Annotated in this window: 56 protein-coding genes (2 of these 56 only partly in view); 25 read left to right on the top strand and 31 right to left on the bottom strand. The window is 69.9% G+C overall.

Features of this window, described 5'->3' with window-relative positions; genetic code table 11:
- The 4 genes from BRW65_RS02395 to BRW65_RS02380 form a co-directional block, all read left to right on the top strand.
- Positions 1-203, top strand: the 3' end of a protein-coding gene (locus BRW65_RS02395) for a cytochrome c biogenesis CcdA family protein (protein ID WP_073870783.1). The gene continues 577 nt to the left of window position 1, outside the view; only the last 203 of its 780 coding nucleotides appear in the window; its start codon lies beyond the left edge, outside the window; the stop codon is at positions 201-203.
- Between the two features lie 62 nt (positions 204-265).
- Complete coding sequence (gene resB, locus BRW65_RS02390; protein ID WP_073870781.1) at positions 266-1,894, top strand: cytochrome c biogenesis protein ResB; 1,629 nt, start codon at positions 266-268, stop codon at positions 1,892-1,894.
- A complete protein-coding gene (gene ccsB, locus BRW65_RS02385) occupies positions 1,891-2,868 on the top strand; it encodes a c-type cytochrome biogenesis protein CcsB (RefSeq protein ID WP_073870779.1) in 978 nt (325 codons plus the stop codon). Before resB ends, ccsB begins: the two co-directional genes overlap by 4 nt.
- Positions 2,869-2,905: 37 nt before the next feature.
- Entirely contained in the window at positions 2,906-4,195 is a 1,290-nt protein-coding gene (locus tag BRW65_RS02380; protein ID WP_432206391.1) for a MinD/ParA family ATP-binding protein, read from the top strand.
- 13 nt (positions 4,196-4,208) lie between these two features.
- Here the strand turns inward: BRW65_RS02380 and BRW65_RS31140 are convergent, their stop codons facing one another.
- A complete protein-coding gene (locus BRW65_RS31140; RefSeq protein ID WP_139272823.1) occupies positions 4,209-4,361 on the bottom strand; it encodes a hypothetical protein in 153 nt (50 codons plus the stop codon).
- 124 nt (positions 4,362-4,485) lie between these two features.
- On the opposite strand from BRW65_RS31140, the gene BRW65_RS02375 reads away from it, so the two are divergent.
- Entirely contained in the window at positions 4,486-4,773 is a 288-nt protein-coding gene (locus tag BRW65_RS02375; protein ID WP_073871012.1) for a DUF4229 domain-containing protein, read from the top strand.
- Here the strand turns inward: BRW65_RS02375 and fabH are convergent.
- Together fabH and BRW65_RS02365 are read right to left on the bottom strand one after the other, a co-directional pair.
- Complete coding sequence (fabH, locus tag BRW65_RS02370) at positions 4,767-5,774, bottom strand: beta-ketoacyl-ACP synthase III (protein WP_073870777.1); 1,008 nt, start codon at positions 5,772-5,774, stop codon at positions 4,767-4,769. The two genes, BRW65_RS02375 and fabH, sit on opposite strands and share 7 nt — an antisense overlap.
- A 109-nt stretch (positions 5,775-5,883) precedes the next feature.
- The gene (locus tag BRW65_RS02365; protein WP_073870775.1) at positions 5,884-6,756 is read right to left on the bottom strand and encodes a 1,4-dihydroxy-2-naphthoate polyprenyltransferase; all 873 of its coding nucleotides are present in this window, start codon (positions 6,754-6,756) and stop codon (positions 5,884-5,886) included.
- Between the two features lie 63 nt (positions 6,757-6,819).
- Here BRW65_RS02365 and BRW65_RS02360 point away from each other — a divergent pair, with 63 nt between their 5' ends.
- Both BRW65_RS02360 and BRW65_RS02355 read left to right on the top strand, forming a co-directional pair.
- Positions 6,820-7,596: an S-methyl-5'-thioadenosine phosphorylase gene (locus tag BRW65_RS02360; RefSeq protein ID WP_244167959.1), complete on the top strand. Its 777-nt coding sequence runs from the start codon at positions 6,820-6,822 to the stop codon at positions 7,594-7,596.
- A complete protein-coding gene (locus tag BRW65_RS02355) occupies positions 7,593-8,621 on the top strand; it encodes an NAD-dependent epimerase/dehydratase family protein (protein WP_073870771.1) in 1,029 nt (342 codons plus the stop codon). The genes BRW65_RS02360 and BRW65_RS02355 overlap by 4 nt, the downstream gene beginning before the upstream one ends.
- A 5-nt stretch (positions 8,622-8,626) precedes the next feature.
- On the opposite strand, the gene BRW65_RS02350 is transcribed toward BRW65_RS02355, so the two are convergent.
- Positions 8,627-10,282, bottom strand: a complete 1,656-nt coding sequence (locus BRW65_RS02350; RefSeq protein ID WP_073870769.1) for a hypothetical protein — start codon at positions 10,280-10,282, stop codon at positions 8,627-8,629.
- Between the two features lie 205 nt (positions 10,283-10,487).
- On the opposite strand from BRW65_RS02350, the gene BRW65_RS30845 reads away from it, so the two are divergent.
- From BRW65_RS30845 to BRW65_RS02335, 3 genes are read left to right on the top strand one after another with little or no spacing between them, the layout of a single operon-like run.
- Positions 10,488-12,107, top strand: coding sequence for a hypothetical protein (locus BRW65_RS30845; protein ID WP_084187665.1), 1,620 nt, complete (start codon positions 10,488-10,490; stop codon positions 12,105-12,107).
- 7 nt (positions 12,108-12,114) lie between these two features.
- Positions 12,115-12,768, top strand: coding sequence for a glycosyltransferase family 2 protein (locus BRW65_RS02340; protein ID WP_073870767.1), 654 nt, complete (start codon positions 12,115-12,117; stop codon positions 12,766-12,768).
- Positions 12,765-13,424: a TIGR04282 family arsenosugar biosynthesis glycosyltransferase gene (locus BRW65_RS02335; RefSeq protein WP_073870765.1), complete on the top strand. Its 660-nt coding sequence runs from the start codon at positions 12,765-12,767 to the stop codon at positions 13,422-13,424. The genes BRW65_RS02340 and BRW65_RS02335 overlap by 4 nt, the downstream gene beginning before the upstream one ends.
- Positions 13,425-13,435: 11 nt before the next feature.
- Here BRW65_RS02335 and BRW65_RS02330 read toward each other — a convergent pair whose 3' ends face one another.
- From BRW65_RS02330 to BRW65_RS02285, 10 genes are all read right to left on the bottom strand, one after another.
- Positions 13,436-14,788, bottom strand: a complete 1,353-nt coding sequence (locus BRW65_RS02330) for a hypothetical protein (RefSeq protein WP_073870763.1) — start codon at positions 14,786-14,788, stop codon at positions 13,436-13,438.
- A gap of 11 nt (positions 14,789-14,799) precedes the next feature.
- Entirely contained in the window at positions 14,800-15,882 is a 1,083-nt protein-coding gene (gene menE, locus BRW65_RS02325; RefSeq protein ID WP_244167958.1) for an o-succinylbenzoate--CoA ligase, read from the bottom strand.
- Between the two features lie 68 nt (positions 15,883-15,950).
- On the bottom strand, positions 15,951-16,253 hold the full coding sequence (locus tag BRW65_RS02320; protein WP_073870761.1) for a DUF3349 domain-containing protein: 303 nt from the start codon (positions 16,251-16,253) through the stop codon (positions 15,951-15,953).
- A gap of 56 nt (positions 16,254-16,309) precedes the next feature.
- Positions 16,310-16,609 (bottom strand): hypothetical protein, encoded by a 300-nt coding sequence (locus BRW65_RS02315; protein ID WP_073870759.1) that lies wholly within the window; start codon positions 16,607-16,609, stop codon positions 16,310-16,312.
- Positions 16,606-17,856 (bottom strand): inorganic phosphate transporter, encoded by a 1,251-nt coding sequence (locus BRW65_RS02310; RefSeq protein WP_073870757.1) that lies wholly within the window; start codon positions 17,854-17,856, stop codon positions 16,606-16,608. The genes BRW65_RS02315 and BRW65_RS02310 overlap by 4 nt, the downstream gene beginning before the upstream one ends.
- A gap of 97 nt (positions 17,857-17,953) precedes the next feature.
- Positions 17,954-18,361: a VOC family protein gene (locus tag BRW65_RS02305; protein ID WP_073870755.1), complete on the bottom strand. Its 408-nt coding sequence runs from the start codon at positions 18,359-18,361 to the stop codon at positions 17,954-17,956.
- Between the two features lie 31 nt (positions 18,362-18,392).
- The gene (locus BRW65_RS02300) at positions 18,393-19,286 is read right to left on the bottom strand and encodes an SDR family oxidoreductase (protein ID WP_073870753.1); all 894 of its coding nucleotides are present in this window, start codon (positions 19,284-19,286) and stop codon (positions 18,393-18,395) included.
- An 85-nt stretch (positions 19,287-19,371) separates the two neighbouring features.
- Positions 19,372-20,274, bottom strand: a complete 903-nt coding sequence (locus BRW65_RS02295; RefSeq protein ID WP_073870751.1) for a 1,4-dihydroxy-2-naphthoyl-CoA synthase — start codon at positions 20,272-20,274, stop codon at positions 19,372-19,374.
- A 14-nt stretch (positions 20,275-20,288) separates the two neighbouring features.
- Positions 20,289-20,744 (bottom strand): nitroreductase family deazaflavin-dependent oxidoreductase, encoded by a 456-nt coding sequence (locus BRW65_RS02290; protein ID WP_073870749.1) that lies wholly within the window; start codon positions 20,742-20,744, stop codon positions 20,289-20,291.
- Positions 20,745-20,847: 103 nt separating this feature from the next.
- Positions 20,848-21,729 carry an aldo/keto reductase gene (locus tag BRW65_RS02285; protein ID WP_073870747.1) on the bottom strand — a complete coding sequence of 294 codons (882 nt, stop codon included), beginning with the start codon at positions 21,727-21,729 and terminating at the stop codon, positions 20,848-20,850.
- 81 nt (positions 21,730-21,810) lie between these two features.
- Here BRW65_RS02285 and BRW65_RS02280 point away from each other — a divergent pair, with 81 nt between their 5' ends.
- Positions 21,811-22,356 (top strand): TetR/AcrR family transcriptional regulator, encoded by a 546-nt coding sequence (locus BRW65_RS02280; RefSeq protein WP_073870745.1) that lies wholly within the window; start codon positions 21,811-21,813, stop codon positions 22,354-22,356.
- 77 nt (positions 22,357-22,433) lie between these two features.
- Here BRW65_RS02280 and fadD8 read toward each other — a convergent pair whose 3' ends face one another.
- A complete protein-coding gene (fadD8, locus tag BRW65_RS02275; protein ID WP_073870743.1) occupies positions 22,434-24,035 on the bottom strand; it encodes a fatty-acid--CoA ligase FadD8 in 1,602 nt (533 codons plus the stop codon).
- Positions 24,036-24,111: 76 nt separating this feature from the next.
- Between fadD8 and BRW65_RS02270 the strand changes: the two genes are divergently transcribed.
- The 3 genes from BRW65_RS02270 (at position 24,112) to BRW65_RS02260 (ending at position 27,484) form a co-directional block, all read left to right on the top strand.
- Positions 24,112-25,716 (top strand): amidohydrolase, encoded by a 1,605-nt coding sequence (locus BRW65_RS02270; protein WP_073870741.1) that lies wholly within the window; start codon positions 24,112-24,114, stop codon positions 25,714-25,716.
- A 62-nt stretch (positions 25,717-25,778) separates the two neighbouring features.
- Positions 25,779-26,705 (top strand): o-succinylbenzoate synthase, encoded by a 927-nt coding sequence (locus tag BRW65_RS02265; protein ID WP_432206393.1) that lies wholly within the window; start codon positions 25,779-25,781, stop codon positions 26,703-26,705.
- Positions 26,702-27,484: an alpha/beta fold hydrolase gene (locus tag BRW65_RS02260; RefSeq protein ID WP_073870737.1), complete on the top strand. Its 783-nt coding sequence runs from the start codon at positions 26,702-26,704 to the stop codon at positions 27,482-27,484. Before BRW65_RS02265 ends, BRW65_RS02260 begins: the two co-directional genes overlap by 4 nt.
- An 8-nt stretch (positions 27,485-27,492) precedes the next feature.
- Here BRW65_RS02260 and BRW65_RS02255 read toward each other — a convergent pair whose 3' ends face one another.
- Both BRW65_RS02255 and BRW65_RS32115 read right to left on the bottom strand, forming a co-directional pair.
- Entirely contained in the window at positions 27,493-28,011 is a 519-nt protein-coding gene (locus tag BRW65_RS02255) for a hypothetical protein (protein WP_073870735.1), read from the bottom strand.
- Positions 28,008-29,453, bottom strand: coding sequence for a serine/threonine-protein kinase (locus BRW65_RS32115; protein WP_073870733.1), 1,446 nt, complete (start codon positions 29,451-29,453; stop codon positions 28,008-28,010). Before BRW65_RS32115 ends, BRW65_RS02255 begins: the two co-directional genes overlap by 4 nt.
- Before the next feature lie 79 nt (positions 29,454-29,532).
- Here BRW65_RS32115 and menD point away from each other — a divergent pair, with 79 nt between their 5' ends.
- The 4 genes from menD (at position 29,533) to BRW65_RS02230 (ending at position 33,680) form a co-directional block, all read left to right on the top strand.
- Positions 29,533-31,158: a 2-succinyl-5-enolpyruvyl-6-hydroxy-3-cyclohexene-1-carboxylic-acid synthase gene (menD, locus tag BRW65_RS02245; RefSeq protein WP_073870731.1), complete on the top strand. Its 1,626-nt coding sequence runs from the start codon at positions 29,533-29,535 to the stop codon at positions 31,156-31,158.
- Positions 31,159-31,165: 7 nt separating this feature from the next.
- Positions 31,166-31,681 carry a DUF3592 domain-containing protein gene (locus BRW65_RS02240; protein WP_432206390.1) on the top strand — a complete coding sequence of 172 codons (516 nt, stop codon included), beginning with the start codon at positions 31,166-31,168 and terminating at the stop codon, positions 31,679-31,681.
- 89 nt (positions 31,682-31,770) lie between these two features.
- Entirely contained in the window at positions 31,771-32,925 is a 1,155-nt protein-coding gene (locus BRW65_RS02235; protein ID WP_073870728.1) for a glycosyltransferase family 4 protein, read from the top strand.
- 128 nt (positions 32,926-33,053) lie between these two features.
- Positions 33,054-33,680 carry an FHA domain-containing protein gene (locus BRW65_RS02230; protein WP_073870726.1) on the top strand — a complete coding sequence of 209 codons (627 nt, stop codon included), beginning with the start codon at positions 33,054-33,056 and terminating at the stop codon, positions 33,678-33,680.
- A gap of 41 nt (positions 33,681-33,721) precedes the next feature.
- Here BRW65_RS02230 and BRW65_RS02225 read toward each other — a convergent pair whose 3' ends face one another.
- The 6 genes from BRW65_RS02225 to BRW65_RS02205 all read right to left on the bottom strand — a co-directional run bounded on the left by BRW65_RS02225 (position 33,722) and on the right by BRW65_RS02205 (position 41,066).
- On the bottom strand, positions 33,722-34,483 hold the full coding sequence (locus tag BRW65_RS02225; protein WP_073870724.1) for an RNA polymerase sigma factor: 762 nt from the start codon (positions 34,481-34,483) through the stop codon (positions 33,722-33,724).
- A 216-nt stretch (positions 34,484-34,699) separates the two neighbouring features.
- A complete protein-coding gene (locus BRW65_RS31615) occupies positions 34,700-34,876 on the bottom strand; it encodes a hypothetical protein (protein WP_167373969.1) in 177 nt (58 codons plus the stop codon).
- A 193-nt stretch (positions 34,877-35,069) separates the two neighbouring features.
- Positions 35,070-35,306, bottom strand: coding sequence for a hypothetical protein (locus BRW65_RS02220; protein ID WP_073870722.1), 237 nt, complete (start codon positions 35,304-35,306; stop codon positions 35,070-35,072).
- 91 nt (positions 35,307-35,397) lie between these two features.
- Positions 35,398-38,457, bottom strand: a complete 3,060-nt coding sequence (locus tag BRW65_RS02215) for a lantibiotic dehydratase (protein ID WP_073870720.1) — start codon at positions 38,455-38,457, stop codon at positions 35,398-35,400.
- A gap of 9 nt (positions 38,458-38,466) precedes the next feature.
- Positions 38,467-40,623 (bottom strand): peptidase domain-containing ABC transporter, encoded by a 2,157-nt coding sequence (locus BRW65_RS02210; protein WP_073870718.1) that lies wholly within the window; start codon positions 40,621-40,623, stop codon positions 38,467-38,469.
- On the bottom strand, positions 40,620-41,066 hold the full coding sequence (locus BRW65_RS02205; RefSeq protein ID WP_073870716.1) for a hypothetical protein: 447 nt from the start codon (positions 41,064-41,066) through the stop codon (positions 40,620-40,622). The genes BRW65_RS02210 and BRW65_RS02205 overlap by 4 nt, the downstream gene beginning before the upstream one ends.
- 154 nt (positions 41,067-41,220) lie before the next feature.
- Here BRW65_RS02205 and BRW65_RS02200 point away from each other — a divergent pair, with 154 nt between their 5' ends.
- Together BRW65_RS02200 and BRW65_RS02195 are read left to right on the top strand one after the other, a co-directional pair.
- On the top strand, positions 41,221-43,827 hold the full coding sequence (locus BRW65_RS02200; protein ID WP_073870714.1) for a flavin-containing monooxygenase: 2,607 nt from the start codon (positions 41,221-41,223) through the stop codon (positions 43,825-43,827).
- A 31-nt stretch (positions 43,828-43,858) separates the two neighbouring features.
- Positions 43,859-44,107, top strand: coding sequence for a hypothetical protein (locus tag BRW65_RS02195; protein WP_073870712.1), 249 nt, complete (start codon positions 43,859-43,861; stop codon positions 44,105-44,107).
- Here BRW65_RS02195 and BRW65_RS02190 read toward each other — a convergent pair.
- The 3 genes from BRW65_RS02190 to BRW65_RS02180 form a co-directional block, all read right to left on the bottom strand.
- Entirely contained in the window at positions 44,088-45,356 is a 1,269-nt protein-coding gene (locus BRW65_RS02190) for a cytochrome P450 (protein WP_073870710.1), read from the bottom strand. The two genes, BRW65_RS02195 and BRW65_RS02190, sit on opposite strands and share 20 nt — an antisense overlap.
- 279 nt (positions 45,357-45,635) lie before the next feature.
- The gene (locus BRW65_RS02185) at positions 45,636-47,099 is read right to left on the bottom strand and encodes an FAD-dependent oxidoreductase (protein ID WP_073870708.1); all 1,464 of its coding nucleotides are present in this window, start codon (positions 47,097-47,099) and stop codon (positions 45,636-45,638) included.
- Between the two features lie 130 nt (positions 47,100-47,229).
- Positions 47,230-47,766 carry a VOC family protein gene (locus BRW65_RS02180; protein ID WP_167373985.1) on the bottom strand — a complete coding sequence of 179 codons (537 nt, stop codon included), beginning with the start codon at positions 47,764-47,766 and terminating at the stop codon, positions 47,230-47,232.
- A 56-nt stretch (positions 47,767-47,822) separates the two neighbouring features.
- Between BRW65_RS02180 and BRW65_RS02175 the strand changes: the two genes are divergently transcribed.
- Positions 47,823-48,470, top strand: coding sequence for a TetR/AcrR family transcriptional regulator (locus BRW65_RS02175; RefSeq protein ID WP_084187664.1), 648 nt, complete (start codon positions 47,823-47,825; stop codon positions 48,468-48,470).
- A 56-nt stretch (positions 48,471-48,526) separates the two neighbouring features.
- Here BRW65_RS02175 and BRW65_RS02170 read toward each other — a convergent pair whose 3' ends face one another.
- Complete coding sequence (locus tag BRW65_RS02170) at positions 48,527-49,351, bottom strand: SDR family oxidoreductase (RefSeq protein ID WP_073871004.1); 825 nt, start codon at positions 49,349-49,351, stop codon at positions 48,527-48,529.
- Positions 49,352-49,406: 55 nt separating this feature from the next.
- Here BRW65_RS02170 and BRW65_RS02165 point away from each other — a divergent pair, with 55 nt between their 5' ends.
- Positions 49,407-50,099 (top strand): demethylmenaquinone methyltransferase, encoded by a 693-nt coding sequence (locus BRW65_RS02165; RefSeq protein WP_073870704.1) that lies wholly within the window; start codon positions 49,407-49,409, stop codon positions 50,097-50,099.
- A 7-nt stretch (positions 50,100-50,106) separates the two neighbouring features.
- Here BRW65_RS02165 and BRW65_RS02160 read toward each other — a convergent pair whose 3' ends face one another.
- Positions 50,107-50,460, bottom strand: a complete 354-nt coding sequence (locus BRW65_RS02160; protein ID WP_073870702.1) for a DUF732 domain-containing protein — start codon at positions 50,458-50,460, stop codon at positions 50,107-50,109.
- 91 nt (positions 50,461-50,551) lie between these two features.
- Positions 50,552-51,787, bottom strand: coding sequence for a menaquinone reductase (menJ, locus tag BRW65_RS02155; RefSeq protein WP_139272822.1), 1,236 nt, complete (start codon positions 51,785-51,787; stop codon positions 50,552-50,554).
- A 15-nt stretch (positions 51,788-51,802) separates the two neighbouring features.
- On the opposite strand from menJ, the gene grcC1 reads away from it, so the two are divergent.
- The 3 genes from grcC1 (at position 51,803) to BRW65_RS02140 (ending at position 54,250) form a co-directional block, all read left to right on the top strand.
- Positions 51,803-52,810: a nonaprenyl/(2E,6E)-farnesyl/geranylgeranyl diphosphat synthase gene (gene grcC1 / locus BRW65_RS02150; protein ID WP_073871002.1), complete on the top strand. Its 1,008-nt coding sequence runs from the start codon at positions 51,803-51,805 to the stop codon at positions 52,808-52,810.
- Positions 52,811-52,882: 72 nt separating this feature from the next.
- Positions 52,883-53,734 carry a zinc metalloprotease HtpX gene (gene htpX / locus BRW65_RS02145; protein ID WP_073870699.1) on the top strand — a complete coding sequence of 284 codons (852 nt, stop codon included), beginning with the start codon at positions 52,883-52,885 and terminating at the stop codon, positions 53,732-53,734.
- A 159-nt stretch (positions 53,735-53,893) separates the two neighbouring features.
- On the top strand, positions 53,894-54,250 hold the full coding sequence (locus BRW65_RS02140) for a type II toxin-antitoxin system HicB family antitoxin (protein ID WP_073870696.1): 357 nt from the start codon (positions 53,894-53,896) through the stop codon (positions 54,248-54,250).
- A gap of 9 nt (positions 54,251-54,259) precedes the next feature.
- Here BRW65_RS02140 and BRW65_RS02135 read toward each other — a convergent pair whose 3' ends face one another.
- Together BRW65_RS02135 and BRW65_RS02130 are read right to left on the bottom strand one after the other, a co-directional pair.
- Positions 54,260-55,813 carry a SulP family inorganic anion transporter gene (locus BRW65_RS02135; protein WP_073870693.1) on the bottom strand — a complete coding sequence of 518 codons (1,554 nt, stop codon included), beginning with the start codon at positions 55,811-55,813 and terminating at the stop codon, positions 54,260-54,262.
- Positions 55,814-56,059: 246 nt separating this feature from the next.
- Positions 56,060-56,228: the 3' end of an NAD(P)H-dependent glycerol-3-phosphate dehydrogenase gene (locus BRW65_RS02130; RefSeq protein WP_073870690.1), read on the bottom strand. The gene runs 857 nt beyond the window's last position; the window shows 169 of its 1,026 coding nt (coding positions 858-1,026); the start codon falls outside the window, past its right edge; its stop codon occupies positions 56,060-56,062.

Below are 56,228 nucleotides of genomic sequence, written 5' to 3'. Positions count from 1 at the left end.
GCATCCCGTTCGTGCTGCTGGCGTTCGGTTCGGCCGGCGCCGTGGGCGCGCTGGGCTGGCTGCGGCGCCACACCCGGGCAATCCAGGTCTTCGGCGGCGCGCTGCTGATCGCGGTCGGCATCCTGCTGGTCAGCGGCGTGTGGAACGACTTCGTTTCCTGGCTGCGCGACGCCTTCGTGTCCGACGTGAGGCTGCCGATTTGATGGCGCCACAGGCATCGCGAGCAGACGCAAAATCGCACGCGGGAAGGCGTTCTGGGGCGATTATGCGTCTGCTCGCGCAGAAGACACGCAACACCTGGCGCGCGTTGACCTCGATGGGCACCGCGCTGGTGCTGCTGTTCCTGCTCGCGCTGGGCGCGATACCCGGGGCGCTGCTGCCGCAGCGCAGCCTCAACGCCGGCAAGGTCGACGACTACCTGAAGGCTCACCCGGTCATCGGGCCCTGGCTGGATCGGCTGCAGGCGTTCAACGTGTTCTCCAGCTTCTGGTTCACCGCCATCTACGTCCTGCTGTTCATCTCGCTGGTCGGCTGCCTGACCCCGCGGATGATCGAACACGCCCGCAGCCTGCGCGCGACCCCGGTGGCCGCCCCGCGCAACCTGGCCCGCCTGCCCAAGCACGCCAGCGCGCAGCTGTCGGCGGACCCCGGCGAGCTGAACGCCCTGGCGAACCGGGTCACCGGCCGGCTGCGCGGCTGGCGCACGGCCATCCGGCACGAGGGCGAGGTCGTCGAGGTGTCCGCCGAAAAGGGCTACCTGCGCGAATTCGGCAACATCGTCTTCCACTTCTCGCTGCTGGGCCTGCTGGTCGCGGTGGCCGCCGGCAAGCTGTTCGGCTACGAGGGCAACGTCGTCGTCATCGCCGACTCCGGCCCGGGCTTCTGCTCGGCCTCGCCGGCCGCGTTCGACTCGTTCCGCGCCGGCAACACCGTCGACGGCACGTCGCTGAATCCGATCTGCATCCGCGTCAACGACTTTCAGGCGCATTACCTGCCGTCGGGGCAGGCCACCTCGTTCGCCGCCGACATCGACTACCAGGCCGGCCGTGACCTGGCGGCCAACAGCTGGCGGCACTACCTGCTGGAGGTCAACCACCCGCTGCGGGTCGGCGGTGACCGGGTGTACCTGCAGGGCCACGGCTACGCGCCCACCTTCACCGTGACATTCCCGGACGGGCAGACGCGCACGTCGACCGTGCAATGGCGGCCCGACAACCCGCAGACCCTGCTGTCGTCCGGGGTGGTGCGCATCGACCCGCCCGCGGGCAGCTATCCAAACGCCGTCGACCGCCGCCAGCACGAGATCGCGATCCAGGGCCTGCTGGCGCCGACCGAGCAGCTCGACGGCACCCTATTGTCGTCGCGGTTCCCGGCCCTGAACGCCCCCGCGGTGGCCGTCGACATCTACCGCGGCGACACCGGGCTGGACACCGGGCGGCCCCAATCGCTGTTCACGCTGGACCCGCGGCTGATCCAGCAGGGCCGGCTGACCAAGGAGAAGCGGGTCAACCTGCGGGCCGGGCAGGAGGTCCGGATCGAGGCGGGCCCGGCGGCCGGCACCGTCGTCCGGTTCGACGGCGCCGTGCCGTTCGTCAACCTGCAGGTCTCGCACGACCCGGGCCAGATCTGGGTGCTGGTGTTCGCCGTCACGATGATGGCCGGCCTGCTGGTGTCGCTGCTGGTGCGCCGCCGCCGGGTGTGGGTCCGGCTCACTCCGGGGGCCGGTACGGTGAACGTCGAGCTGGGCGGGCTGGCCCGCACCGACAACTCCGGGTGGGGCGACGAGTTCGAGCGGTTGACCGAGCGGGTGCTGGACGGTTTGGGCCGGCCCGACGCCGCTCAGGCACCCGGGCCCCCCGCGTCCAGAAGGAGTTCTGAGGTGGACGTCAAATGAACACGGTGCACGTCAACGTCGGGCTGGCACGCTACTCCGACTGGGCGTTCACGTCCGCGGTGGTGGCGCTCGTCATCGCGTTGCTGCTGCTGGCCTACGAGCTGGCGTACGCCGGCGGCCGCCGCGTCGACCGGCGGGAGCGGGTGCTCGCCGGCGCGGTCGCCTCGGACAGCGGCACCCCCGGCATCATCGCGGACGTCCCCGGACGGCCGCTGGACGAACGCGTCGGGCGGGCCGGGCTGGCCGTCGTCTACCTCGGCATCGGGCTGCTGTTCGCCTGCATCGTGCTGCGCGGTCTGGCCACCGTGCGGGTGCCGTGGGGCAACATGTACGAGTTCATCAACCTGACCTGCATGTGCGGGCTGCTCGCCGGGGCTTTCGTGTTGCGCCGTCCGCAATACCGCCCGCTGTGGGTCTTCCTGCTGGTGCCGGTGCTGATCCTGCTCACGGTGTCCGGGCGCTGGCTCTACACCAACGCCGCGCCGGTGATGCCCGCGCTGCAGTCCTACTGGCTGCCCATCCACGTGTCGGTGGTCAGCCTGGGCTCCGGGGTGTTCATGGTCGCCGGCATCGCCAGCATCCTGTTCCTGCTGCGCACCTCGCGCCTGGGCGAACCGGACGCCGAGGGTGCCCTCGCCCGCATGGTGCGGCGCTTCCCGGACGCGCAGACGCTGGACCGCGTCGCTTATCGGACGACGATCTTCGCCTTCCCGGTGTTCGGCTTCGGCGTCATCTTCGGCGCGATCTGGGCGGAGGAGGCGTGGGGCCGGTATTGGGGCTGGGACCCCAAGGAGACTGTGTCCTTCGTCGCCTGGGTGATCTACGCCGCCTACTTGCACGCCAGGTCGACGGCGGGATGGCGGGACCGCAAGGCGGCGTGGATCAACGTCGCGGGGTTCGTCGCCATGGTGTTCAACCTGTTCTTCGTTAACCTGGTGACCGTGGGCCTGCATTCGTATGCGGGCGTGGGGTGACCGCTAGCGACCTACCTGAGTAACGCAACAAGGGGGAGTGCACGTGTCCGACCATCCGACTGCGGGCGTGGGGGCGCCCGAGGAACCGACCACGCAATTGCCTCCGCCGGGGCCGCCGGCCCCGCCCGTGACCGCCGACGAACCGCCTGCCGACGGCGGCGATGCGCCGACCCGCGCCTTCACCGGATTCCGCACCGAACGGCGGCCCGAGCGGCGGGAGGCGGCGCCGCCGACCGCGCCCCGGCCCGCGGGGATGCCGCCCTGGGATTCCACCCCGGTGACCGGAATCCCGCGGGTCGACCCGACGGCGTACGGCGCCTACTACAACGGCCCGGCCGACGCGCCGCCCCCGCCCGCTCCGCCGCGGCCCGAGCCGCTGCCGCACACGCCGTACCCGGAGCTGTCCACCGGCATGTTGCTGCGGCCGGTCAAGCCGCCGCCGTCGGAGGGCTGGCGCCGGCTGCTCTACGAGCTGTCCGGCCACCTGATCAACCTCGGCGAGAGCCCCCGGGCCGCCCGGTACAACAACCTGGTCGCGCAGGTGAACCGGCCGCTGCGCGGCTGCTACCGGATCGCGCTGGTGTCGCTGAAGGGCGGCGTCGGCAAGACGACGATCGCCGCGACGATGGGCGCCACCTTCGCCTCGATCCGCGGTGACCGGGTGGTCGCGGTCGACGCCAACCCCGACCGCGGCACGCTGAGCCAGAAGATCCCGCTGGAGACCGCGGCGACGGTGCGTCAGCTGCTGCACGACGCCGGGACCATCGAGCGCTACAGCGATGTCCGCCGCTACACCTCGAAGGGCCCGAGCGGCCTGGAGGTGCTGGCCTCAGAAACCGACCCGGCCGTCTCGGAGGCGTTCGGCGCCGAGGACTACACCCGCGTCCTGGACGTGCTGGAGCGGTTCTACGGCTTGGTCCTCACCGACTGCGGCCCGGGGCTGCTGCACTCGGTGATGTCCTCGGTGCTGGAGAAGGCCGACGTTCTCGTCGTGGTGAGCTCCGGATCGATCGACGGGGCGCGCAGCGCGTCGGCGACGCTGGACTGGCTGGACGCGCACGGCCACCAGGAGATGGTGCGCAACGCGGTCGCGGTGATCAACGGGGTGCGGCCGCGCACGGGCAAAGTCGACATGAACAAGGTGGTCGACCACTTCGCCCGGCGCTGCCGCGCGGTCCAGGTGGTGCCGTTCGACCCGCACCTCGAAGAGGGCGCCGAGATCGAGCTGGACCGGCTGAAACGGTCGACGCGCGAGGCGCTCACCGAGCTGGCGGCCATCGTCGCCGACGGGTTTCCGGGGGATCAGCGCAACCCCGGGATCGCATAGCACCCCAGCGGGGCTACTTGTCCCCGTGACCTAACCGCCGCAAGAACTCAGGATCGTCGTCGGGCCCGATCACGCGCGTCTTCGGCCGGTTGATTTGCGACCGCGCCGTACGCCAGCCAACGTAGATCAGCGTCCCCAAAATCAGGACGAGCAGCAGGTAGAGCACTCAACACCTCCTCGAACGAATATACCCGCGCCGTAGGCTCTCCCCTGTGTCAGAAGGAGCCAGCGACAACAGCCCCGGGGACCGCGCGCACGAGGGCCGGGCGCCGGGCGCCGGCCGCCGGGCGGTGAACGACGTCGCGCTCTACGCGGCGGCGCGGCTGCTGCTGGCGGTGGCGCTCGCCGCCGCGATCTACGGGGTGGCGCGCCTGCTGGGGGTCAGCCAGTTTCCGGTCGCGGTCGGCGCGTTGTTCGCGCTGATCATCGCCATGCCCCTGGGCATGTGGCTGTTCGCCCCGCTGCGCCGGCGCGCCACCGCGTCGCTGGCGGTGGCCGGTGAGCGCCGGCGCCGGGAGCGCGAACAATTGCGGGCCCGGCTGCACGGCGAGCCGGCGCCCGACGAACCCGATCAGTAGTTGGGCATCCGCACGACCTGCGCGGCGTAACTGAGGCCCGCGCCATAACCGATCAGCAGGGCCAGGTCGCCGGGCTTGGCCGCACCGGTCGCGAGCAGCTCGGCCATCGCCAGGGGGATGGAAGCCGCCGACGTGTTCCCGGTGTGCTCGATGTCGTTGGCGACCACCGCGTCCGGCCGCAAGTCCAGGCTCTTGGCCAGGACCTCGTTGATGCGGCTGTTGGCCTGATGCGGCACGAACACGTCGATCTCGTCGGGCCGCACACCCGCCGCGTCCATCGCCTGCCGGCCGACCTTGCCCATCTCGAACGCCGCCCAGCGGAACACCGCGCTGCCCTCGAGCCGCAGGAACGGCCGCGGGCCCGTGGGTTCGTCCATGTAGTCGATCCAGTCGATGTCCTGGCGTATCGCCAAAGCCTGTTCGCCGTCGCTGCCCCAGACGGTCGGGCCGATGCCCTGATCGGGCGTCTCGCCCACCACCACGCCCGCCGCGCCGTCGGCGAAGATGAAGCAGTTGGTGCGGTCCTGCATGTCCACCGTGGGGGAGAGCTTCTCCGAACCGAGGACGAGCACCTTGGCGGCGGTCCCGCCGCGGATCATGTCGGCCGCGACGCCGAGCGCATAGCCGAAGCCGGCGCAGCCGGCCGAGACGTCGAACGCGGGCACGCCCGTGGCGCCCAAGGCGGCGGCCACGGCCGGGGCGCACGCCGGCGTCTGCAGGAAATGCGTGCTGGTCGCGACGATCACGCAGTCGACGTCCGACGGCGTCAGCCCCGCGGTCGCGATCGCCTGCCGCCCGGCCTCGGTGGCCATGGACGCGGCGGATTCGTCGCGGGCGGCGAATCGGCGGGTCTTGATCCCGGTCCGAGTGAAGATCCACTCATCGGACGATTCGATGTTCTCGCATATCTCGTCGTTGGTGACGACCCGTTCGGGGCGGTACGCCCCGACGCTGAGCAATCCGATGTTTCTCGGTCCACTGGTCGCGGCGATCTGCTTCACTGCTGTCCCCGATCGGTGTTGTCCATGAACGGCCGTTGATCGCGGGCCGACCACCCATTGTTATCCGATCCGTCGCCGGGGCCGAGCAGTAACCGACACATCCGGAGAGTCAGCCGGCCAGCGCCAGGGCCGCCGACACCGCGATCGCCCAGGCCACCATGGCCAGCCCGGTGTCGCGCAGCACGGGAATCAGTTCCGGGCCACCGCGTCCCGACCGCACCGGGCCCGCCGCGCGCAGCGCCAGCGGCGTGGCCACCAATCCCGCGGCGCACCACGGCGTCGCGGCCATCAGCACCAGGGTCAACACCCCCGCGGTCGCCAGCAGCGCCTGGTACAGGGTGCGGGTGCGGGCATCACCCAGCCGCACCGCCAGGGTGATCTTCCCCGATTGCGCGTCGGTCGGAATGTCCCGCAGGTTGTTGGCCACCAGCACCGACGACGACAACGCCCCGATCGACACCGCCAGCGTCAGCCCCACCCAGTCCACCCGCAGCGCCTGGGTGTACTCGGTGCCGAGCACGGCCACCAGCCCGAAGAACACGAACACCGCGACCTCGCCAAAACCGGCGTAGCCGTAGGGTTTCGAGCCGCCCGTGTACAGCCACGCGCCCGCGATGCACACCGCGCCCACGGCGATCAGCCACGGCGCGCTGACGAGCGCGAGGGCCAGGCCGGCGGCCGCCCCGACCGTCAGGCTCGCCACCGCGGCGGCGAGCACCGATCGCGGGGTGGCCAGTCGCGAGCCCACCAGGCGCATCGGGCCGGCCCGCTCGTCGTCGGTGCCGCGAACGCCGTCGGAGTAGTCGTTGGCGTAGTTGACGCCGACGGTCAGCGCGACCGCGACGGCCAGCGCCAGCAGCGCCTTCCACCACACCGCGGATCCCAGCCACGCCGCCGCGCCGGTGCCCGCGACCACCGGCGCCACCGCGTTGGGCAGCGTCCGCGGCCGCGCACCCGAGATCCACTGCCCGAAATTGGCCACGGGAATATCCTGCCAGCACCCGGCCCCCACGATCCGGTGGCGGGCATGCACCACAATGGGCGGATGCTCGGAGTCATCGGCGGCAGCGGCTTTTACACGTTCTTCGAGTCCGACACCCGCGCCGTCGACGTCGACACCCCGTACGGGCCGCCGAGCGCGCCGGTCACCGTCGGCGCCGTCGGGGGACAAGAGGTCGCGTTCCTGCCCCGGCACGGGACCAGCCACCAGTTCTCGGCGCACACCGTGCCGTATCGGGCCAACATGTGGGCGCTGCGCAAGCTCGGGGTGCGACGGATCTTCGCACCGTGCGCCGTCGGCAGCCTCGAGCCCGGAAACGGTCCGGGCGCCATCGTGGTGCCCGATCAGCTGGTCGATCGAACCAGCGGCCGCCCCGACACCTACTTCGATTCCGGTGGCATCCACGTCGACTTCGCCGACCCGTACTGCCCCAGCCTGCGCGCCGCGGTGACCGGCCTGCCGGGCGTGGTCGACGGCGGCACCATGGTGGTGATCCAGGGGCCGCGGTTTTCCACGCGGGCGGAAAGCCGATGGTTCGCCTCGGCGGGGTTCTCGCTGGTGAACATGACGGGCTACCCGGAGGCGGTGCTCGCCAGGGAACTCGAAATGTGCTATGCCACAATCGCTTTGGTCACCGACCTGGATGCCGGAGTGACGGCCGGTGAGGGGGTGACCGCCGTCGAGGTGTTCGCCGAATTCGAGAAGAACATCGGGGGATTCAAAGAGCTGGTGCGCCAGGCGATCGGCCGCGTGGCCAGCGAACGCAACTGCACGCAGTGCCTGCCGCACACCGGGGTCACGCTGCCCGTCGAGCTGCCATGAGGGTGTTGCTCACCGGGGCGGCCGGTTTCATCGGTTCGCGGGTGGACGCGGCGTTGCGGGCGGCGGGCCACGACGTGATCGGTGTCGACGCGTTGCTGCCCGCGGCGCACGGCCCGAATCCCGTGCTGCCGCGGGGATGTCACCGCGTCGACGTCCGCGACGCCGACGCGCTGGCGCCCCTGCTGGACGGGGTGGACCTGGTTTGTCATCAGGCGGCGATGGTCGGTGCGGGCGTGGACGCCGCCGACGCCCCCGCCTACGGCGGCCACAACGATTTCGCGACGACGGTGCTGCTGGCGCGGATGTTCGCCGCGGGGGTGCGCCGCCTGGTGCTGGCCTCGTCGATGGTGGTGTACGGGCAGGGTCGCTACCACTGCGAGCGGCACGGGGACGTCGACCCGCTGCCGCGGCGGCGCGAGGACCTCGACGCCGGGATCTTCGAACACCGCTGCCCGGCCGGGGGCGAGGAGCTGCGGTGGCGCCTCGTCGACGAGGGCGCGGCGCTGCGGCCGCGCAGCCTGTACGCGGCGAGCAAGACCGCGCAGGAGCACTACGCCCTGGCGTGGGCGGAGTCGACGGGCGGGTCGGTGGTGGCGCTGCGCTACCACAACGTGTACGGCCCCGGCATGCCGCGCGACACCCCCTATTCCGGGGTGGCGGCCATCTTCCGGTCGTCACTCGAGAAGGGCCAGCCGCCAAGGGTTTTCGAGGACGGCGGCCAGATGCGGGACTTCGTTCACGTCGACGACGTGGCCGCCGCCAACCTCGCGGCCATCCAGCACACGGACGGATTCACCGCCGTCAACGTCTGTTCTGGGCGGCCGGTCTCGATCCTCGAGGTGGCCGGCGCGCTGTGCGAAGCGCGTGGCGGATCGCTGGCACCGGTGATCACCGGCCAATATCGCAGCGGCGACGTGCGTCACATCGTCGCCGACCCGTCCCTTGCCGCCGAGGTGCTGGGCTTCCGGGCGCGCATCGGCCCGGCCGAGGGCCTGCGGGAATTCGCGTTCGCCCCCCTCCGCTGAGCGTTCTACGCCTGCGGCGGCCGATAGATCTTGGGTTTCTGGAGGGGAATCTGCCGCGTCGCGGAATCGTCGCCCCGGAAGATCCGGGGGCCGGTGCTGATCCGGGTGGTCGCCGCGGCCGACGGCGCGGCGGCCTGGCTGACCGGGACGCGCGCCCGCGGCGCGGGGGGAGCGCCGCCCGCCGAGGCGGCGGCCTTGCGGGCGACGCGGCGCCGCAGGCGCCGGCCGTGGAGCTGCCCGGTGACGATGGCGGCCCCCAGGATGCACAGGGCCAGGCCGCACAGCGCCACGTCGAAGGTGCTGGTGATCTGCTGGGCGAGGTTGTTTCCGTAGACCGGGTGCTGCGCCGGGGACGCCGGCGAGTCCGCGAACCGCGGCGCCAGCACCACGCCCACCACCACGCGCGCGACGCTCAGCGTGGCGACGAGCCCGCACAGCGACGAGATCAGCCGCGCCGATCGCGCGGCGTCGGCGAGGTTGATGCGCAGCCAGATCGCCAGGAGCGCGGTCACCAGATCGAACCCGGCCAGCACCACGCTGTCGTAGCGCGAGAAGGGGTAGTTCAGGCTCACGGACACGAAGAGATCGGTCAGCCTCATCACCATCGAACCCAGCGCCCAGATGGCGATGAGCAGCAAGCCATTTCGGGCCGCCGCCCGCCAGGCGCTCTCCTCGGCCCCGGTGGTGTTCCGGTGACCGAACAGCGTGCGCGGCGCGAACACGGCCGCGGCCGCGGCCCACGCCAGGTAGCCCTCGAAGCCGACCCCGGCGGTCGAGGTGTTCTGCGCGATGCCGTGAAACGCGTCGATGTCCCGCCCCACCGGCAAGATCCACACTCCGATGCCGGCGACCAGCGTCGAGGCACCGAGCGCGACGGTGGCCAGCCGGGCGGACCTGGTGCCGCGGAGCAACCACCGTGCGGCCACCAGCACGGCGACCAACGCCACCACGCCGTACACCACCGCCGTCACGATGACCGCGACGTTCTGCTTGCCGAACTCGGCTGCGCCCCCGGCGCTTTGCAGCGCGTAGCGCACCCGCCAGTACAGGTTGACGCCGAAGCTGAGCGCGGCCAACACCATCGACGCGTAGCCGATGAATCGGGCGGACCTCAGCCAGCCGGCGTGCTCGTCGCCCTCGGGGACCGGTCCAGAGCGGGCGCCGGCGGTCACCGCTTGCGCGCTCAGCAAGCAGCCGGCGATGCCGACCCATGCCCCGGGGCCCACACCGCCCGGCACGTTCACCGTGCCACCGAACCGGGCGGTCTCGAACGCGTCGAACCCGACGAAGCCCAGCACCAGCAGCGCGTAGGGGATGTTGAGAGCCAGGCGCAGCCGGCCGGCGGTGGCCGGGTTGAACAGCGCGCCGGAGGTCCTCCAGGAACCGGCGACCGCGACGGCGACGACGGACAGCACGGTCACCGCCAGCAACGCGGCGAACAGGATCGGTTTGCTGCCGGGAATCCCGACGCCGAAGTACAGATTCCACGGCAGGAACAGGGCGATGACGAGGAGAGCGACGGCGGTCAGGTCGCTGGCAAGGTGCCGGCGCCGCGTCGAATCCACCGCCGGCGGAGCGCTCGACCGGACGATGCGAGTGGTTTCCGGTGCCTGTCCTTGAATCGGGCCGGTAGGCGCGTCGTCATTGCTCTGGCTCACCATGCCCCCCGAAAATCAAGGACGCGCACGTATCCTCCGTTCGGACGCCGTGGCAGATTCCCTGGCGACCGTCCTGTCATTCGGGAAGCTGGTTACGCTGCGCTATAGGCAAACCTCGCCCGAATAACGGACACTGCCAACGGTATCGCAAGTGTAATGATGCCGGGATATTGCTGGTCGTGGGGTGGCCAGCCGAAGGAGAACCGGGATGGACGTCGTGTTGGGGGTCGCGGTCACGGGCCCCGTCGCCCGCTTGGCGCTGGTTGGGCCCGGCGCCGACGTGATCGACCAGTCGGTCGTCAACCTGGAGGACAACCCGGTCGGGAAACTCACCGAGACGGTCGTCGGCACCAATCGGCTCCTGGCGGACGAGAACCACCGGCTGGTCGGCACCCGGGTTTGCTGGAGCGACGATCCGATGGCCGGCCAGCTGCGAGAAGCGCTGGAAAGCTCCGGCGTCCCCAACGTCGCAGTGCTTTCCGAGTCACAGGCGGTGGCCGCCCTGATGCGCGCGGCAGGGCGGCCCGGCGCCGCTCTGGTGATGAACGATGCGACGGCGACGCTGTCGGTGCCGGGCTCGGCTGAGGACGTGGACGCACCGCCGACCGTGCTGGCCCAGGAGCCGCTGGTCGGTGGCGACGCCACCGCCACGTTCGACACGATGCTGGCCCAGCTCAGCGCCCGGCCGGACGCGCCGGGCGAGGTGTACCTGGTGGGCGCATCTCCCGAGTTGACCCAGGTCGCCGACCAGTTCCGCGATGCGTCGACCATGCGGGTGCAGGTCGCCGACGATCCGTCTTTCGCGGTCGCCCGGGGCGCCGCCATGGCCGCGGCGCAGACGGCGTTGGCGGCCGGGGACGCGACGGCGATGGCTCCGGCGGTGGGGCTCACCGGCGACGAGACCGCGATGGCACCGGCGGCGCCCACCGGGGACGAGACGACCGTCGTGCCCCCGCCGGTTGTCGAGGAGCCGCAGCTGGCGTACTCGATGGCCGACGAGGCAGAGCCGTTCGCCGGCGACGACTACGACCCCGAATACGACGAATTCGAGGACTTCGACCAGACCGAGGCCATCCCCTCGCGGCTGAGCCGACGGTCCCTGGTGCTCGGCAACGCCGTGATCGCCTTCGCGGTCATCGGTTTCGCGTCGCTGGCCGCCGCGGTGGCCATCGCGGTCCGGCCCACCGCGAGTCAACAGCCGGTGGTGGGACACCAGAATGCCGCGCCGGGCAAGTTCATGCCGTTGTTGCCGACGCAGCAGCAGGCGCCGGTGCCCCCGCCCCCGGCCGATCAGCCCAACGCCGGTTTCCAGGGCGGCGTCATCCCGGACGCCAACGGTCTTCTTCCGGCGCAGGGCACGTCGCCCGGCGGGAGCGGGCCGGTCGCGCCCGTCCCGGTGGCGCCCGCCCCCCCTGGCGTCGTGCCCAACCCCAATCCCGATGTGCCGCTGCCGATCCCGGTCATCGTCCCGATCCCGATATATCCGCCGCCGCCCTACAACCCGCCGACGACCACGACGCCGACGATCACCACCACCACGACGCCGACGACCACGACGCCGACGATCACCACCACCACGACGCCCACGACCACGACGCCGTCCACCGTCACACCCACCACGACGACGCCGACGACGACCACCCCACCGCATGTGACCACGACGACGCCGCCGACGAGCACCAAGACGCCGTTCACCTCGACGCAACCGCCGAGCACCGTGGCGCCGCCGCCCAGCACCCACGAACCGACGGTGGCGCCGCCGCACACGCAGACCCAGCAGCCGCAGACGCTCTTCCCCCAGCAGCCACACACCCGTCGCGGGTTCTGAGGCGGCCATGCCCGACGCCGTCACGGTGGTGCTGCCCTGCCTGAACGAGGAGGAGTCGCTGCCGGCGGTGCTGGCGGCCATCCCTGCCGGGTACCGGGCGTTGGTGGTCGACAACAACAGCTCCGACGACACCGCCGCGGTCGCGCGGCGGCACGGCGCCGAGGTGGTCGCCGAGCCGCGGGCCGGGTATGGCTCGGCGGTGCACGCGGGCGTGCTGGCCGCGACCACCCCGATCGTCGCGGTCATCGACGCCGACGGCTCGATGGACGCCGGTGACCTGCCGCGTCTGGTCGCGGCGCTCGAGCAGGGCGCCGACCTGGTGATCGGACGGCGCCGCCCGGTGGCCGGGCTGCACTGGCCGTGGGTCGCCCGCGTCGGCACCGTGGTGATGAGCTGGCGGCTGCGCACCCGCCACGGATTGCCGGTGCACGACATCGCGCCGATGCGGGTGGCGCGGCGTGAGGCGCTGCTCGACCTGGGCGTCACCGATCGGCGCTCGGGCTATCCGCTGGAGCTGCTGGTGCGCGCGGCGGCCGCCGGTTGGCGCGTGGTCGAGCTCGACGTCAGCTACGGTCCCCGCACCGGCGGCAAGTCGAAGGTCAGCGGTTCGCTGCGGGGGAGCGTCACCGCGATCCTGGACTTCTGGAAGGTGATCTCGTGACGCTGCCGGTGACCCTGCTGGTGGTCGCCAAGGCGCCCGAACCGGGCCGGGCCAAGACCCGGCTCGCGGCGACGGTGGGGGACCTCGTCGCCGCCGAGATCGCCGCGGCCGCGCTGCTGGACACGCTGGACGCGGTGGCCGCCGCGCCGGTGACCAACCGGGTGGTGGCCCTGACCGGCGACCTGGATGCCGCAGCCGGCGCCGCCGAGATCCGGCAACGGCTGCAGGCCTTTACGGTGATTCCCCAGCGCGGTGTCGACTTCGCCGACCGGCTGGCCAACGCCCATGCGGACGCCGCCGACGGCTATCCGGTGGTGCAGATCGGGATGGACACCCCGCAGGTGACCGCCGACATGTTGACCGACTGCGCGGGCCGGCTGCGGGAGGCGGCGGCCGTGCTCGGGCCGGCCGTCGACGGCGGCTGGTGGGTGCTCGGCTTACGCAGCCCGGCGGCGGCCGACTGCCTGCGCACCGTCCCGATGTCGCAGCCGGATACCGGCCTGCTGACGTACCGGGCGTTGCACGACATGGGGATTGAGCCCTACGCGGCGCCGCTGCTGGCCGACTTCGACTTCGCCGACGACGTCGCCGCCGTGCGTGCGGCCTGCGGTCCGTCCAGCCGCTTCGCCGAGGTCACCCGCGCGGCGGGCCTGTAGCGCACGCCCGATCACCAGTTCGTGACGATGACGGTGTTCAGCAGCAGGGCGCCGACGGCGTTGAGCCCCAGCCACACCCGGTGCGACCGGACCGGCAGCAATGCGGGCGCCGCCGTGAGCCACACGGTGAAGGGCAGCCAGATCCGTTCCACCTCCGCCTTGCTGAGCATGCTCAGATCGGCGCACGCGACGGCGGCCAGCACGCCGAGCAGCAGCAGGTGAAACCCGGAGCGGCGACGGATGGCGGCCGCGTCGAACACCCGGCTGATGCCGGCGACGCTGCCCAACCCGATCGCGCAGACGACGGACGCCAGGTTGGCCCAGCTCCAGTACTGGAACGGGCGGTCCTTCGCGATGCCTTGCCAATAGCGTTGCTGCACAAGGTTATAGCCGTCGAACCAGTAGAACCCCGCCACCGCGAAGGTTGACGCCACGGCCACGGCCGCCACCGTCGCCGGGCCGAGCGCCCGCAGCGCCGCGCGCCAGTCGGCGGCCGAGGCCAGCACCGCCAGCGCCGGCAGGCCCATCAGCATCAGGCCGTAGTTGCAGAACACGCCCCAACCCAGCAGCAGCCCGGCGGCGGCGGCCGTCAGCGCGGGGAAGCGGACTTCTCGGTGCACCGCCACGGCCAGCAGCGCGGTGCCCCACGCCGCCACCCCGGCGAAGTAGCCGTCGGCGGATACCGCGATCCAGATCGCCGTCGGCGCCACCGCCACGAACGGCGCGGCGCGGCGCGCGGTCCGCTCGTCGGCCAGCGCGCGGACGGCGATCAGCACCGCGGCCGCCGCGCTGGAGCCGGCCAGCAGGCACAGCAGCCCCGCCCAGGCGCCCCCGTGCAGGCCGATCCGGTCCAGCCAGACGAACGTCAGCAACGCCCCGGGCGGATGCCCGGAGACGTGGGTGGTCCAGGAGTTCGGTTGGTAGTCGACGATCCGGCTCGCGAACGTGCGCAGCGTGGCGGGGATGTCGGTGATGCTCGGCACCTGCGACAGGTACTCGTCGCGGGTGGTCAGCCGGCCGGCGAAGCCGCGCTGCCAGCCGTCGATCATCGCCAGCGCGAAGGCCCACCCGCAGGCGGTGGCCCACGTGCTCAGCGTCAGGAGTCGCCACGAAAGGCGTTGCGCCAGAGCCGGTCCCGCCGCCACCGCGGCGGCCGCGATCGCGATGGCCGGCCCGGTGCCCCAGCTGGCGTGAATTTCCCAGGCGCCGAAGATCGGCGCGGCACCGGTGTGCGTGCCGAACCGTTCCTGGCCGACGTCCGTCCGGGGCCGTACGCCCCAGTGCAGCCGCGGCAGCACGAACGCCGCCGCCACCAGCAGCGCCCCGAGTGCCGCGGCCGTCAACTCCCGACGTGCCACCCTCACGGTCGACCAGCCTATTGATCGGCCGAACCGGCGAATCGGCGCACCAATGCCGCCCGGTCGAGTTTGTCGATGCCGCGCCGCGGCAGCGCCTCGACGACGTGCACTTCGCGCGGCGCGGCGGTGGCGTCCAAGGTCCGCGTCACGTGCGCCCGCAGCGCGTCCAGCGCCGGCGCCGGGCGCCCCTCGGCCACCACGATCGCGGCGGCCACCCGCTGGCCCAGCCGGTCGTCGGGCAGTCCGAACACCGCGCAGTCCCCGACGGCGGGATGGGTGCCCAGCGCCGCCTCGACCAGTTGCGGCAGCACGGTCAGCCCGCCCGTGCTGATCGCGTCGTCGGCGCTGCCCAGCACCCTCATTACTCCCGCCTCGTCGACGGCGCCGAGGTCGTCGGTGCGGAACCAGCCCGTCTCGGCGAACGGGTCGGGCCGCACCGGGTTGCGGTAGCCCTTGGCCAGCGTCGCGCCGCCGAGGACGACGCGCCCGTCGGTGGCCACCCTGACCAGGACACCGGCCAGCGGCACACCGTCGTAGACGCAGCCGCCCGCGGTCTCGCTCATCCCGTAGGTGCGCACCACGGCGACGCCGGCGGCCGCGGCGGCGTCGAGCACGCCCTGCGGTGCGGGGCCGCCGCCGAGCAACACGGCGTCCAGGCCGGCGAGCGCGGCCGCGGCCGCCGGTTCGGTCAGCGCCTTGGCCAGCTGGGTGGCCACCAGCGACGTGTACCGCCGACCCGGACCCAATCGTGTTATCGCGCTTGGCAATTCGGCGACATCGAAGCCGGCGGAGACGTCCAGTTCGACGGGCGGCGAGCCGGCGAGCGCGCTGCGCACCAGCACCTGCAGCCCGGCGATGTGATGGGGCGGCAAGGCCAGCAGCCAGCGGCCCGGGCCGCCGAGGCGGTCATGGGTGGCCGTCGCGCTGGCCGTCAGCGCGGCCGCGGTGAGCAGCGCCCCCTTGGGGGCGCCCGTGGTCCCCGACGTCGTGACGACCAGTGCCACGTCGTCGTCGACGGGTTCGCCGACCCGCAGCCCCGCCGCCAACGCCTCCGAGCCGGGCGCGAGGGCGACCAGAGCGGGGTCGCGCCCGTCCAGCACGCGTTCCAGGGCGGGTAGCAGCGACGAGACGGCCGAGCCCGGGGGGACGGTGAGTGCGCGAAGCAGGGCTATGCGGGGTCCTCGACCTCGTCGGCGTCGTCGAACGGCCAGCCCTGGGCCGCCAACCGCACCCGCACCCGCTCGACGTCGTCGGGCGAAGGCAGGTTGTCGGTCAACTGCGTGATCAGCACTCCGATGTCGACATCGTCGAACTCGCCCCGACTGACCAGCTCGCAGGCGACCGCCTTGACCTCGTCGTTGGACAGCCGGCGGGCCAGCAGCGCGAGCACCGGGAAGGTGTCCGTCGGCGGGACGCCTTCCGGGTATCCCGCGCGCAGCCACGAGACGATCGAGTTGAGAAATCCGTTCACGCTGGTGCAGCTCCCCCCGGTGTCCGGCTCGGTGACGCGGTGGGCATCATTCGATGCTACTTGGGTTTGGCTCCCAGGAAGGCGACGCCGGTGTGGTGGGCGATGAAGTCCCGGGAGATGTACGCCAGGGCGAAGGCGATCACCACGATCACCACCGCATAGATCAACCAGGCGAGCGCCAGCAGTGCCGGGTTCTTCTGTGGTGAGCCGCCCTCGGTGCTGACCTGCCCGGCGCCCACCGCGTGGAACCGCAGCCCCAGCGCGAACAGTCCCGGCAGGGCCGCGCCGGCCAGCATGGAGAAGACCAGGATCTTGAGGGAGGCCTGGTAGTTGAACCAGTCGCTGAAGTGACTCATCGAGCGTTCGCCTTCATCGTGGGGTCGTCGGAGTCGTACCGGCCAGACGTGCCGCTGCCATTCGTCGGGTGAACGTCCGTCGGCGGGTGGTGGTGGTGGGCATCTTCGGCTTCGAGCCCGGCCGTCAGGTCGCCCTTCCATTCGGCGTTGACGTTCTTGTGGTCGACCTTGACCTTGCGCGACCGGATGTAAATGGTGGCGGACACCGCGACCAGCAGCGCGAAGCCGACGATCGCGCCGGGGTAGCCGCCGATGTAGTGCACGATCCAGTAGGTGACCGCACCGACCAGTCCGGCCAGCGGCAGCGTCACCAGCCAGGCCACACCCATGCGGCCGGCGACGCCCCAGCGCACCTCGCCGCCGGGCTTGCCGAGCCCACTGCCGAGCACCGAGCCCGTGCAGACCTGGGTGGTCGACAGCGCGTAGCCGAAGTGAGTGGACAGCAGAATGACCGCGGCAGAGGAGGATTCGGCGGCCATGCCCTGCGGCGACTGGATCTCGACCAGTCCCTTGCCCAGGGTGCGGATGATGCGCCAGCCACCCAGGTAGGTGCCCGCCGCCATCGCCAGCGCGCAGGCGCCGATGACCCAGAGCGGCGGCGCCGCGGTGCTCTTGGTGACCGAGCCGTAGGACATCAGCGCCAGGAAGATGATGCCCATCGTCTTCTGCGCGTCACCGGTGCCGTGCGCCAGCGACACCAGCGACGCCGAGCCCCACTGGCCGTACCGGAAGCCGGCCTCCGTGCGTTTGGTGTCGAGGCCGCGGGTCACCCGGTAGACCAGCCAGGTCGCGATGGCGCCGACGACGATTGCGAGGATCGCGGCCACCACGGCCGGGATCAGCACGTGGGACACCAGGCCCTTCCAGAGCACGCCGTGCCCGCCGACCGCGGCGATGGTGGCGCCGACGATGCCGCCGATCAGGGCGTGCGAGGAGCTCGAGGGGATGCCGAGGAGCCAGGTCAGCAGGTTCCACACGATGCCGCCGACCAGGCCGGCGAAGACCAGTTCGAGCGTCACGATGTGCCCGTCGATCAGGCCCTTGGCAATGGTGGCGGCGACGGCGGTGGACATGAACGCGCCCACGAGATTGAGCACCGCGGACAGCGCGACGGCCGCCTTGGGCTTGAGCGCGCCGCTGGCGATCGAGGTGGCCATCGCGTTGCCGGTGTCGTGGAAGCCGTTGGTGAAATCGAAAGCCAGTGCCGTGATTACGACAATGATCAGAAGGAACAATTGGATGTTCACAGCGCCCGATTCTGGTGGTAGGGGGATTCCATTGTCGAATGCAGCAAGACCCGAATCGCGGATGTACCTAGACTCGTCGCCAGATGTTACCTCTCAGTTAACCGGACTTTCCCTGTCGTTCACCCCGGGTGTCGCGCCGTAACGGGTGGTCCGGTGGGATCTGGATGAAGATCAGCGTGATGCCGTCCGGGTCCGTGACGTGCATTTCGTATAGGCCCCAGGGCTCTTGGCGCGCCTCGCGGGCGATGGCCACGCCCCGGCTTTGCAACTCGGCCTGGGTCGCCTCGATGTCGCGCACCTGGAGCCACAGCGCGCCGGGGAAGGGGCCGCGGGAGTGGTCGGGGGAGCCGTAGCCGGCCAGCTCCAGCAACGACTGGCCGGCGAAAAAGACTGTGCCCCCGCCGTACTCGCGGGCTATCGCGAGCCCGATCTGATCTCGGTAAAAGGCCAACGATTGCTGATAGTCCGCCGGCCGGAACAGCATCCGGCTGGCCAGGATCTCCATGGTGTCGTGTCTATCACACGGGCCGGCTCAGCTACCCCTCAGCGCGGTTGGGCTGGATGCTTTGCCGTTGCATGATCGCGTTGACGAAGCGGGGTCCGAAGGTGTCCAGCGCCTTGGCGGCGATCGCCATCCGCGGCGCGATCCGCACCGGCCGGGTGCGGGCGGCGGTCAGCATCCACTCGGCGGCCTCCTCCGACGTGAGCGCGGGCATGCCGTGGTAGGCCTTCGTCGGGGCGATCATCGGCGTGGCGACCAGCGGGTAGTACAGCGTCGTGGAATGCACGCCCCGGTGGCCCCATTCGGTCTCCACGACGCGGCTCACGGCCGACAGTGCCGCCTTCGACGCGTTGTAGACGGCGAACAGCGGCGACGCCTCCGACAGCACCCCCCACGTGGAGACGTTGATGACGTGCCCGTCGCCGCGCTCGAGCATCCCGGGCGCCAGCCCGCGGATCAGCCGCAGCGGCGCGTAGTAGTTGAGCGCGATGGTCCGCTCGACGTCGTGCCAGCGTTCCAGCGACTCGGCCAGCGGCCGGCGGATGGACCGGCCGGCGTTGTTGATCAGGATGTCCACCCCGCCGAGGCGCCTGTCGACGTCGGCGACCAGCGCGTCGACGGCGTCCAGGTCGGAGACGTCGCAGGGCAGGGCGAGCGCGCTGCCGCCGGCCGCGGTGATCCGCCCCGCGAGCGCGTCGAGCAGGTCCTGACGCCGGGCGACGACCACCACCGTCGCGCCCTCGCGGGCGAGCAGTTCGGCCGCGGCCTCGCCGATGCCCGACGACGCCCCGGTGAGCAGGATGCGTTTGCCGTCGAGGTCGATCGGCTTGATGGGTGGCCGGTTGACCAGCACCTGCGGGGCCATCGGGGGCCGCATGGTGGCCAAGACCAGCTGGTCGGTGAAACGGCGAAGGGGGCTCTTGCTCACGTGGGGAGTCTAGGGGCGGGCCTGAATCCCACGAGCGTCACGCCAGCGTGGCGTTGGACGCCGAGCGTCACGCCAGCGTGACCGGCTAGAAGTAGCGGGGGAACCGGCTCCAGTCCGGCGGCCGCTTCTCGAGGAAGGCGTCGCGGCCCTCGACGGCCTCGTCGGTCATGTACGCCAGCCGGGTGGCTTCGCCGGCGAACAGCTGCTGACCCACCAGCCCGTCGTCGAGCAGGTTGAAGGCGAACTTGAGCATCCGTTGCGCCTGAGGCGATTTGGCGTTGATCTCGGCCGCCCACTGGATCGCTTCGGATTCCAGTTCGGCATGGTCGACGACGGCGTTCACGGCGCCCATGTGGTGCATCTGCTCGGCGGTGTAGGGCCGGCCGAGGAAGAAGACCTCGCGGGCGAACTTCTGGCCCACCTGGCGCGCCAGGTACGCGCTGCCGTAGCCGCCGTCGAAGCTGCCGACATCGGCGTCGGTCTGCTTGAACCGGGCGTGCTCGCGGCTGGCCAGGGTGAGGTCGCAGACCACGTGCAGGCTGTGCCCGCCGCCGGCCGCCCACCCGTTGACCAGACAGATCACCACCTTGGGCATGAACCGGATCAGCCGCTGGACCTCGAGGATGTGCAGCCGCCCGGCGCGGGCGGTGTCCACGGTGTCGGCGGTGTCGCCGCTCGCATACTGGTAGCCGCTGCGCCCGCGGATGCGTTGGTCGCCGCCGGAGCAGAACGCCCAGCCGCCGTCCTTGGGCGACGGGCCGTTGCCGGTCAGCAGCACCACGCCCACGTCGGGCGACATCCGCGCGTGGTCGAGCACCCGGTAGAGCTCGTCGACGGTGTGCGGGCGAAACGCGTTGCGCACCTCGGGGCGGTCGAACGCCACCCGGACCGTCGCGTCGGTGACGTGGCGGTGGTAGGTGATGTCTGTCAGGCCGTCGAACCCGTCCACGGGCCGCCAGGCCCGCGCGTCGAATGGATTGTCAGTCAAGGTTTTTCGAACTCCTATGCCGGATCCAGGCGGAACACGGCGCAGCGGCCGGCCAGGGCCTCGAACTCCTCGGGGCGGCCCTCGGTGACGAGCCCCGCCCGCTTCATGAAGCCGACGCCCGTCGGCACCTCGGTGGGGAAGCGCCGCAGGATCGGACGCGCGTCCTCGGCCGGCAGCTCGGCCATCCGCACCTTCTGGGCGTGCCGGCCGCGCGCGATCGTCGCCTCACCGGCGGCCCGGGCGTTGGCGACCCAGTCGGCGCCCGGGAACCCGGCGACGACGTACTGCCGGCCGTCGACGGTCATCGGGGTCACCGGGGTCGAGCGGGGCGCGCCCGACTTGCGGCCGGCCACCGTGAGCACGACGGGGCTCTCGCCGCCGAAACTCATTCCTAGCCGCGACATCTGGATGAAGACCTTGTTGGCCGGCTTCAGCCACCACGGTGGCTTGATCGGTTTGCCGCTTCCCATACCCAGCGACGTTACCTCGCGCCAATCGAGGCGCCGAGCGTGCGCCCAGCCGCACGTTCGAAAGCGAGTGTGCGGCCAGCCGCACGCTCGGCGCAGTGACCAGCTAGCCGACGGCGTCGAGTCTTGCCAGCGCTTCGGCATCGAGGGTGACGTCCGCCGCGCCAAGGTTCTCTTCCAGGTGCGTAACGGATCGCGTGCCCGGGATCAGCAACGTGTTCGGCGCGTGCGCCAGCAGCCACGCCAGGCCGACCTGGGCGCCGGTGACACCGAGCTGGCCGGCGATCTCGGCCACCACCGGATGGTCGGCGACCTTCGTGAATCCCGGGAACGCCGACCCGAGCGGGAAGTACGGCACCCACGCGACACCCTCTTCGGCGCACAGCCGCAGCGTGTCTTCCTGCGAGCGGTCCAGCACGCTGTAGGCGTTCTGCACGCACGCGATGCCCGCCGGCAGCGCGCGCCGCACCACGTCCACCGGCACGGCGCTGATGCCGATCGCGCCGATCTTGCCCTCGTCGCGCAGCGCGATCATCTCGGCGAGCTGGTCGTCGACGTCCACGCGCTGGTCGCCCTCGGCGGCCACGCCCGGCCCGAGGTCCATGCGCCGCAGGTTGACCACCGGGACGCAGTCCAGGCCCAGCTGACGCAGGTCGTCCTCGACCGCGGCGCGCAGCTCCGCGGGCTTCTGTGCGGCGGCCAGGGGTATCGGCTGTTCGCCGGTGAAGCGCGCCCCGACCTTGCTGACGATGACGAGGTCGTCGGGGTAGGGGGCCAGCGCCGCGCGGATCCGCCGGTTCACCTCGCCGGGGCCGTAGAACGACGCCGTGTCGATGTGGTTGACGCCGAGTTCGACCGCGCGGCGCAGCACCGCGACCGCGTCCTCCGGCGTTTCGGACTCGAACAGTTGCATGGCCCCGTAACCGATGCGCGCGACGGTCGACGTGCCGATGCTGCCGAGACCGCCGGGCTGTGGTTTGTCCGTCATGGTGCTCCCTTGTGCCACACTGGAGAAAATGCGGAGGGCCCTCCGCTTATCCGAGCCTAGCAGAAACGGAGGATCCTCCGCTTGGCCGAGATTCGATCGGACGCGCGCCGGAATCGTGAGCGGCTGCTCGAGGTGGCGACGGCGGCGTTCGCCGCCGCCGAAGGGCGGGCGGTGTCGCTGGAGGCCATCGCGCGCGAGGCCGGTGTCGGGATCGGCACGCTGTACCGCCATTTCCCGAATCGGGAGGCGCTCGTCGAGGCGGTCTACCGCGCCGAGCTCGCCGAGGTGGCTGCCACTGCGGGGGAGCTACTCGAACGCCACCCGCCGAAGATCGCGCTCCGACGCTGGATGGACCGCTACGCCGGATTCGTCGCCACCAAGCGGGGAATGGCCGAATCGCTTGCCGCCATGGTCGCCTCGGGCACCGTCGAGGTCAGCCAGATGCGGGCGAGCATCACCGCCGCGGCTGACACGTTGTTGCGGGCTGGCGCCGCGGACGGCAGCCTGCGCGCCGACGTGCGGGCCGAGGACGTGGTTTCCAGCCTGCTCGGCATTTTCGTGGCCACCGGCTCACCCGAGCAGACGGGCCGCATGCTCGACCTGCTGGTGGCCGGGGTCGCGACGTAACCTTCGTCCCGCCGACTGTGCGGCCAGCCGCACGCTCGAACGCGAGTGTGCGGCCAGCCGCACGCTCGGCGAAAGACTCAGCCGACGGCGCGGTCGGCGCCCTCCCAGAACTGGGCGCGCACGGCCTTCTTGTCGGGCTTGCCCAGCGCGGTCACCGGCACCGAGTCGACGACGATCACCTGCTTGGGCGATTGCACCGAACCCTTGCGCTCCTTGACGGCCGACTGGATCTCCACGGTCACCCGCGCCACCGACTCCTCGTCGGAGGGATGGTCGGGCCGCAACACGATCACCGCGGTGACGGCTTCGCCCCACTTCTCGTCCGGCGTGCCGATCACGCACACCTGCGCGACGGCCGGGTGCTCGGCGACGACGTCCTCGACCTCGCGCGGGAACACGTTGAAGCCGCCGGTGACGATCATGTCCTTGACCCGGTCGACGATGAACCAGAAGCCGTCGGAGTCCTCGCGGGCCATGTCGCCGGTGTGCAGCCAGCCGTCTTTGAACGTCTTGGCGGTCTCCTCCGGCAGGTTCCAGTACCCGCCGCTCAACAGCGGGCCCGACACGCAGATCTCGCCGACCTCGCCCTGCGGTACCGGCTGGCCGTCGGCGCCCAGCAATGCCGTGCGGGCGAACAGGGTGGGCCGCCCGCAGGAGGTGAGCCGCTTCTCGTCGTGGTCCTTCTTGGCCAGATACGAGATCACCATCGGGGCTTCGGACTGCCCGTAGTACTGGGCGAAGATCGGCCCGAAGCGGCGGATGGCCTCGGCCAGCCGCACCGGGTTCATCGCCGAGGCGCCGTAATAGACGGTCTCCAGCGACGACAGGTCGCGGGTGTGCGAATCGGGGTGATCCATCAGCGCGTAGATCATCGACGGCACCAGCATGGTCGCGGTGATCTTCTGCTCCTCGATCACCCGCAGCACCTCGGCCGGGTCGAACTTGGTAAGCACCACCAGCTCGCCGCCCTTGATGATCGTCGGCACGAAGAACGCCGCCCCGGCATGCGACAGCGGGGTGCACATCAAAAAGCGCGGGTTCTCCGGCCACTCCCACTCGGCCAACTGGATCGTGGTCATCGTGGTGATCGACTGCGCGGTGCCCAGCACACCCTTGGGCTTGCCGGTGGTGCCGCCGGTGTAGGCCATCCCGCCGATGTGATCGGGCGGCAGCTCGGCCGCCACCAACGGCTTGGGTGGATACTTCGCGGCCTCGGCCACCAGGTCCACGGCGGAATCGCCGAGCGCCTCGGGGACCGGGCCGATGGTCAGCACCTGCTTGAGCCCGGGCACCTTCTCCAGCAGGCCCAGCGCCCGCTCGACGAACATCGGGTTGGGGTCGATGATCAGCGACGTCACGCCGGCGTCGTTCAGCACGTAGGCGTGGTCGTCCAGGGAGCCCAGCGGGTGCAGGGCCACGCGCCGGTAGCCCTGGGTTTGGCCGGCGCCGATGATCATCAGCACCTCGGGCCGGTTCAGCGACAGCAGCCCGACGGTCGCGCCGGTGCCCGCACCGAGCGCCTCGAATGCCTGGATGTACTGGCTGATCCGCTCGGCGAGCTGTCCGCCGGTCAGCGTGGTGTCGCCGAGATGCAGCACCGGCTTGTCCTTGTTGCGCTTGAGCGCACCGACCGTCAGGTGTCCGGAATGAATGGGATGGCGCAGCAGATCGTCACTCATGGGCCAAGACTAGAACGTGTTGCAATTCCAGTCAGCCACCCCCTCGTGGGCGCGACGATCACTAGCATCCGTGCACATGGCGCAGGCAGAGCTCGTCGTGATCGGAACCGTTCTCACCGTCGACGACGCACGGCCCACCGCCGAGGCGCTCGCCGTCGCCGACGGGCGCATCGTCGCCGTGGGTAATCGCGAAGACATTGAGGCGCACATCGGCCCGAGCACCCGGACCATCGACGTCGGCGACGGCTGCGTGATGCCCGGATTCGTTGAGGCGCACGGTCATCCGCTGATGGAGGCCCTGGCGCTGTCGGACCGGATCGTCGACATCCGGCCCGTCACGCTGCCCGGCGCCGACGACGTGGTCGCCGCGGTGCGTCGCGAGGTCGCCGCCAGGGGAGCGGCCGGCGCCTACCTGAACGGCTGGGACCCGCTGCTGCAGTCCGGGTTGCCCCAGCCGACGCTGGCCTGGCTGGACGAGATCGCGCCGGACGGGCCGCTGATCATCATCCACAACTCCGGGCACAAGGCGTACTTCAACTCGCACGCGGCCCGGCGCGCCGGCCTGACCCGCGACACCCCCGATCCCAAGGGCGCCCGGTACGGCCACGACGCAAACGGTGACCTGGACGGCACCGCCGAGGAAACCGGCGCGGTGTTCCCGCTGCTGGCCGGGGCCATCGCCCCCGGCGACTACCCGGCGATGCTGCTCGCCGAATGCGCGCGGCTCAACCGCGCCGGCCTGACCACCTGCTCGGAGATGGCCTTCGACCCGGCGTTCGGCCCGGTGGTCGAGCGGCTGCGCGACGAGCTCACGGTCCGGCTGCGCACCTACGAGATCTCCAACCCGCAGATGCGCACCGACGCCACCCCCGGCCAGGGCGACGACATGCTGCGCCAGGTCGGCATCAAGATCTGGGTCGACGGCTCCCCGTGGGTCGGCAACATCGCCCTGTCCTTCCCGTACCTGGACACCGACGCCACCCGCACCATCGGGGTGCCGCCGGGTTCCTGCGGCCACGCCAACTACACCCGCGAGCAGCTGGGCGAGATCGTCGGCGCCTACTTCCCGCTGGGCTGGCCGATGGCCTGCCATGTGCAGGGCGACGCCGGGGTGGACACCATCCTCGACGTGTACGAGGAGGCCCTGCGCCGCCACCCCCGCGACGACCACCGGCTGCGGCTCGAGCACGTCGGCGCCATCCGGCCCGAGCAGCTGCGCCGCGCCGCCGACCTCGGCGTCACCTGCAGCATCTTCGTCGACCAGATCCACTATTGGGGCGACATCATCGTCGACGGGTTGTTCGGCCCGGAACGCGGATCCCGTTGGATGCCAGCTGGTTCCGCGGTTGCCACCGGCATGCGCATCTCGCTGCACAACGACCCCCCGGTCACGCCCGAGGAGCCGCTGCGCAACATCAGCGTCGCGGTCACCCGGACGGCGCCCAGCGGCCGGGTGCTGGCGCCCGAGGAGCGGCTGACGGTCGAGCAGGCCATCCGCGCGCAGACCATCGACGCGGCCTGGCAGCTGTTCTCCGACGACGTGATCGGCTCGCTGGAAGTGGGCAAGTACGCCGACCTCGTGGTGCTGTCGGCCGACCCGCGGACCGTGCCACCCGAACAGATCGCCGACCTCGAGGTGCGCGCGACATTCCTGGCGGGCCGCCAGGTCTACGGCCAGTGACGCCCACGCGCCCGCCCCGCCTGCAAGACCTGCTGGACCGCCTGCACGTGGTCGCGCTGCCGATGCGGGTGCGGTTCCGCGGCATCACCACCCGGGAGGTCGCGCTGATCGAGGGGCCGGCGGGCTGGGGCGAGTTCGGGGCCTTCCTGGAGTACGCGCCGGCCGAGGCCGCGCATTGGCTGGCCGCCGGCATCGAGGCCGCCTACCGCCCGCCGCCGCCGCCGCGCCGCGACCGCATCCCGATCAACGCCACCGTGCCGGCCGTCGACGCCGACCGGGTGGGTGAGGTGCTGTCCCGGTTCCCGGGCGCCCGCACGGCCAAGGTGAAGGTCGCCGAACCCGGCCAGACGCTGGCCGACGACGTCGACCGGGTCAACGCCGTGCGCGAACTGGTGCCGACCGTGCGGGTCGACGCCAACGGCGGCTGGAGTGTTGAGCAGGCGGTGCGGGCGGCGGCCGCCCTGACCGCCGACGGCCCGCTGGAATATCTCGAACAGCCGTGCGCGACGGTCGAGGAACTCGCGGCGCTGCGCCGGCGGCCGGAGATGCCAGCCGTGCCGATCGCCGCCGACGAAAGCATCCGCAAGGCCGACGACCCGCTCGCGGTGGTCCGCGCCCGCGCCGCCGACATCGCGGTCCTCAAAGTCGCTCCGCTGGGCGGCGTTTCGGCCATGCTGTCGATCGCCGCGCAGATCGACATCCCGGTCGTGGTCTCCAGCGCGATCGACTCGGCGGTGGGCATCGCGGCCGGGCTGGCCGCCGCGGCGGCCCTGCCGGCGTTGCGCCACGCATGCGGGCTGGGCACCGGCGGGTTGTTCGTCGAGGACGTGGCCGAGGTCGCCGCGCCCGTCGACGGCACCCTGGCGGTGGGGCCGGTGACCCCCGATCCGGCGCGGTTGCGGGCCCTGGCCGCGCCCCCGGAGCGGCGGCAGTGGTGGATCGACCGGGTCACGGCCTGCCACCGGCTCCTTGTACCGTCGTCCGAGTGATCAACCTGGCTTACGACGACCGCGGCTCCGGCGAGCCCGTGGTGTTCATCAGCGGCCACGGCGGCGCCGGGCGGACCTGGCACCCGTATCAGCTCCCCGCGTTCCTGGCGGCCGGCTACCGCGTCATCACCTTCGACAACCGCGGGATCGGCGCCACCGAGAACGCACAGGGTTTCACGACCCAGACCATGGTGGCCGACACCGCGGCGCTGATCGAAGGGCTGAACGCCGCACCGGCCCGCGTCGTCGGCATGTCGATGGGCGCGTTCATCGCCCAGGAACTCATGCTGGCCCGGCCGGAACTGGTGCACTCCGCGGTGTTGATGGGCACCCGCGGCCGGATGGACAAGGCGCGCCAGTTCTTTCGTGACGCCGAGGCCGAGCTCACCGATGCCGGGGTCCAGCTGCCGAACTCCTACGACGCGAAAATCCGCCTGCTGGAAAACTTTTCGCGCAAGACGCTTAACGACGACGTCGCGGTCGCCGACTGGATCGCGATGTTTTCCATGTGGCCGATCAAGTCCACCCCGGGCACGCGCTGCCAGCTGGACGTCGCCCCGCACACCAACCGGCTGCCGGCCTACCGCAGCATCGCGACGCCGGTGCTCGTGATCGGCTTCTCCGACGACGTGCTGACCCCGCCCTACCTGGGGCGCGAGGTCGCCGACGCGCTGCCCAACGGGCGTTACGTGCAGATCCCCGACGCCGGCCACCTCGGGTTCTTCGAACGCCCCGACGCCGTCAACGAGGCGGCGCTGAAGTTCTTCGCCAGCAACTAGGCCCGCGGTCACACGGGATCGAAACGGTTGATCAGCCAGGTCCCGTTCACCTTGGCCAACCCCACTCGCACGGCGCTCGAGCTGGTTGTCGGTGCCGGCTGGTCCTTCGATGTCGTCGTTTGGTTGACGAACACGAGAACGGCCGCCTCGTCCGCGGTCAGCGTTTCCACGCCGGCCCGGGGGACGGTCGCGGAGGCCTTGAGCTCCTTCTGTTGCGCCTTGGGCTTGACGGTCTGGCTGGTGAAGTTGTCGTAATACCGCAGGAAATCGCCGGTCAGCATCGCCTTGGCGGCCTCGAAGTCCTGGTCGAGGGTGTCGGGTGAATAACTGAGCAACTTGACTGTCCCGGTGCTCGCGGCCTGAATCGCCGCCTGGCGGGCGGCGGGTTGGTCGGCGACGGGTGGCAGCGGGGGGCGGCTCTTGCTCAGCGCCTCCCACCCGCCCACCGACGCCGCGACCAACGTCCCGATGGCCAGCGCCACCACCAGCAGCCACCACGCCAAACGCCGTCCCCGCCCGGCGGTCATGAGACGAACTCCACCTTGGACACCTTGTAGGTGTCGCCCATCTTCTCCACGTCGAGGGCCAACCGCCAGTCCCGCGGGTCCTGCGCCGCCCCAGTGTTATTCATCACTTTGGAGGTGGCGGCGACCAGCACATGTGCCGTCGAGCCGTTGACCGACTCCAGGGCCGCGCTCTTCACGGTTCCTTGACTCGTCACGTTCGACTGCGCGACCACCTTCCTGAAATCCGAGCCCTGGTTCGCGAAGTCATCGTGGAAGGCGCCGGTCGATCCATCGATGATGCGCTGCACGTCGCTGTCCGCGGACGCTGGGCTCAGGCTGGTCAGCCAGACGGTGAATTGCTTCGCGTAGTCGACGTACGGCTGCCATTGGGGCGCCGCGGTCGACGGCCCCGGGTCCGGCCGCAGGACCTGCGTGGCGGCGAGGCCGGCGGCGCCCAGCAGCAGCACCGCCAGGATCAGCGGCACCACGATCGCCGGCCACCTGCGGGCGGTGGGTCGCCCCACCGGGTACTGGGGCATCGGCTGCCACGGCGCGTATGCCTGGGGTGCCGGTGCACCGGGCGCTGGTGGCCAGACGGGGGCGGGCCGCGTCGGATGCTGGTGAACCGTCGAGGCGGCGTCCGCTAGGGCGGCCGCGAAGTCGGTGCACCGCGCATAACGTTGGGCGGGGTCCTTCGCCAGCGCCTTCGACAACACCGGGTCCAGCCCCGCCAGCTCCGGGCGGTGCTGCGCCAGCGGTGGCGGCGGGGCGTTGAGATGCTTGCCGATGACGACCGCCGCGTTGGAATGCTGAAACGGAGGCTTGCCGATCAGCAAGTGAAACGCGGTGACGGCCAAGGCATATTGATCCGCCCGCCCGTCCATCGCCTCGCCCATCAGCTGTTCGGGTGCCGCGTAGGCAATGGAGCCGACCGTCACGTTGGTCACCGTCAGGCCGCTGATATCGTCGCTTCGCCGGGCAATCCCGAAGTCCGCCAAGAGGATTCGGCGCCGCTGCGAGTCGGACGTGGTCAGCAGGATGTTGGCCGGTTTCACGTCGCGATGCAGCAGGTTGCGCTGGTGGGCGTAGTCGAGGGCGTCGGCGACGGCCGCGACGATCTCCAGCACTTCCCACACTGGCAAGTCGCCGTCGCGCATGCGCAGCGCCCGAGCGGCGTCGGTGCCGTCGACGTAGTCCATGGTGATCCACAGCTGGCCGTCGAATTCGCCGCGATCGTGCAATCCCACGATGTTCGGGTGCCACAGCCCGGCCGCCAGGTCCGCCTCCCGGTTGAAGCGTTGCCGGAAGTCGGCGTCCTCAGTTAACGCGGCGGGCAGGATTTTCAGCGCGTCCAAACGTGGCAGCCGCGGGTGCTGGGCCAGGTAAACCTCGCCCATTCCGCCGGACCCGAGGAGACGCTGAATGGTGTAACCAGCGAAGACGGCACCGTTGTCAAGCGGCATGCCATGAATCCTAATGACCCTGGCGTCGCCGCCCGGCCGCTCCAGGCGCCCGGTCGGCGGGTTGTGACAGGCTGTAGTAGTGAATCCCTCGACGACACAGGCCCGCGTCGTCGTTGACGAGCTGATTCGCGGCGGCGTCCGCGACGTGGTGCTGTGCCCCGGGTCGCGCAACGCGCCGCTGGCCTTCGCGCTGCACGACGCGGACCGCGCCGGCCGGATCCGGCTGCACGTCCGCATCGACGAGCGCACCGCCGGCTACCTGGCCATCGGCCTGGCGATCGCCGCCGGCGCGCCCGTGTGTGTCGCGATGACGTCGGGCACCGCCGTGGCCAACCTCGGGCCGGCCGTGGTGGAGGCCAACTACGCGCGGGTGCCGCTGATCGTTCTGTCGGCCAACCGGCCCTACGAGATGTTGGGCACCGGGGCCAACCAGACCATGGAGCAGCTGGGCTACTTCGGCACTCAGGTCCGCGCCGCCATCAGCCTCGGCCTGGCCGAGGACGCACCCGAGCGGCTGGACGCCCTCAACGCCACCTGGCGATCGGCCACCTGCCGAGTCTTGGCGGCCGCCACGGGATCTCGCACCGCCAACGCCGGCCCGGTGCAGTTCGACATCCCGCTGCGCGAACCCCTGGTCCCCGACCGCGAACCCCACCGCGCCGCCGCCCCGCCAGGGCGGCCCGGCGGGCGGGCGTGGACCTACACGCCGCCGGTCACGTTCGACCAGCCGTTGGACATCGACCTGTCGCCCGACACCATCGTCATCGCCGGGCACGGCGCCGGCGTGCACCCCAACCTCGCGCAGTTGCCGACCGTCGCCGAATCGACGGCACCCGCCCCGGAAAACCCGCTGCACCCGCTGGCCCTGCCGCTGCTGCGCCCGAAGCAGGTGATCATGCTCGGTCGGCCCACCCTGCACCGGCCGGTGTCGGCGCTGCTGGCCGATCCGCAGGTGCCGGTGTACGCGTTGACCACCGGGCCGCGCTGGCCCGACGTGTCGGGCAACTCGCAGGCCACGGGGACGAGGGCGGTCACCACCGGCACCCCGAGTCCGGCGTGGTTGAAGCGCTGCGCGGAGGTCAACCGGCACGCCAACGACGCGGTGCGCGGCCAGCTCGAGGCGCACCCGCTGACCACCGGCTTGCACGTGGCGGCGGCCGTGGCCGACGCCCTGCGGCCCGGTGACCAGCTGGTGCTGGGGGCGTCCAACCCGGTCCGCGACGCGGCCCTGGTCGGCCTGGACACCCACGGCATCCGGGTCCGCTCCAACCGCGGGGTGGCCGGCATCGACGGCACGGTGTCCACCGCGATCGGGGCCGCGCTCGCCTACCAGGGGCGCACCGTCGCGCTGATCGGTGACCTGACGTTCGTCCACGACAGCTCCGGGCTGCTGATCGGGCCCACCGAGCCGACGCCGCGCGAGCTGACCATCGTGGTCTCCAACGACAACGGCGGCGGCATCTTCGAGCTGCTCGAGCAGGGCGACCCGCGGTTCTCCGACGTGTCGTCGCGCATCTTCGGCACGCCGCACGACGTCGACGTGGGTGCGCTGTGCCGCGCCTATCACGTCGAGAGCCGGCAGATCGAGGTCGGCGAGCTGGGCGCGGCGCTCGACGAACCCGCGGCCGGGATGCGGGTGCTGGAGGTCAAGGCCGACCGGTCCTCGCTGCGGCAGCTGCATGCGGCCATCAAGGCAGCCCTTTGAGGATCTCGTGAACCACCTGAAAAGGCTGCTGCACATACTGATTCACGGTCGCAGCGACAAGCCGCCCAACACCCGGTCCCGGATCGCGTTGCGCTGGGCCCGCATCGCGGTGCTGATCGTGACCGGCTTGGTCACCCTGCAGTCGATCTTGCTGGTCGCCGGCGCCTGGCGCGACGACATTGCGATTCAACACAACATGGGCGTGGCGCAGGCCGAGGTGCTCAGCGCCGGGCCGCGTCGTTCCACCATCGAGTTCGTCACCCCCGAGCGGGTCACGTACCGCCCGGAGCTCGGTGTCCTGTACCCGTCGCATCTGGCCACGGGCATGCGGATTTACGTCGAGTACAACAAGAACGACCCCAATCTGGTTCGGGTGCAGCACCGCAATGCCGGGCTGGCCATCATCCCGGCCGGCTCCATCGCGGTGGTGTGCTGGCTGGCCGCGACGGTCCTCCTGATCGGGCTGGCGGTGCTGGACAAGCTGCTCGATCGCCGTGACGAGGCCGCGGCGACACCGGCCTAGCCGGGGTTGGAAGCGCCCGACCAGCAGATTTCGCGCGACGTATGCCCGCAGGCAACCTTCGCGACAGCAGGCGCTGACACCGTAGTGGTGTGCGCGTTGCCATCGTCGCCGAATCGTTCCTGCCGGAAGTCAATGGTGTCAGCAACTCGGTGCTCCGGGTACTCGAGCATTTGCGCCGGACCGGTCACGAAGCCCTCGTCATCGCCCCGGACACCCCTCCCGGCGTGACCCCGGCGGATCGCGTCCACGACGGAATCCGCGTGCATCGCGTTCCCTCGCGGATGTTTCCGAAGGTCACCACGCTGCCACTCGGCGTGCCGACGCCCCGCATGGTGAGCGTGTTGCGCGGATTCGACCCGCACGTGGTGCATTTGGCCTCGCCCGCGTTATTGGGCTATGGCGGCGTCAAGGCGGCACGCTGGCTGGGGGTGCCGACGGTCGCCGTTTATCAAACGGACGTACCGGGTTTCGCGGCCAGCTATGGCATCCCGATGACGTCGCGGGCCGCGTGGGCCTGGTTCCGGCATCTGCACAGCCTCGCCGACCGCACCCTGGCGCCGTCCACGGTGACCGTGGAATCGCTTGGCGAGCACCGCTTCCCCCGGGTGCACCGCTGGGCGCGCGGTGTCGACGTGCTGCGGTTCGCCCCGTCGGGAAGGGACGAGGCGCTGCGGCGCCGATGGTCGCCGCAGGGCAAGCCGATCGTCGGCTTCGTCGGCCGGTTGGCTCCCGAGAAGCACGTGGAGCGGCTGATCCCGCTGGCGGCGCGCGGCGACGTGCAACTCGTCGTCGTCGGCGACGGCGTCGACCGCGCCAAGTTGCAAAAGGCGATGCCGACAGCGGTTTTCACCGGCGCGCTGTACGGCGACGAACTCGCCGTGGCGTACGCCAGCATGGACGTCTTCGTCCATCCCGGCGAGCATGAGACGTTTTGCCAAGTCGTGCAGGAAGCGCTGGCGTCGGGGTTGCCGGTGATCGCCCCCGACGCCGGCGGCCCACGCGACCTCGTCACGCCGTGGCGCACCGGTTTGTTACTGGGCGTCGACGAGTTCGAGGCGAGGTTGCCCGCGGCCGTCACCCATCTGATCGACGAACGCCACCGCTACGCACCGGCGGCCCGGCGCAGTGTGCTCGGCCGCAGTTGGCCGGTCATCTGTGACGAGCTGCTCGGCCACTACGAGGCGGTGTTGTCGCCGTTCTCCCGCAGGCGGATATTCGCCAAGCGGTACGCACAGGGCGAATGAGCTGACGGTCGACCCCGCGCCGACCAACGTGCCCGAAGGTTTGCTGTCGTCATTCTGACTGAATATTCTCGCGGCAGCGACCAAGCTTTGCGTTGGGGGTCAGAATTGGCCTGACAGGAGGGGTCAGTATGTCTTCCCATTTGGAGGTCTGGAAGCCGTCAGGGCGCGAGCTGATCGCGCTCAGTGGTGAACGAGTGACGCTCGGCAAGTCCTTGACCAATGCCGTGGCACTCGAGCACGACGCGACCGTCTCGCGTGTACACGCGGTCTTGGAGAACTTCGGGCAGGCCTGGTCCGTCCGGGATCTGGGTAGCCGCAACGGCACCTTTGTCAACGGCGAAAAGATCGCGGCAGAGCGGATCCTGCGGTCCGGGGACGAATTGCGGCTCGGCAGTTCACGATTGGTCTTCTGGATGACGAGGGGGGCCGACGAAGCGCCGGGCGATCAAGAAACCGAGACGGGTAAGTCCATCTTGCGGCCGCCCCGGATGACCGTGCGCGAACTCGAAGTCCTCAAGGCTTTGTGTCGCCCGTTTGTCTCCGATGACCCGTTTCCCGAGCCCGCATCGGTACGTCGGATGGCCCAGGAGCTATTCGTTACCGAGGCGGCCGTCAAGCAACATCTGCAACACCTGTACGACAAGTTCGGCATCAACACCGAGGGAGATCGCCGCGTCCGGCTGGCCAACGCCGCCATCCGGCTCGGGGCTGTCAACCGCACCATGCTGCGTGACCGTCGTCCGCAGCAGAGGTGAGCAGCGGGGGTCGGTCGCCCGGCTACCGCGGCCGTGTGCGATCAGGAGACCTTGTCCAGCACCCCGCCGCCCAGCAGGGCGACGGCGTTGAGCGCACTGCGGCGGTATTCGTCGCATGTCGGGCATGAATCAATATGACGTGCAATGCGTTTCCGCATGAGGACGGTGAACTGCTGGTCCCAGCCGGACAGGTCTGCGGCGAGCTGCGGGCATCCGTGCCGCGCGGCGCGCCGGGCCACCAGCAGTGCGCCCAGCGAGCGTTCGACGGTGTCGCGCAGCCGCTGTAGGAGCTTCTTGGTGGAGTCGTAGCTGAGGCCCAGCGCCTGTGCGAGCTCGCTTCCGGCCAGGCCGCGGTGGTAGGCGAGGTCCAACACCTGGCGGTCACGCTCGGACAGCCCCTGGGCCGCCTGGGCGATCAGTTGAGCGAGTTCGTTGCGCGCCGTCAGCGTGAACGGCCCCGGCCCGGTCGCCGCGTGATCGGGCATCTCGTCGAAGGCGGCCTCGCGGCGGCGTCCGGAGGCGGCCCGCAGCGCGCTGCGACGGGCGATGGCGTACAGCCACGGCCGGAGCTTGTCCGCGTCACGTAGCTTCGGCAACTCCGTTGTCGCGGTGCAGAAGACCTCCTGCACGCAGTCGGAGGCCGCGTGGCGATCGCGCAGTATGCCCACGCAATAGGCGTGCAGCGGGCCGGCGTAGCGGTTATAGATCCCGGCCAAGGCCCCGCGATCGCCGGCCGCCGCGGCGCGGGCGAGGTCGGCGTCGCTGACGATGCGGCTGTTCGGAAGTGTGGTCATGGAAGTCATGACTGAAATGCTCGGCGATTGTAGGTGAGTTCGTAATTACCGCGGAGGCCAGTTTCCGCTCCCGCAAGGGAAGGGTTTACTACCCGTTTGGTAAGGGTCCGACGGGCGGCCTCGGTCCCTGGAGCACACGAACGACCACCGGCCCCATAACCGTTACGTCGGTTATGGGGCCGGTGGCGGCTGTTTCACGCGGTGTGTGGGCAGCTCACCCCTTCACTACTTGGTGTGCCGCGTGCGCGTGCCGGTGCCGTTCCCGGTGCCGGTTCCGGTGCCGTTGCCGGTGCCAGTTCCGGTTCCGTTGCCGCGGCCGCCGTGCGCGATGCGCAGCTCGTCGGCGGTCAGGGTGCGAATGCTCTGGCGGCGCAGCGCGAGTTTGTCGTGCTTGATACTCATCGGATCGTTCCTTCTGTGTGATTCGTTGACGGCGGACCCGGGCGGGCCCGCTCATAGGTAGGAGCATCCGCGAGGTCGAAGGGTGACAACTTTTTCGCGTGCCACACAACGAGAACCGCCCCACAATCGATACGGAATCGGCTGTGGGGCGGTCTCTTTCGGGTCGGCATGGCCGGCATGGCCGGCATTGTGGCTAGGCCACCGTCACCGTCGGTTGGGGTAGATCCGTAGCCGTCAGCGTCGGATTGGTGCGGGTGCCCGTGTGGGTCCCGGTGGTGGGCACGGTGGTGTGCTTGGTGGTCTTGCCCGTGCCGTTGCCGCCGCCGGTGCCGTTGCCGCCCTCGCCGCCGTGGGCCATGCGCAGCTCGTCGGCGGTCAGGGTGCGGATGCTCTGCCGGCGCAGTGCCAGCTTGGTGTGGTTGGTGTTCATTGTTTTCTCCTTGCTGTGATTTGTGTTGGCGCGCGGACCGGATTTGGGCCGCGCTCACAGGTAGGAGCGACGAAGCGGGCAAAGCGTGACGCTATTTGGCCCGCGCTAACTGGCTCGCGTAGTGGCGATCGAGGAAGCTCAGCAGGACGAGTTCGTGGGTGCGCGCGGCCGAGCGCAGCAGCCGCACGGCGTTCAGGTGGCTGAAGCTGTGTAGCAGGTCCGAATGGGACTGCGTCAGCTCACCCCGCTTGCAAAGGTCCGCCAGCTCCGCGAGCAGCGGCGCCAGCCGCTCGGATCGCCGCCGGAACGCTCGGCGTGCAGACCCGTATGGATGCTCCGTGGTGTCGTCGAGCAGCGCCGTGACGTCGGCGCGCTCGCGACGCCAGCGCTGCCCGATCCCGGGATCCAGGTTGGCCGCGCCGGGGTATTCGGGCCGGTAGCCGGCGGCCCCGCTCCTGGCCCACTCGCGGCGCTCCCGGATGTCCAGCCCCGCATCGGCCAGCAGGCGGTCGGTGGCGTACAGGCACAGCTTCCAGCGGGCATCGGCCGCGCCCTCGCCATACAGGTCAAGCACACTCAGTACGTGCAGCACGGCCTCGCTGTCGGCGGCGTGGATGCGCTCGGCCAGTTCGATGCCGGCGTCGCCGCCGTAGCGTTCGATCTCGCGGTGGTAGGTGTCGGTCGCGAGCCGCCATATCGTCCCGTCGCCGAGGTGGGGGGCCAGCGCGTCGGTCAGGGCCGGTAGGGCGTGGTCGCGCAGCGCGGCCGGATCACCGTGCAACCGAACCCGCAGATGATGTTCGGGATCGGCGTAGCGCAGGAAGAACCAATCGTCCACGACGCCGCTTTGTCGCAGCTGTTTAGCGACGGGGCCGACGGTCTCGGTCAGGACGCGATCCGCCGACGCGGTTCCCGTATAGGCCTTGAGGTAGAGCCACTCGCTGCCGGGCGCGAAGGTCCGGCGCACCTTGGGTGCGGTCCACACTCCGGGGGCGGGTGCCGGCTCGCCGCGCCGGACGAACGGCACGATGAGCTCATGGGCGAACCGGCCCTGCGGCCCGGCGGCGACCCCGGTGGGCAGGACTTCCTCGACGATCGCCTCGGTCCGCCCCCGGAGCACCTTCGCGGCCGCGGCGGTCAGGGCGGGGCTGGCGGTGTCGACGTAGAGGCGGTTGTCGCCGTCGGCGATGAGCAGCTCGCCGGGCAGCCCCCGCCTGCGGGTCAGGCCCGCCCAGCCGGCCACGGCGTCGGGTTTGGTGACCAGGGAGATCTCGTCCGCCGACAGCCGCCAGCGGGCCCGCGCCAACACCAGGCGCCCGGCGGTGACCCGCGGCAACGTCGGCGCTCCGGACAGGGCGCCCCAATCCCACGCGAGACCGCCGGACACGCCGTCGCTTTGCAGCGCGGCGAGAAACCGGTACGCCCCGAAGCCGCGCCACGCCGGATTGTGCGCGGTCGTCAGCCGCGGCCTGACTTCGGCGCCCAGCCGCGGGCTGTAGAGGACGACGCGGTCACCGTCGAGACGCACGGTCAGCTCATCGACACTGAGCTGACGCTCCGCGGGTGCACCCGAACGCCCCAACAGCACCAGCTCGTAGTCGCGGAGCACCGGCCGGGCCAAGACGTTGCCCACCCGGCCCTCCGGCAAATGGATGATTTCGGCGAACACCACCCCTGGCGACTGCGCCTCCTCGGCGCGCAGGTGGTTTCGGACCGCGGCGGACAGGCGCGGATCGCCGTGACAGAACCGGCCGAGCAGCTGCGCCCCCGAAGGCCCGTAGGCGCAGTCGATCTCGACGCCGTCCTCGAGGAGGGTGGCGTTGACGGCCAGACTGTCGGGCAACGGCGCCGGCGGCGGCGAGGACGACTCGAGCCGAGCGATTGTCGCGCCGTCGAGCTCGAGACTCGCGGCGCCACTCTCGCGGACGCGCATGACCAGGTCGACCAACGTCGCGTCGCGGGCGGTGAACGCATGGTGCGGGGCCGGGCCACCCAGGTCCAGCCCGGCCAGCAACGGCGACTCGTCGGCCGCCGGGTGCGTCGACGCGTCGAACCCGATGCCCATCTCCTCGTCGAGCGCCTCCATCAGCGCGACCTCGCGGTCCTCGTAGCGCGCCGCGAACTCGTGCTTGAAGCGGGCCAGCGCCGGGTCCTCCCCGCTCGTGGACAGCCGATGCAGCAGTTGCACGCCCTCGGTCAGCAGTCGCACGGTGTCCGGCCCCAGAGTCAGACCCGCGCCCGCCCGGTGCAGGTCGACCTGGACCAGCCGCGCCTCGTCTCCCGCGCCGGCCAGCTCGAGCAGCGTCGCGGCCGCCGCCTCGTAGGCCTCGGGCGGATTACCGAGCCCGGCGGCGTCCAGACCGGCGAGCTCGTCGCGGACGCGCCGCAGCGCCTCCGACGTCGCGGCGAAGTCGGGCCCGCTCAGCGACGACATCAGCTGCGCCAGGGGTTCTGCGCCCGTCACTGCGGGTTCGGCCACCGGCGTCAGGACCTTAGCGTCGACCAGGGCATCGACGTATTCGCGGGCCTCGTCGCGCTCGACCCGCATCCCCTCGGCAACGGCCTCGACGACCCTCTCCACCGTGCGTCCGCCCGCGGCCGCCTCCAGCGCGCACCGCAACGGCGCGTCATCGGACACCACGACCAGGTGATGGGTGCGACGGCCTTCGCGAAGCCGGCCTTCGATGAGCCGCATGGCGCCGGCCGCGTGGTAGCGGCTGGAGTTGGGTTCCACCTTCATCGCCGGCCGTGTCGCCGGGTCGGCCAACAGCCGCTCCACCAGCGCGGCCAGCACCTCCGTGTCGGGTCGGCTGTGCCGGCTGACCCCCTCCGGGCCGTCGACCACCAGCGCGGTGGACTCGCCGACGCTTCCCAGCGAGCAACCGGCAAAGAGGCCGAAAGGTGTTGCGCGGGTGCACATCCGGGCCAGATACGCGGTCACCGACGCGATCACCCGGTCGTCGGGTTCGCCCGCGGCCACGCATCGCATCAACCCGGGCGAGGCGAGGTGCAGCGCCTCGCGAACCTCCGGCCGCGCGACAAGGCTGCGCCAGTGGGTGGGGTCGGTGCGCAGGCGGTCCAATTCCTCCAGTGGCAGCAACGGAGCGCGCAACACGAAGAAGCCGCTCGGTGTCAATGTCGAAGCGTTCATTTCGGTTTCCTACCTTGTTGTTTCGCCGACGAGCTGTCCGGCTACGAGTTGTGCGTAGTGACCGCCCGCGGCCATCAGGTCGTGGTGGGACCCCGCTTCGACGACCCGGCCGGCGTCCATCACCACGATCTGGTCCGCGTCGATCACGGTGGCCAGTCGATGCGCGATGACGATGACGGTGCATCCGAGGGCGGCGATGTTGGCGTGCACCCTGGCCTCGGTGACGGTGTCGAGGCTGCTGGTGGCCTCGTCGAGCAATAGGATCCGTGGGCGTGGGGCGAGCGCGCGCGCCAGGGCAAGCCGTTGGCGTTGACCACCCGACAGGGAGGCGCCCGCGTCCACCAGCGGCGTGTCGTATCCCATTGGCATCGAACGGATGTCGTCGGCGACACCGGCCAGCTCCGCGGCCGACTCGATCCGTTCCAAGGGCAGGCTGGGGTTGCCCAGCACCAGGTTGTCGCGAATCGGCAGCCCGAAGATGTAGGGGTCCTGGGTCACCACCCCGATCTGGGAGCGCACGCTGCGCGGGTGCAGGGTGGCGAGGTCGATGCCGTCGAGCAGGACGCGTCCCTCCGAGGGCGGGTAGAGACCCAGCAGCAGCCGGCCCAGCGTGGATTTGCCCGAGCCGGAACGCCCGACGATGGCAAGGACCTGCCCGGGTCGCACCTCGAGGCTGGCGCCGTCGACGACCGGTGGGCCGTGGGCGGTGTAGCGGAACGTGAGCTGCTCGGCGCGGACCGATCCGGTGAGTTCGGGTGCGTGCCGAAGCTCGCGCCCGGCGGTTTCCGTGGGGGTGTCGAACACGTCGTCGAGGCGGGCCAGGTAGCTGCCGAGCAGCTGCACCTGCAGCGCGGTGGCGACCAAGATGCCCAGTGGCTCAAGGAATCCCGTCGCCAGCGCGGCCAGGGCGAGCATGGTGCCCAGCGAGAGCTGCCCGCCCGACGTCAGGTTGGCGCCGACCAGCAGCACCGCGACGGGGGACAACAGCGCCAGGCCGTGGATCGCGGTCGCCACCAGGGCCTCGAGGCGCCCGCGGCGCAGCGAGACGTTCAGTTCGGCGATGAACAGGTTGGTCCAGTGCGACACGGCGCGACGCTCCGCGCCGGCGGCCTTGAGCGTTTCGACGGCGGAGAACATCTCGTAGGCATAGGACTGGGAGCGGGCTTCGGTGGCCAGCGCTTCGCCCATCAGGTGTTGGTTGCGGCGGCGCGCGGCCAGCAGAACCGCGACCTGTGCGGCGCCCAGCACGGTGACGAGGGCACCCAGCGTCGGCGACAGCGCGAAGATGACGGCCAGATAGAGGGTGGCCAGCGTGCCGTCCAGCAGCGCGGAAATGGTGCCCGTGGTCAGGATCTCGCGGACCGTGGCGTTGCTGCGCAACCGCATCATCAGATCGCCCGACGAGCGCTTCAGGAAGAACCCGTAGGGCAGGTCGACCAGGTGCTCGAGGAAGTCGAGCGTCATGTCGACATCCAGTCGGCTACGCAGCCGCAACAGCAGGTGGGCGCGCAGGTACGTCGCGAGCACCGAATAGGCGATCAGCGCGGTCATCACCGCGGCCAGCACCTTCAGCAAGTGTGCATCGCTGTTCGGAACCACTCGATCGACGACCACCCCGGTCAGCACCGGCACCGCCAGCGCCATGACACGCACCACCACCGAGGTGGCGAGCACGTGGCCGATGCCGTTCGAGCGGGCCAGCAGTCGGCGCGCGTGGTGGAGCGCGCCGGGGGGCTTCCGTCCGCCCGCCGCGAAACCGTCGCCGGGCTCCAGCGTGACCGCGACGCCGCTGTAGAGATCGCTGGCCGCGTCCCAGCTGAGCCGGTAGCGGCCGGCGGCCGGATCGACGATGGTCACACCGCGCGGAGACGTCGAGTCCAGGACGACGAAATGCGCTGCACCCCAATGTAATACGGTGCCGCTGGGCAGGACCCGCAGATCGTCGAGTTCGGTGGCTACTCCCCGGGCGCGCAACCCGAAGGAGGACGCGGCTTCGGCAAGCCGCAGGGCGTCGACACCGTCGCGCCCCGTCCCGGTGGCCTCGTGCATCTCGGCAAGCGAAACGTGGCGGCCGTGATAGCCCAGGGCCATGGCAAGCGCGGCGGCGCCGCAGTCGGCCGTCTCCGCTTGTGCGACATAGGGGATCGCGCGCGCCCGGCCCTTCACCGAAGCCTCGGCAGTAACACGCTGATCAGCCGCTGCCGTCCCCGCGGGACGAGAAGTTCGCCGGTCGGTGCCGAAGCGGGCCGGTCCAGCCCGGCCTTCACCTCGGTCGCGGTCACGTCGACGACGGTCGCGCGTTGCGTGGCGCCGGAAGCATCCCGGAATTGGGTGGTCGTGCCCCGCGCGGGCGGTGTCCCGTCGCCGCGGCTCGCCGTCACCACGGTGCCTTGAGCGACAGCGGGTAGCGCCTCGGTCTGCGCAATGCTGACGGTGCCGGCGTACACCGCGCCCGTTGCCAACAGCACAGTGAGTGCGACAAGGCCCCCGTCCACCCCACCCTGCTGCTTGATCAGTTCACCGGGGCGGCTCGCAGCGGACTGGCGGTCGCGCCAGCGGTCACGAAACACCCGCCCATGCCGGTTCTCGCCGTTTCGGTCGCTTTTCATTCGTCGCTCCTACGTGAAGGCCACTCTCACGGGTAGGAGCTCCAGCGGCGTGAAGCGGTGACACATTTTGTGGAGACCCGCCGGCGCCGGTCGCCAGCAGATCGAGTATTGCCGTACTCAAGACAGCCGGTGGGCACGGCGGGATCATCGGGTGATGACCGATACAGCCAGCACAGACCGGCCGACACCGGACCTCGACGTCGTCGTGGTGGGCGCGGGTATCGCGGGCCTGTACCTCGCCTACCGGCTAAGCCGCGCCGGATACCGGTTCCGCGTCTTCGAGGCCGGCGACGACCTCGGCGGCACGTGGTACTGGAACCGCTACCCGGGCGCCCGGGTCGACGTGCCCAGCGTCGACTATATGTACAGCTTCGATCCCGGCTGGCGGCGCGACTGGCAGTGGTCGGAGAAGTACGCCACCCAGCCGGAGATCCTGCGCTACCTCAACCACGTCGCGGACAAGCACGACCTGCGCCGTCACCTCACCTTTTCGACGCGGGTCCGCCAGGCACGCTGGGACGACGAGGCCTCCCTATGGCGGGTGAGCACCGACCGCGGGGACGAGGTCTCCTGTCGTTTCGTCGTGATGGCGACGGGCTGTCTTTCCATGCCGAAGCCCGCCGAGGTCGCGGGCCTGGAGCGGTTCGCCGGCGAGGTCTACTTCACCAGCCGCTGGCCCCACGAGCCCGTCGATTTCACCGGCAAGCGGGTGGCGGTCATCGGCACGGGTTCCTCAGGCGTTCAGTCGATTCCGGTGATCGCCCGGGACGCGGCACAGCTGGTGGTGTTTCAGCGGACGCCGAATTTCTCGATCCCGGCCCACAATGGTCCGGTGCCGCCGGAGAAGGTCGCGCGGCTGCAGGATGAGGCGGGATACCGCGCGACGGCCAAGCTTTCGTTCGGCGGCATTCCGATGGAGCGCGACATCACCCCGACGTTCAGCGTCTCGGAGACCGAACGCCAACGACGCTACGAGCGCGCCTGGGCGGACGGCCTGCTGTTCGAGGCGATCAACGTCTTCGGCGACGTGCTGAGCAATCCGGCGGCCAACGACGAATACGCGGAGTTCTTCCGCACCAAGATCCGCTCGATCGTCGACGATCCAGACACCGCCGCCGAACTGTGCCCGACCGATTACCCGCTGGCGACGAAGAGGCCGTGCCTCGACACGAACTACTACGCCACCTACAACCTGCCGCACGTGCGCCTGGTCAATGTCCGCAAACATCCGATCCGGCAAATCACGGAAACGGGAATCGATATCGCCGACGAGTCGTTGGCTTTCGACGCGATCGTCTTCGCCACCGGGTTCGATGCGGTGACCGGTGCGATCACGGCCGTCGACATCAGGGGCCGTAATGATCTGGCGCTGAAGGACAAATGGGCCGATGGGCCGCAGACCTACCTCGGCTTGACCGCCGTCGGCTTCCCGAACCTGTTCTTCATCACCGGTCCCGGCAGCCCGTCGGTGTTGACCAACATGGTCGTTTCGATCGAACAGCACGCGGATTGGGTGCTCGACTGCCTCGGCGATCTGGCGGCGGGCGGATTCGAGGTCATCGAGCCCACCGAACTGGCCGAAGCGGGGTGGACACAACACGTCAACGACTGCGCCGACATCACCCTCTACCCGCAGGCGAACTCGTGGTACATGGGCGCCAATGTGCCCGGCAAGGCTCGGGCTTTCCTGGCTTACTGCGCGGGCTTCGACTTCTACCGCGCCGGCTGCGATGAGGTCGTCGCGCGAGATTACCTGGGTTTCACCAGATCCGGGCCGGAAGGCGCGCGTTGCAACGACGGGGTGGTGCGCCGGCTGCAGCCGGACGTCGAGATGGTCCTCAACGAGGTGGCGGCGCTGAATCTGCCGCCGATGGAATCGATGGTCGTCGAGGAGGCCCGCGCGCTCTACGCGCAGATGTCGATGGCCCGACCACCGGGACCCGATGTCGGCGAGATCGTCGACGGTGTGCTGCCCGGCCCCGCGGGCGATTTGGCCTACCGGCTGTATCGGCCCACCACCCCGGGTCCGCACCCGATCGTCGTGTATTTCCATGGTGGTGGCTATGTTCTCGGTGACGCCGCCTCGGATGATCCACTGTGCCGCGACCTTTGCGTGCGCAGCGGCGCGATCGTTGTCTCGGCGGACTACCGCCATTCGCCCGAGCATCGGTTTCCCGCGGCCGTCGACGACGCGGTGGCCGCGGCGCGGTGGGTCGGCGACAACGCCGAGGCGCTCGGCGGAATCCCGGGCCGGCTGGCGGTGTGCGGCTGGAGCGCCGGCGGGGGGCTCGCGGCCGTGGTATGCCGGCTGGCGAGGGACACGAACTGGCCCACTATCGTGGGCCAGGTGTTGTTGGCGCCCTTGACGTCCGGCGACATGACGTGCGCATCCTTCACTGAAAATGCGGACGGCTATGGCCTGACGACACCGCTGCTCAGGTGGTGCTATGACCACTACATCGACGCGGCGGATCGAGACGACCCCCGATTCGCACCGCTGAACGCCGGCGACCTGTCCGGGCTGCCGCCGGCGACGGTGGTGACCGCCGAGTTCGATCCCCTGCGCGACGTCGGCGAGGCCTATGCCGCCGCGCTGGAGGCGGCGGGCGTGCCGACCGAGCAGGTCCGCGCCCGCGGTCACACCCACCTATCGGTGCAGATGGTCGACGTGGTCCTCTCTGGTGCGCCGGTGCGCGCGCGGATGGCGGATGCGCTACGCCGATACTTGGTGGAGACAAGGGTTTCCCTGCCCACGCCCTGACGGCTCGGCGGCACAGAAAGGACTCGCGAAGATGGTCACGACGCGCCCGGAGGCGGCGGAATACGTCAAGGACGCCGGAGGACTGAAACTCGTCGTCTTCGGGGCGGACGGGCACGAGGTCGCGGCGATGTTCGTCCAAGGGGCGGTGACGTACGACCCGGAGGAATCGACCTTCATCGCCGTCGCCGAGGACGGTCACCCGGTGGGCGAGCTCTTCGTGGACGAATCGGTCGATTACGACCAGAGCATCGACGCCTTCGTCATCCGCACCGCGCGCTAGTCGCGGTGCTCTCGATCTCCGGCGTGAATTCGACTGGCAGCGTGGTCGGTCCGCTCAGCCCGGTGAGCGGCTTCCATGGCGCGGGCCCGGTGCGGTGCGCGTTGGGCATGCGCCGCGCCATGGTCGCCAAGGCTTCGGCGAGCTCGAGCCGGGCCAGGTTGGCGCCCAGGCAGTAGTGCATTCCGGCGCCGAACGTCTGCATCGGCGGGGCCCCCACGCGGGTGATGTCGAGTCGGTCCGGGTCGTCGTAGACGGCGGGGTCGCGGTTGGCGGCGGCGGTGTTTACGATGACCACGGTGCCCGCGGGAATCAGCACCCCGGCGATTTCGACGTCCTCGAGGGCGATGCGCAGGGTGGCGACCGCGATGGGTGAATGCCGCATCGTCTCTTCGACCGCACTGTTGGCGAGCTCTGGGTGCTCGCCCAGCAACTGCCACTGGTCGGGACGGTCGCACAGCACGTGTACGGAAGCGGCCAGCTGGTTGCGGGTGGTGTCGGTGCCGGCCATCAGCAGGCCCGCCGCCAGCATGCGTAGTTCGTCGGCGGTGAGATGATCGCCGTCGTCCTCGGCGCGGATCAGGTCGGAGATGAGGTCGTCGGTCAGCCGGTGGCGTCGCTGCGCGACCATGTCATCGACGTAGGCGTCGAGTTCGTCCCACGCGGCCAAGATGGCGCGCTGATGGCCGGCGACCTCCCAGCTGAAGGCCTTGAAGATGTCGTCGGTCCATTCCGAGAACAGTTTCCAATCCTGCGCCGGGGCGCCCAACAGCGCACAAATGATCGGGATGGGGTATTGCCGGGCGATGTCGGTGACCACGTCGCAGCGCCCAATTGCGGTGTGGTGGTCCAACAGCCCGGTGATCACCTCGTCGATCGTCTCGCCCAGCCGCGCGGTGGCTCGCGGTGTGAACGCCTTGGACACCAGCCGGCGCAGCCGATGGTGCTCGGCCCCGTCGAGACTGATCAGATTGGTGGCGACGCGCTCCCACAACGGGCCGGTGGTGATGCCCTGGGAGGCAAGGAACATGCCCTGCGGTACGCGGAATCGCGGGTCGCGCAGCACACTTCGGACCAGTTCGTAGGTCAGCACCTCCGGCCCGTGCGGGCCGATCGCAATCGGTGCCCGGCGGCGCGCCTCGTGGAGAATCAGGTGAGCCTCGTCGGGGCTCTGGCAATGCTCGTAATCAATCGTCGGCAGGCCGGCATCGAAGACGCTCGGGCAGGTCGACGCGTCAACCGTGAGTGTCATGGTGGTGCTCCCGCAGTGCGTTGGTTGAGTCCTTCCGCCACCAAGTCTGGTGGGCGCTCGACCGGCGCACACGCGTAGTCGACTACCTGTATTGCGGTGTCGGCATTACGAAAGCGGTTGGTCTCACAGCGCGGCGGGTGGAAAACGATAGCGCCCCGCGGCGATGCCAGTGCTTACGGCCACGTGCGCGACGACTACCGCGTCATGGCTAAAAGCCTTGGCTACCAGGGGCATATCGCGTGCGCCGAGGCGCTGCCATGACGGAGGTCAGTCCAGCCTTCACACGCTGAGCGGGCCGCAACGGATCTCCAGACGCTCCCGCACCGTGTCGAGCACCCGGCGCTGGCGCTCGCGTTCCCGGCGGTGCGTGAGCATGAACCGGGCCATGCCCGGCACCCGTCGCGGCAACGGGTACCACTTATCGAAATCGAGGTCGTTCTCGGTGAATACGCGACGGGGGACGTCGTCGTAGATCAGGCTCAGGTTGTGCTGAACGAGCGCGAAGAGCACGTACGGAAATGCCAGCGGCGCCTTCTGCCTCAGATTCATCCAGTCTATTTCGTAGAGCGGGATATCTTTGAGCTTGCCCAGGAACATCAGATGGCCCAGGAAATACCCCATGAACGCCGGCAGGTGCAGCATGGCCGACCGCACATTGATGGAAACGACTGCGCCACTGGGAGATACGTACGGCTCGTACGGGTATTCGTCGGGGAACTTGACGTATCCCGTGCAGTTGACGACCCAGCTGCCCGCTTCGATGGTCTTCGTCGATCCGCTCCGGAACACCAACTCGGTGGTGCCGTTGCGATCGACCGCATCCTCGAAATAGTCCATCACGAGATCGTTCAGCCCGGCGGAGATCGTGCGGTTCTCGGCCTCGGACAACACTCCCAACACGAAGTTGTCCGCCTGGGGCGTCAGGAATGTGCCATGCGTGGCGCGATACCAATCCTGCACCTCTGCTTCGTTCGTGCCGTCGTACCGGTGACTCAACTGCGCGGCGACGGCGCTCGGCGGCGTGCCCGCCCACCAGCGGCGGGCGCCGCTCGGCAACAGGTCGTCGCGGCTGGAGAAGAATGTGCCCCGGCCGGCGACCAGGTTGACCTCCCGGCCGGGGTAGGTGGTGATCAGTGCGTGCGCAGTGTCCATCGCGGTTTTTCCGCCGCCGATGATCCACACGGGCGCATCGCTTTCCCTGATGTCGCCGGCGCGCACGTCGCAGTAGTCGGGCGACACCGAATGGACGCGCCTGCTCGAGATGCCGAGCGGTTCGTTCGGCGTGACCCCGAGGCCGTAGGCCTTGATCAACCGGTTGGTCTCGACGACGAGCTCCCGGCCGTCGGCGGCCCTGCAGGTGACCCGCACGATCCCGTTCGCCTCTTGTGCGGACTCGAAGTCCCAGCCGAGATACTCCTCGACGCCGACCCTCTCCCGTATCACGTCGACGCAGTGCTCGAAGTGGGCGAGCACCTCGCCCTTGGTAGCCAGATAACTGCGATCCTTGCCGAGCGTCCAGCCGATGTTGCCCGCCGTGAACATGCGGTGCGGCTGGTGCAGCCGGACATAGGGGTACACGTCGACCCACATGCCGCCGACGCGGCTCCGGCGGTCGATCAGGATCACCTTCTGCTCACGCGACAGATAGCGGCTCGCGGCGAACAAGGCATTCAACCCGGCGATGCCGGCTCCGACGATGCAAACATCGCTGGTTGCCACCGGCGCGGACTGGGGTGCGGACATCGGACCGCCTTTCCTCGCAGATGCCCACAATTATGGGTCCGCGCCGCGCGGCCGACATGCGTAATCGACTACTCGATTGATGGTCTGCTGACATCCGCGGCGGTTCACCACCGAGGCGTTCGCCCTGGTGCTACGCGGACGGCACCGGTTCACCTCGTGCAGCGAAGAACTCGATGTTGAGCGGGCTCGTGCGAGGCGGGTTCGGGTCTCGCAACAGCGACTCCGCCTGCTGCGCGCTCGCTGCGTCGGGCTGATGCACCCAGTAGCTGCGCTCGATGAAATTGCCGTCCGGGTCGTGGGTGTAGATCGAGATCACCGTGCCATGATCGACCCGCATCACGTCTAGACCGTGTTTTAGCCAACGGTCCTGCGCCGCGTCGAGACTGGGCAGGTCGTCGGCGCCAAAAGCAATGTGATTCACCCAGTTTGGCAAGCCAAGGCCGCGTGAGATCGCGAGATCCATACCGACGTAGCGATCGCCGTGCAGCTCGAACAGGGCTAGCAGCGACCCGTCGCCCGTGTCGTAGAAGACGTGCCGGAACCAGGCATCGCCCTCGGGTGCGTCGCCGGCCTCGACATGGACCAGCCGAAAGCCCATTGCCTCTGTGTAAAAGCGGTGTGCCGCGTCGAGGTTGCTCGTCGCGATCGCTACGTGGTGGAATGCCATGATGCACATCCTTGATTCCAGTAGTACTGCACTTAATACAGTAGCACTGTATCTAAATGGCTGAGGAAGTCAAGCCTCGCCGGCCGTACCGATCGTCGGCGCGCGCCCGGCAGCGTGAGGCAACACGCGCGGCGATCGTCGACGCCGCGACGGCGGCATTTGTCGAGAACGGCTATGCGGCGACCACGATCGCGCAACTCGCCGCGCGCGCCGGGGTGTCGGCGGAGACCGTCTACGCCGTCTTCGGCAACAAGCGCGAAGTGTTACGCGCGGTGGTGGAGCAGGTGTCGACGGGAGCGCCCAGCACGGACGCGTGGCGAACGGGGGACTGGCTTGCGCGGGTCAAGGCCGAGCCCGACCAGCGCCGCCGGCTCGAGCTGATGACCGACGCCACTCGGGACGTTCTTCGCCGCGTTGCGCCGATCGACGAGATCATGCGCTCAGCGGCCCCAACTGATCCGGAGATTGCCGAGCTTCAGGACGAACTCGAGCGCCGAAGGCGCAGCGACCTTCGGGGGCTGGTCCAGCTGCTCGCCGAAGTGAAGCCGTTGCGCGTGTCGACCGAAGATGCGGTGGACCTGTGGTGGGCGCTCGGTCACAGTACCGGACCGTACCGCTCGTTGACCGTCGATCGACGCTGGAGCGACCGACGGGCGCGCGCCGCATTGATCGAAGTCGTCGCCCGCGCTCTTCTCGACGACTAGAAGTCGACGAACGCGCAAGAGACGGCGACCGCCCCGTGCGCGACATCCCCGGCTGGCTACCCCTGCGCGAGCTCGGCGACGGGCTGCCACTCCTCCCAGTTGCGCAGCCGGCTCTCGTAATCTGCCCTGGCCGTCTGCAGCGGCGAAGCGCCGAAAAACACTCGCAGCGGCGGCTTCTCGGCGTCGACCACCTTGAGCAGCGCGGCGGCCGATGCCTCCGGATTGCCCGGGCTGGCCCAGCGCTTGCTGCGGTCGGCCTGCACGGCGGCGCGAATCTCGTCGTACGCCGGCAGCGGATCGGCGTGCTTGGCCGAATCCCCGGCCCAGTCGGTGTCGAACCCGCCGGGCTCGATCAACGTGACGTGCACGCCGAACGGGGCGACCTCTTGGGCCAGCGCCTGCGAAAAGCCTTCCAGCGCCCACTTGGACGCGTGGTAGATGCCGACCAACGGGAACGCGGTGATGCCCCCTATCGAGGACACCTGGATGATGTGGCCGCTGCCCTGCTCACGCAGATACGGCAGCGCGGCCTGGGTGATCCACAGCGCCCCAAAGACGTTGGTCTCGATCTGATCGCGCGCGTCTTGTTCGGACAGCTCCTCGACGAACCCGAACTGCCCGTAGCCGGCGTTGTTGACCACGATGTCCAGGCGCCCGAAGTGGTCGTGCGCCTGCTCGACCGCGGCGAAGTCGGCGTCCCGGTCCGTCACGTCCAGGCGAATCGGCAACAGCGCGTCGCCGTACTTCTGGACCAGGTCGTCGAGCGATGCCGTGTTGCGGGCCGTGACGGCGACCTTGTCGCCCCGCTCGAGGGCCGCGATCGCCCATGCGCGTCCGAACCCTCGCGATGTGCCGGTGATAAACCAAACTTTTTCAGTCACGCCGTGTTGCAACGCCGACGCCACCGCGTAATTCCCGCCCGGTAGCGTTTCCCTCGTGAGTCGTGCGGCGCTGGACAAGGACCCCCGGGACGTCGCGTCGATGTTCGACGGAGTCGCCCGCCGCTACGACCTGACCAACACCGTACTGTCGCTGGGACAGGACCGGTACTGGCGGACCGCCACCAGGTCGGCGCTCGCGATCGGCCCCGGCCAGCAGGTACTCGACCTGGCCGCGGGCACCGCGGTATCCACCGTCGAGCTGAGGAAATCGGGGGCGTGGTGTGTGGCGGCCGACTTCTCGGTCGGAATGCTTGCCGCGGGGGCGGGGCGCAACGTCCCGAAGGTCGCCGCCGACGCCACCCGGCTACCTTTCGGCGACGACGTATTCGACGCCGTCACAATCAGTTTCGGGTTGCGCAACGTCGTCGACCCGCAGGCGGCGCTGCGCGAGATGGCCCGCGTCACCCGGCCGGGCGGCCGATTGGTGGTATGCGAATTCTCCACGCCGACCAATGGGCTGTTCGCCACCGCCTACAAGGAGTACCTGATGCGGGCGCTGCCGCGGGTGGCCCGTGCGGTGTCGAGCAACCCCGACGCCTACGTGTACCTCGCCGAGTCGATCAGGGCGTGGCCCGACCAGTCGAAGCTGGCGCACGAGATTTCCCGGGCCGGGTGGGCGGCGGTGCGGTGGCGCAACCTGACCGGCGGCATCGTCGCGCTACACGCGGCGTACAAGCCGCTGCGTTGAGAACGGATTAGTGGGCGCCGGCCCGCTGGACGAAGCCGACCTGGTCGGGGCAGTAGTGGTCCACCGCGGCCCCGAGGAACTGGAACGCCTGGCCCTGGGTGGTACCCCGCGGCAGGTTGTGCTGGATGAAGTTCGCCGACTTGTAAGGGTCGCCGTCGACGCCGCGGCCGATCCGGTCGCAGGTGATCTTGCCCAACCAGGCGAGCTGGTCCTGCGGCTGGTAGATGCCGAAGCCGTTGACCGTGTTCTTGAACGGGGCGTCGTAGTCGTTCGACGGCGGCGGCGAGGCCAACGCCGGCGCGGCCAGCGCGATGGCGGTGGCGGCCAGGCCGCCGATAGTAGCCAGCTTCGTTCCCTTCATTAGCCGGACTATACACCGCTCGCCGGGCGCGCGCGGAAAAATGTCAACGGCCCCAATCCGGCCGGATGAACGTTTGTGCAGGTCAGCGGGCTCAGCTGAACGGCGCCCGGCGATCGATCAACCGCGACAGCCGGCCGCCGCCCCGCCAGGCCCGCGCGACCCAGTCGGCGTCGTCGTCGGTGACCAGGTTGGCCATCACCCGCACGGCGATCGTCATCAGCGTCGGGGAGCGCATCGCGATCGGTCCCGTCGCGGGCAGGAAGCGCTGAAAGGTCAGCAACAGCGCCAGCCTGCGGGCAACGGAGAATCCCCGGCCGTAGTGCTGCTGCAGCAGCGACGGCCACACCCGCGACAGATCGCGGCTCTCCAGCAGCTCGGCGGCCAGTCGCCCGGTCTCCATCCCGTAGTCGATGCCCTCCCCGTTGAGGGGGTTGACGCAGGCGGCGGCGTCGCCGATCAGCACCCAATTGGGGCCCGCCACCCCGGACACCGCGCCGCCCATCGGCAACAGCGCCGACGACACCGCCCGCGGCGGCCCGTCGAAGCCCCATTCCTCGCGGCGCAGATCGGTGTAGTAGTTGATGAGCGGCCGCAGCGCCAGGTCGGCCGGCCGCTTCGACGTCGACAAGGCCCCGACGCCGATGTTCACCTCGCCGTTGCCCAGCGGGAAGATCCAGCCGTAGCCGGGCAGCACTGTGCCCTTGGGGCCCTCGGGTCCACGCAGTTCCAGGTGCGACGTCAGCCACGGGTCGTCGGCACGCGGGGTGGCCAGATACCCGCGGGCCGCGACGCCGTACACCGTCTCCTGATGCCAGCGCCGGCCCAGCTTGCGGCCCAAAGAAGACCGCGCTCCATCGGCGACGATCAACTGCCGGCAACCCACCTCCGTGCCGTCGGCCAACGTCAGCGACGCCACCCGCCTAGACGAGTCGTGGTGCACCGCAACGGCTTTCGTTCCCAACATCATCCGCGCGCCGGACTCCTCGGCGACTTTGCGGATCCGGTCGTCCAGCTCGAGTCGGGCCACCGCGCTGCCGGTCGACGGAAACGACGGGCCAGGCCAGTCGACCTCCACCTGGCCGCCGAACCCGCTCATCCGCAGGCCGCGATGCCGGATGCGGGTGTCCAGCCATTCGCCCAGGCCGAGCCGCTCGCATTCGGCGACCGCGCGCGGCGTCAGCCCGTCACCGCACGCCTTGTCTCGGGGGAAGCTGGCGGAGTCGATGACCAGCACGTCGTGGCCCGCCCGCGCTGCCCACGCGGCCGCCGCCGAACCGGCGGGGCCGGCGCCCACGACCACCAGGTCGGCTTTCGTCTCCACGCTCACCAGTATGTTGGTCGGGTGAGTACTCCGGCGACGGTGGTGGCGGGCATCGACTTCGGCGACCCTGGCTTCGCCGCGACGGTGCGCGACGGTGTCGGGCGGATCGAACAGCTGATGGACACCGAGCTGCGCAGCGCCGACGAGGTGATGACCGACTCGCTGACGCACCTGTTCAAGGCCGGCGGCAAGCGATTCCGGCCGCTGTTCACCGTCCTGTCCGCTCAGATCGGGCCGAACCCCGACGCGCAGGAGGTGACGATCGCCGGCTCGGTGATCGAGCTGGTGCACCTGGCCACGCTGTACCACGACGACGTGATGGACGAGGCGGAGGTGCGCCGCGGCGCGCCCACCGCGAACGTGCGCTGGGGGAACAACGTCGCGATCCTGGCCGGGGACTACCTGTTTGCCACGGCGTCGCGGTTGGTGTCGCGGCTCGGGCCCGAGGCGGTGCGGCTGATCGCCGAGACGTTCGCCCAGCTGGTGACCGGGCAGATGCGCGAGGGGCGCGGCAGCGCCGAGGGCGTCGATCCCATCGACCACTACCTCAAGGTCGTCTACGAGAAGACCGCCTGCCTGATCGCCGCGGCGGGCCGGTTCGGCGCCATGTTCTCCGGCGCCGACGCCGAGCAGGTCGAGCGGCTCAGCCGGCTCGGCGGCATCGTGGGCACCGCCTTCCAGATCTCCGACGACATCATCGACATCGACAGCGACTCGCACGAGTCCGGCAAGCTGCCCGGCACCGACGTGCGTGAGGGCGTGCACACCCTGCCGATGGTCTACGCGCTTCGCGAGCCCGGCCCCGATGCGGCGCGGTTGCGTGAGCTGCTGGTCGGGCCCATCGACGACGACGCGGCGGTGGCCGAGGCGCTGGCGCTGTTGCGGGCGTCCCCGGGGATGGCCAAGGCCAAGCAGACGCTGGCCGAATACGCGGCGCAGGCGCGCGACGAGCTGGCCCTTTTGCCGGACGTCCCCGGCCGGCACGCGCTGCAGACGCTGGTCGACTACACCATCAGCCGGCACGGTTAGCGCGTCGGGGGAACCTTGGCCGCCGGTTCAGGCGTTCAATGAGCGATAGTTGATGCTCCAAGGAGGACACCGATGACCTGGCATCCCCATGCCAACAGGCTGAAGACCTTCGCCCTGTTGGTCGGTATGTCCGCGTTGATCGTGTTTGTGGGCTCGCTGTTCGGCAGGACGGCGATGTTCCTGGCGGTGGTGTTCGCCATCGGCATGAACGTCTACACCTACTACAACAGCGACAAGCTGGCGCTGCGGGCCATGCACGCACAGCCGGTATCCGAGCTGCAGGCGCCGGTGATGTACCGGATCGTGCGCGAGCTCGCCACCGCCGCGCACCAGCCGATGCCCCGGCTGTACATCAGCGACACCAACGCGCCCAATGCATTCGCGACCGGCCGTAACCCGCGCAACGCCGCCGTGTGTTGCACCAGCGGCATTTTGGGGATCCTCAACGAACGCGAGTTGCGCGCGGTGCTGGGGCACGAGCTGTCCCACGTCTACAACCGCGACATCCTCATCTCCTGCATCGCCGGCGCGATGGCGTCGATCATCACCGCGCTGTCCTACGTGGCGATGTTCTTCGGCGGCGACCGGGACGGCGAGAATCCCGCTGCGCTGCTGCTGGTTTCGTTCCTGGGCCCGATCGCCGCCACCGTGGTGCGATTGGCGGTGTCACGGTCGCGTGAGTACCAGGCGGACGAATCGGGTGCGGTGTTGACGGGCGACCCTCTGGCTTTGGCGTCGGCCCTGCGCAAGATCTCGGGAGGCGTCCAGATTGCCCCGCTGCCGCCGGAGCCGCAGCTGGCCAGCCAGGCGCACTTGATGATCGCCAACCCGTTCCGCGCGGGCGAGCGCATCGGGTCGCTGTTCTCTACGCACCCACCCATCGAGGACCGCATCCGCCGGCTGGAGGCGATGGCGCGGGGCTAGCGAGGCGATGGCGTGCGGCCAGCCGAAGCATGAGCGCGTCGCGGGATTTGATATCGCCCGCGCTATCAAATTCGGCGGGAGCCATATGGTCCGGAGAGAGGCCCGTCCCTGGGGATGAGTGACTCCCAAATTTGATATCACTCGTGCTATCAATCGGGCGTGGACCACTACACCTATCGAGCGCAGTGGTTGCCCGACTACGACGAATACCTGGGCGTGTGCGTCGAATTGCCGTACCTGAGGCGCCAAGCGCCCACCGCGCCCCAAGCGGTGGCCGCCATCGAGGAGGCCGTCGCCGAGCATGTGGAGGTCCTGCGCGCCTGCGGCGATTCCATACCGGAACCGTTGTCGCAGCGCCGCTACAGCGGGAGATTCCTCGTGAGAACCTCGCCGGAGTTGCATGGCCGCCTGGCGCTGGAAGCCACCGAGCAGGGTGTGCCGATGAACCAGTGGATCGTCCAGAAGCTCAGCGGGAGGGCCCCGAGCAGCACTTTCGGGCTCTCCGGCTGGGATTGAGCACGCCAATCAGGCTGCGGCTTCGGGCCTTTCGGGTTCGATGACCTCGTCCGCATTCTTGCGGGGGGCGTGGCCCGTCTCGAACCTTCCGCGGATATGCACTGTGCCCCCGTTGGCCTCGTGCTGGTGCCGCCAGTCGCTGATCGTCTGATGCGCCGCGTGGTCCAGGTAGTGCACCGAAACATCCACGGTGACAACGGTTCCGGTGGGAACGGAGGCCAGCACCCGGGTGAGCCGCGGGAGTGCCAGGAAGGTGCACGCGGCACCCTCGATCTGCACCTGCCACTCACCGTCGACGGACCTGGCCTCGGCCTTGGCCCGGATCACCCGCCAACCGGTCAGCGCGATTGCCAGCGCGAGCCCGATCAGCACCCCGTGCAGCAGATTGAGGAACACGACACTGACGGCTGTCACGACGTACACGGCGAGATCGCCGTGCTTCGTCGCGGTTTCGATGTGGGCCGGCTTGAGCAGCTGGATGCCGATGACGATGAGCAGCCCGGCGAGTGCGGCGGTGGGTATTTCGTCGACCAGTCCGGCGAACGGGATGGTGAACAGCAGGATCCACACACCGTGCAGCAACGCCGAGGCGCGTGACTTGGCGCCCGCGTTCACGTTGGTCGAGCTGCGGACGATGACACCGGTGATGGGCAGGCCGCCGATGGTGCCCGACACCATGTTGGCGGCACCCTGCCCGACCAACTCGCGGTTGAAGTCGGTGCGTGGCCCGTTGTGCATCCGGTCGACCGACACCGCGGACAGCAGGCTTTCGACGCTGGCGATGAGCGCGACGGTGATCACGCCGATCGCGACCGCGCCCCAGCCGTCGTGCGGAATGTCGGGCAGCTGCAACGCGTCCAGCGGCGACCCGTCGAGGTCGATGCGGCGCACATGGAACGGAAAGACGACCGATACCACCGTCACGACCACGATCGCGACCAGCGGGCCGGGAACGCGGCGCACCTTGGCGGGAACCCACCGCCAGCAGACGAGGATGGCGATCACCAGCGCGCCCAGGAGGACCCCAGGACGGTGGGCGTCGATGATCTGCCCCGGCAGCTCGATGACGTTGTGCCAGGCCGTGCTCTTGGATTTTCCGCCCAGCAGAACGTGCGCCTGCTGCAGCGCGATCGTGATGCCGATGCCGGCCAGCATGGCGTGCACGACCACCGGCGAGATCGCCAGCGCCGCCCGCGCGACGCGGCTGAGCCCCAACAGCACCTGCAGGGCGCCCGCGGCCACGGTGATGAAACACGTTACGCCCCAACCAAAGTCGGAAACCAAGTCGGCCACCACCACCGTCAGCCCGGCCGCTGGGCCGCTGACTTGTAGCGGCGAGCCGCCGATGGCGCCGACCACGATGCCGCCCACGATGGCGGCGATCAGGCCGGCCAGCACCGGGGCGTTGGACGCGATCGCGATCCCCAACGACAACGGGAGGGCGACCAGGAAGACGACCAGCGACGAAGGCAGGTCGTGGCGGATGATCGACCGCACGCGGTCTTTTCGGGGGCTAGTGGTCTGATCGTGAGGTTGATTGCCGAGCTCTTCGATGTTTTGCATCGGTCGCTTCCCTCGTTAGGTGTTAGCGGGGGATGTTCCGATATCCGCCCCATATTGCGCTGTATTACGTCGGCGTAAACTCTTGGCGCACAAACGGTTACGACCCGGCCGGACCCACAGTGGCACGGCCGGGAATCCCTGGCTGCTGCATCGACGGTATTTTGCTGGCAAACCAAGGGTCAAGCGGATGGGCCGGGCCCATATGGAATGCAAAGATTTGAATTTGCCCGGTGTCAGGCGGCCACGTCAGAAGCCCGAACCGTGGACCTCGTGGCCCGGAACCTCGGCGATCAGCCCGCGGTAGGCCTCCTCGACGCTCGATCCGTGGTTGATCACCGCGTCGACCTCACGCGCGATCGGCATGCTCAGGCCGAACTCGTTGGCGAATTCCATGATCACGCTGGCCGCCTTGACC

This window comes from Mycobacterium paraffinicum (assembly GCF_001907675.1).
In the GTDB taxonomy this organism is placed as follows: Bacteria; Actinomycetota; Actinomycetes; order Mycobacteriales; family Mycobacteriaceae; genus Mycobacterium; species Mycobacterium paraffinicum_A.
The sequence above is the reverse complement of the archived record's forward strand: the minus strand, read 5'-3'. Positions and strand labels throughout refer to the sequence as shown.

Excerpts from the sequence above, each read along its gene's own strand:
- BRW65_RS02135 (WP_073870693.1), bottom strand. The coding sequence starts at position 55,813 with ATGCAAAACATCGAAGAGCTCGGCAATCAACCTCACGATCAGACCACT.
- BRW65_RS02205 (WP_073870716.1), bottom strand. The coding sequence starts at position 41,066 with ATGAAAAGCGACCGAAACGGCGAGAACCGGCATGGGCGGGTGTTTCGT.
- BRW65_RS02290 (WP_073870749.1), bottom strand. The coding sequence starts at position 20,744 with ATGGGAAGCGGCAAACCGATCAAGCCACCGTGGTGGCTGAAGCCGGCC.
- BRW65_RS02315 (WP_073870759.1), bottom strand. The coding sequence starts at position 16,609 with ATGAGTCACTTCAGCGACTGGTTCAACTACCAGGCCTCCCTCAAGATC.
- htpX (WP_073870699.1), top strand. The coding sequence starts at position 52,883 with ATGACCTGGCATCCCCATGCCAACAGGCTGAAGACCTTCGCCCTGTTG.
- BRW65_RS02175 (WP_084187664.1), top strand. The coding sequence starts at position 47,823 with ATGGCTGAGGAAGTCAAGCCTCGCCGGCCGTACCGATCGTCGGCGCGC.
- BRW65_RS02160 (WP_073870702.1), bottom strand. The coding sequence starts at position 50,460 with ATGAAGGGAACGAAGCTGGCTACTATCGGCGGCCTGGCCGCCACCGCC.
- BRW65_RS02265 (WP_432206393.1), top strand. The coding sequence starts at position 25,779 with ATGCGGGTGCGGTTCCGCGGCATCACCACCCGGGAGGTCGCGCTGATC.
- BRW65_RS02340 (WP_073870767.1), top strand. The coding sequence starts at position 12,115 with ATGCCCGACGCCGTCACGGTGGTGCTGCCCTGCCTGAACGAGGAGGAG.
- BRW65_RS02355 (WP_073870771.1), top strand. The coding sequence starts at position 7,593 with ATGAGGGTGTTGCTCACCGGGGCGGCCGGTTTCATCGGTTCGCGGGTG.
- BRW65_RS02200 (WP_073870714.1), top strand. The coding sequence starts at position 41,221 with ATGACCGATACAGCCAGCACAGACCGGCCGACACCGGACCTCGACGTC.
- BRW65_RS02305 (WP_073870755.1), bottom strand. The coding sequence starts at position 18,361 with ATGGAGATCCTGGCCAGCCGGATGCTGTTCCGGCCGGCGGACTATCAG.
- BRW65_RS02195 (WP_073870712.1), top strand. The coding sequence starts at position 43,859 with ATGGTCACGACGCGCCCGGAGGCGGCGGAATACGTCAAGGACGCCGGA.
- resB (WP_073870781.1), top strand. The coding sequence starts at position 266 with ATGCGTCTGCTCGCGCAGAAGACACGCAACACCTGGCGCGCGTTGACC.
- BRW65_RS02350 (WP_073870769.1), bottom strand. The coding sequence starts at position 10,282 with ATGGTGAGCCAGAGCAATGACGACGCGCCTACCGGCCCGATTCAAGGA.
- fadD8 (WP_073870743.1), bottom strand. The coding sequence starts at position 24,035 with ATGAGTGACGATCTGCTGCGCCATCCCATTCATTCCGGACACCTGACG.
- BRW65_RS02185 (WP_073870708.1), bottom strand. The coding sequence starts at position 47,099 with ATGTCCGCACCCCAGTCCGCGCCGGTGGCAACCAGCGATGTTTGCATC.
- BRW65_RS02215 (WP_073870720.1), bottom strand. The coding sequence starts at position 38,457 with ATGAACGCTTCGACATTGACACCGAGCGGCTTCTTCGTGTTGCGCGCT.
- BRW65_RS02190 (WP_073870710.1), bottom strand. The coding sequence starts at position 45,356 with ATGACACTCACGGTTGACGCGTCGACCTGCCCGAGCGTCTTCGATGCC.
- BRW65_RS32115 (WP_073870733.1), bottom strand. The coding sequence starts at position 29,453 with ATGCCGCTTGACAACGGTGCCGTCTTCGCTGGTTACACCATTCAGCGT.
- BRW65_RS02285 (WP_073870747.1), bottom strand. The coding sequence starts at position 21,729 with ATGACGGACAAACCACAGCCCGGCGGTCTCGGCAGCATCGGCACGTCG.
- BRW65_RS02220 (WP_073870722.1), bottom strand. The coding sequence starts at position 35,306 with ATGAACACCAACCACACCAAGCTGGCACTGCGCCGGCAGAGCATCCGC.
- BRW65_RS02270 (WP_073870741.1), top strand. The coding sequence starts at position 24,112 with ATGGCGCAGGCAGAGCTCGTCGTGATCGGAACCGTTCTCACCGTCGAC.
- BRW65_RS02230 (WP_073870726.1), top strand. The coding sequence starts at position 33,054 with ATGTCTTCCCATTTGGAGGTCTGGAAGCCGTCAGGGCGCGAGCTGATC.
- BRW65_RS02360 (WP_244167959.1), top strand. The coding sequence starts at position 6,820 with ATGCTCGGAGTCATCGGCGGCAGCGGCTTTTACACGTTCTTCGAGTCC.
- BRW65_RS31615 (WP_167373969.1), bottom strand. The coding sequence starts at position 34,876 with ATGAGTATCAAGCACGACAAACTCGCGCTGCGCCGCCAGAGCATTCGC.
- BRW65_RS30845 (WP_084187665.1), top strand. The coding sequence starts at position 10,488 with ATGGACGTCGTGTTGGGGGTCGCGGTCACGGGCCCCGTCGCCCGCTTG.
- BRW65_RS02225 (WP_073870724.1), bottom strand. The coding sequence starts at position 34,483 with ATGACTTCCATGACCACACTTCCGAACAGCCGCATCGTCAGCGACGCC.
- BRW65_RS02180 (WP_167373985.1), bottom strand. The coding sequence starts at position 47,766 with ATGGCATTCCACCACGTAGCGATCGCGACGAGCAACCTCGACGCGGCA.
- ccsB (WP_073870779.1), top strand. The coding sequence starts at position 1,891 with ATGAACACGGTGCACGTCAACGTCGGGCTGGCACGCTACTCCGACTGG.
- BRW65_RS02255 (WP_073870735.1), bottom strand. The coding sequence starts at position 28,011 with ATGACCGCCGGGCGGGGACGGCGTTTGGCGTGGTGGCTGCTGGTGGTG.